The organism is Peribacillus sp. NPDC046944, assembly GCF_050272735.1.
Lineage (GTDB): Bacteria > Bacillota > Bacilli > Bacillales > DSM-1321 > Peribacillus.
In genome coordinates this window covers 229,902-287,572 of sequence record NZ_JBNNML010000001.1, presented here as the reverse complement: position 1 = coordinate 287,572, position 57,671 = coordinate 229,902, and the positions used below count along the sequence as shown (strand labels likewise).

Annotated in this window: 55 protein-coding genes (1 of these 55 only partly in view); 39 read left to right on the top strand and 16 right to left on the bottom strand. The window is 37.3% G+C overall.

Annotated features, from left to right (window positions below; translation table 11 throughout):
- The 3 genes in view from dndD (ACQKIC_RS01450) to dndB are tightly spaced (at most 11 nt apart) and all read right to left on the bottom strand, a layout consistent with a single transcriptional unit that may run on beyond the window.
- Positions 1-1,012, bottom strand: the 5' portion of a protein-coding gene (dndD, locus tag ACQKIC_RS01450) for a DNA sulfur modification protein DndD (protein ID WP_427590814.1). 968 nt of this gene lie to the left of the window's left edge; 1,012 of the gene's 1,980 nt are visible here — the first part of the coding sequence; the start codon lies at positions 1,010-1,012; the stop codon falls past the left edge of the window.
- Positions 1,013-1,023: 11 nt separating this feature from the next.
- Positions 1,024-2,625 carry a DNA phosphorothioation system sulfurtransferase DndC gene (gene dndC / locus ACQKIC_RS01445; RefSeq protein ID WP_427590813.1) on the bottom strand — a complete coding sequence of 534 codons (1,602 nt, stop codon included), beginning with the start codon at positions 2,623-2,625 and terminating at the stop codon, positions 1,024-1,026.
- Entirely contained in the window at positions 2,625-3,725 is a 1,101-nt protein-coding gene (gene dndB / locus ACQKIC_RS01440) for a DNA sulfur modification protein DndB (protein ID WP_427590812.1), read from the bottom strand. The genes dndC and dndB overlap by 1 nt, the downstream gene beginning before the upstream one ends.
- Before the next feature lie 201 nt (positions 3,726-3,926).
- On the opposite strand from dndB, the gene dptF reads away from it, so the two are divergent.
- From dptF to dptH, 3 genes are read left to right on the top strand one after another with little or no spacing between them, the layout of a single operon-like run.
- Positions 3,927-6,200 carry a DNA phosphorothioation-dependent restriction protein DptF gene (gene dptF, locus ACQKIC_RS01435; RefSeq protein WP_427590811.1) on the top strand — a complete coding sequence of 758 codons (2,274 nt, stop codon included), beginning with the start codon at positions 3,927-3,929 and terminating at the stop codon, positions 6,198-6,200.
- A 6-nt stretch (positions 6,201-6,206) separates the two neighbouring features.
- Complete coding sequence (dptG, locus tag ACQKIC_RS01430; RefSeq protein ID WP_427590810.1) at positions 6,207-7,646, top strand: DNA phosphorothioation-dependent restriction protein DptG; 1,440 nt, start codon at positions 6,207-6,209, stop codon at positions 7,644-7,646.
- A complete protein-coding gene (gene dptH, locus ACQKIC_RS01425; protein WP_427590809.1) occupies positions 7,624-12,864 on the top strand; it encodes a DNA phosphorothioation-dependent restriction protein DptH in 5,241 nt (1,746 codons plus the stop codon). The genes dptG and dptH overlap by 23 nt, the downstream gene beginning before the upstream one ends.
- A 37-nt stretch (positions 12,865-12,901) precedes the next feature.
- Here dptH and ACQKIC_RS01420 read toward each other — a convergent pair whose 3' ends face one another.
- Genes ACQKIC_RS01420 through ACQKIC_RS01410 form a run of 3 tightly spaced genes read right to left on the bottom strand, consistent with a single transcriptional unit; the run spans position 12,902 to position 15,491 of the window.
- A complete protein-coding gene (locus ACQKIC_RS01420) occupies positions 12,902-13,270 on the bottom strand; it encodes a hypothetical protein (protein ID WP_403080219.1) in 369 nt (122 codons plus the stop codon).
- Between the two features lie 4 nt (positions 13,271-13,274).
- On the bottom strand, positions 13,275-15,290 hold the full coding sequence (dndD, locus tag ACQKIC_RS01415) for a DNA sulfur modification protein DndD (protein ID WP_427590808.1): 2,016 nt from the start codon (positions 15,288-15,290) through the stop codon (positions 13,275-13,277).
- 15 nt (positions 15,291-15,305) lie between these two features.
- A complete protein-coding gene (locus ACQKIC_RS01410) occupies positions 15,306-15,491 on the bottom strand; it encodes a DNA modification system-associated small protein (RefSeq protein ID WP_427590807.1) in 186 nt (61 codons plus the stop codon).
- 215 nt (positions 15,492-15,706) lie between these two features.
- Between ACQKIC_RS01410 and ACQKIC_RS01405 the strand changes: the two genes are divergently transcribed.
- The 14 genes from ACQKIC_RS01405 (at position 15,707) to ACQKIC_RS01340 (ending at position 27,242) form a co-directional block, all read left to right on the top strand.
- Positions 15,707-15,961: a hypothetical protein gene (locus ACQKIC_RS01405; protein WP_427590806.1), complete on the top strand. Its 255-nt coding sequence runs from the start codon at positions 15,707-15,709 to the stop codon at positions 15,959-15,961.
- Between the two features lie 254 nt (positions 15,962-16,215).
- Positions 16,216-17,940, top strand: a complete 1,725-nt coding sequence (locus tag ACQKIC_RS01400; protein ID WP_427590805.1) for an McrB family protein — start codon at positions 16,216-16,218, stop codon at positions 17,938-17,940.
- Complete coding sequence (locus tag ACQKIC_RS01395) at positions 17,912-20,365, top strand: DUF2357 domain-containing protein (RefSeq protein ID WP_427590804.1); 2,454 nt, start codon at positions 17,912-17,914, stop codon at positions 20,363-20,365. The genes ACQKIC_RS01400 and ACQKIC_RS01395 overlap by 29 nt, the downstream gene beginning before the upstream one ends.
- Before the next feature lie 136 nt (positions 20,366-20,501).
- Positions 20,502-21,356 (top strand): DUF6843 domain-containing protein, encoded by an 855-nt coding sequence (locus ACQKIC_RS01390; RefSeq protein WP_427590803.1) that lies wholly within the window; start codon positions 20,502-20,504, stop codon positions 21,354-21,356.
- An 82-nt stretch (positions 21,357-21,438) separates the two neighbouring features.
- Positions 21,439-21,954, top strand: coding sequence for a cupin domain-containing protein (locus tag ACQKIC_RS01385; protein WP_427590802.1), 516 nt, complete (start codon positions 21,439-21,441; stop codon positions 21,952-21,954).
- A gap of 291 nt (positions 21,955-22,245) precedes the next feature.
- A complete protein-coding gene (locus ACQKIC_RS01380) occupies positions 22,246-22,401 on the top strand; it encodes a hypothetical protein (protein ID WP_427590801.1) in 156 nt (51 codons plus the stop codon).
- Positions 22,402-22,617: 216 nt separating this feature from the next.
- A complete protein-coding gene (locus tag ACQKIC_RS01375) occupies positions 22,618-23,061 on the top strand; it encodes a hypothetical protein (RefSeq protein WP_427590985.1) in 444 nt (147 codons plus the stop codon).
- Positions 23,062-23,209: 148 nt separating this feature from the next.
- Positions 23,210-23,815 carry a hypothetical protein gene (locus tag ACQKIC_RS01370; RefSeq protein ID WP_427590800.1) on the top strand — a complete coding sequence of 202 codons (606 nt, stop codon included), beginning with the start codon at positions 23,210-23,212 and terminating at the stop codon, positions 23,813-23,815.
- A 314-nt stretch (positions 23,816-24,129) separates the two neighbouring features.
- Entirely contained in the window at positions 24,130-24,786 is a 657-nt protein-coding gene (locus tag ACQKIC_RS01365) for a Type 1 glutamine amidotransferase-like domain-containing protein (RefSeq protein WP_427590799.1), read from the top strand.
- 98 nt (positions 24,787-24,884) lie between these two features.
- Positions 24,885-25,016: a hypothetical protein gene (locus ACQKIC_RS01360; RefSeq protein ID WP_427590798.1), complete on the top strand. Its 132-nt coding sequence runs from the start codon at positions 24,885-24,887 to the stop codon at positions 25,014-25,016.
- A gap of 27 nt (positions 25,017-25,043) precedes the next feature.
- On the top strand, positions 25,044-25,493 hold the full coding sequence (locus ACQKIC_RS01355; protein ID WP_427590797.1) for an Lrp/AsnC family transcriptional regulator: 450 nt from the start codon (positions 25,044-25,046) through the stop codon (positions 25,491-25,493).
- A 209-nt stretch (positions 25,494-25,702) separates the two neighbouring features.
- On the top strand, positions 25,703-25,969 hold the full coding sequence (locus ACQKIC_RS01350) for a CPCC family cysteine-rich protein (RefSeq protein ID WP_427590796.1): 267 nt from the start codon (positions 25,703-25,705) through the stop codon (positions 25,967-25,969).
- A 63-nt stretch (positions 25,970-26,032) separates the two neighbouring features.
- The gene (locus ACQKIC_RS01345; protein ID WP_427590984.1) at positions 26,033-26,578 is read left to right on the top strand and encodes an N-acetyltransferase family protein; all 546 of its coding nucleotides are present in this window, start codon (positions 26,033-26,035) and stop codon (positions 26,576-26,578) included.
- Between the two features lie 238 nt (positions 26,579-26,816).
- Positions 26,817-27,242, top strand: a complete 426-nt coding sequence (locus ACQKIC_RS01340) for a MaoC family dehydratase (RefSeq protein WP_427590795.1) — start codon at positions 26,817-26,819, stop codon at positions 27,240-27,242.
- Positions 27,243-27,563: 321 nt separating this feature from the next.
- Here the strand turns inward: ACQKIC_RS01340 and ACQKIC_RS01335 are convergent, their stop codons facing one another.
- Genes ACQKIC_RS01335 through ACQKIC_RS01325 form a run of 3 tightly spaced genes read right to left on the bottom strand, consistent with a single transcriptional unit; the run spans position 27,564 to position 29,801 of the window.
- Positions 27,564-28,853, bottom strand: a complete 1,290-nt coding sequence (locus tag ACQKIC_RS01335; protein ID WP_427590794.1) for an FtsW/RodA/SpoVE family cell cycle protein — start codon at positions 28,851-28,853, stop codon at positions 27,564-27,566.
- Positions 28,850-29,269, bottom strand: coding sequence for a PadR family transcriptional regulator (locus ACQKIC_RS01330; protein WP_427590793.1), 420 nt, complete (start codon positions 29,267-29,269; stop codon positions 28,850-28,852). Before ACQKIC_RS01330 ends, ACQKIC_RS01335 begins: the two co-directional genes overlap by 4 nt.
- Complete coding sequence (locus ACQKIC_RS01325; RefSeq protein WP_402873463.1) at positions 29,259-29,801, bottom strand: sigma-70 family RNA polymerase sigma factor; 543 nt, start codon at positions 29,799-29,801, stop codon at positions 29,259-29,261. The genes ACQKIC_RS01330 and ACQKIC_RS01325 overlap by 11 nt, the downstream gene beginning before the upstream one ends.
- A 191-nt stretch (positions 29,802-29,992) precedes the next feature.
- On the opposite strand from ACQKIC_RS01325, the gene ACQKIC_RS01320 reads away from it, so the two are divergent.
- The 5 genes from ACQKIC_RS01320 (at position 29,993) to ACQKIC_RS01300 (ending at position 33,018) form a co-directional block, all read left to right on the top strand.
- The gene (locus ACQKIC_RS01320; protein WP_427590792.1) at positions 29,993-30,448 is read left to right on the top strand and encodes a hypothetical protein; all 456 of its coding nucleotides are present in this window, start codon (positions 29,993-29,995) and stop codon (positions 30,446-30,448) included.
- 591 nt (positions 30,449-31,039) lie between these two features.
- Positions 31,040-31,555, top strand: coding sequence for a GNAT family N-acetyltransferase (locus ACQKIC_RS01315; RefSeq protein ID WP_427590790.1), 516 nt, complete (start codon positions 31,040-31,042; stop codon positions 31,553-31,555).
- A 203-nt stretch (positions 31,556-31,758) separates the two neighbouring features.
- On the top strand, positions 31,759-32,202 hold the full coding sequence (locus tag ACQKIC_RS01310) for a GNAT family N-acetyltransferase (RefSeq protein WP_427590789.1): 444 nt from the start codon (positions 31,759-31,761) through the stop codon (positions 32,200-32,202).
- 77 nt (positions 32,203-32,279) lie between these two features.
- Positions 32,280-32,558, top strand: coding sequence for a colicin immunity domain-containing protein (locus tag ACQKIC_RS01305; RefSeq protein ID WP_427590788.1), 279 nt, complete (start codon positions 32,280-32,282; stop codon positions 32,556-32,558).
- Between the two features lie 49 nt (positions 32,559-32,607).
- Positions 32,608-33,018 carry a hypothetical protein gene (locus tag ACQKIC_RS01300; RefSeq protein WP_427590787.1) on the top strand — a complete coding sequence of 137 codons (411 nt, stop codon included), beginning with the start codon at positions 32,608-32,610 and terminating at the stop codon, positions 33,016-33,018.
- A gap of 210 nt (positions 33,019-33,228) precedes the next feature.
- On the opposite strand, the gene ACQKIC_RS01295 is transcribed toward ACQKIC_RS01300, so the two are convergent.
- The gene (locus ACQKIC_RS01295) at positions 33,229-34,623 is read right to left on the bottom strand and encodes a M28 family peptidase (RefSeq protein WP_427590786.1); all 1,395 of its coding nucleotides are present in this window, start codon (positions 34,621-34,623) and stop codon (positions 33,229-33,231) included.
- Between the two features lie 228 nt (positions 34,624-34,851).
- On the opposite strand from ACQKIC_RS01295, the gene ACQKIC_RS01290 reads away from it, so the two are divergent.
- Positions 34,852-35,418 (top strand): cysteine hydrolase family protein, encoded by a 567-nt coding sequence (locus ACQKIC_RS01290; RefSeq protein WP_427590785.1) that lies wholly within the window; start codon positions 34,852-34,854, stop codon positions 35,416-35,418.
- A gap of 84 nt (positions 35,419-35,502) precedes the next feature.
- Here the strand turns inward: ACQKIC_RS01290 and nagE are convergent, their stop codons facing one another.
- The 3 genes from nagE to ACQKIC_RS01275 are packed head-to-tail and all read right to left on the bottom strand — an operon-like array spanning position 35,503 to position 38,380.
- Entirely contained in the window at positions 35,503-36,951 is a 1,449-nt protein-coding gene (nagE, locus tag ACQKIC_RS01285) for an N-acetylglucosamine-specific PTS transporter subunit IIBC (RefSeq protein WP_427590784.1), read from the bottom strand.
- 53 nt (positions 36,952-37,004) lie between these two features.
- Positions 37,005-37,844 (bottom strand): PRD domain-containing protein, encoded by an 840-nt coding sequence (locus tag ACQKIC_RS01280; RefSeq protein WP_427590783.1) that lies wholly within the window; start codon positions 37,842-37,844, stop codon positions 37,005-37,007.
- Positions 37,845-37,882: 38 nt separating this feature from the next.
- A complete protein-coding gene (locus ACQKIC_RS01275) occupies positions 37,883-38,380 on the bottom strand; it encodes a PTS sugar transporter subunit IIA (protein ID WP_427590782.1) in 498 nt (165 codons plus the stop codon).
- Between the two features lie 664 nt (positions 38,381-39,044).
- Between ACQKIC_RS01275 and ACQKIC_RS01270 the strand changes: the two genes are divergently transcribed.
- From ACQKIC_RS01270 to ACQKIC_RS01220, 11 genes are all read left to right on the top strand, one after another.
- Positions 39,045-40,463, top strand: a complete 1,419-nt coding sequence (locus tag ACQKIC_RS01270; protein WP_427590781.1) for a radical SAM protein — start codon at positions 39,045-39,047, stop codon at positions 40,461-40,463.
- Complete coding sequence (locus ACQKIC_RS01265; RefSeq protein ID WP_402873486.1) at positions 40,442-41,290, top strand: hypothetical protein; 849 nt, start codon at positions 40,442-40,444, stop codon at positions 41,288-41,290. Before ACQKIC_RS01270 ends, ACQKIC_RS01265 begins: the two co-directional genes overlap by 22 nt.
- 46 nt (positions 41,291-41,336) lie before the next feature.
- Complete coding sequence (locus tag ACQKIC_RS01260; RefSeq protein WP_427590780.1) at positions 41,337-42,578, top strand: MFS transporter; 1,242 nt, start codon at positions 41,337-41,339, stop codon at positions 42,576-42,578.
- Positions 42,579-42,798: 220 nt separating this feature from the next.
- Positions 42,799-42,978 (top strand): hypothetical protein, encoded by a 180-nt coding sequence (locus ACQKIC_RS01255; RefSeq protein ID WP_402986932.1) that lies wholly within the window; start codon positions 42,799-42,801, stop codon positions 42,976-42,978.
- A gap of 72 nt (positions 42,979-43,050) precedes the next feature.
- Positions 43,051-43,554, top strand: a complete 504-nt coding sequence (locus ACQKIC_RS01250; RefSeq protein ID WP_427590779.1) for a hypothetical protein — start codon at positions 43,051-43,053, stop codon at positions 43,552-43,554.
- 113 nt (positions 43,555-43,667) lie between these two features.
- The gene (locus tag ACQKIC_RS01245) at positions 43,668-44,093 is read left to right on the top strand and encodes a GNAT family N-acetyltransferase (RefSeq protein ID WP_427590778.1); all 426 of its coding nucleotides are present in this window, start codon (positions 43,668-43,670) and stop codon (positions 44,091-44,093) included.
- 305 nt (positions 44,094-44,398) lie between these two features.
- On the top strand, positions 44,399-45,628 hold the full coding sequence (locus tag ACQKIC_RS01240; RefSeq protein WP_427590777.1) for an MFS transporter: 1,230 nt from the start codon (positions 44,399-44,401) through the stop codon (positions 45,626-45,628).
- 137 nt (positions 45,629-45,765) lie between these two features.
- Positions 45,766-46,107, top strand: a complete 342-nt coding sequence (locus tag ACQKIC_RS01235; protein WP_403080232.1) for a metal-sensitive transcriptional regulator — start codon at positions 45,766-45,768, stop codon at positions 46,105-46,107.
- Positions 46,108-46,119: 12 nt separating this feature from the next.
- Positions 46,120-46,326: a copper chaperone CopZ gene (gene copZ / locus ACQKIC_RS01230; protein ID WP_402873508.1), complete on the top strand. Its 207-nt coding sequence runs from the start codon at positions 46,120-46,122 to the stop codon at positions 46,324-46,326.
- Between the two features lie 98 nt (positions 46,327-46,424).
- On the top strand, positions 46,425-48,860 hold the full coding sequence (locus ACQKIC_RS01225) for a heavy metal translocating P-type ATPase (RefSeq protein WP_427590775.1): 2,436 nt from the start codon (positions 46,425-46,427) through the stop codon (positions 48,858-48,860).
- Between the two features lie 161 nt (positions 48,861-49,021).
- Complete coding sequence (locus tag ACQKIC_RS01220; protein WP_403080236.1) at positions 49,022-49,996, top strand: C39 family peptidase; 975 nt, start codon at positions 49,022-49,024, stop codon at positions 49,994-49,996.
- A gap of 1,002 nt (positions 49,997-50,998) precedes the next feature.
- Here ACQKIC_RS01220 and ACQKIC_RS01215 read toward each other — a convergent pair.
- The 3 genes from ACQKIC_RS01215 to ACQKIC_RS01205 all read right to left on the bottom strand — a co-directional run bounded on the left by ACQKIC_RS01215 (position 50,999) and on the right by ACQKIC_RS01205 (position 52,305).
- The gene (locus tag ACQKIC_RS01215) at positions 50,999-51,469 is read right to left on the bottom strand and encodes a DMT family transporter (protein ID WP_427590773.1); all 471 of its coding nucleotides are present in this window, start codon (positions 51,467-51,469) and stop codon (positions 50,999-51,001) included.
- Between the two features lie 13 nt (positions 51,470-51,482).
- On the bottom strand, positions 51,483-51,911 hold the full coding sequence (locus ACQKIC_RS01210) for a DMT family transporter (protein ID WP_427590771.1): 429 nt from the start codon (positions 51,909-51,911) through the stop codon (positions 51,483-51,485).
- Positions 51,912-51,990: 79 nt separating this feature from the next.
- A complete protein-coding gene (locus ACQKIC_RS01205; RefSeq protein ID WP_403080241.1) occupies positions 51,991-52,305 on the bottom strand; it encodes an ArsR/SmtB family transcription factor in 315 nt (104 codons plus the stop codon).
- Positions 52,306-52,616: 311 nt separating this feature from the next.
- Here ACQKIC_RS01205 and ACQKIC_RS01200 point away from each other — a divergent pair, with 311 nt between their 5' ends.
- From ACQKIC_RS01200 to ACQKIC_RS01180, 5 genes are all read left to right on the top strand, one after another.
- Entirely contained in the window at positions 52,617-54,683 is a 2,067-nt protein-coding gene (locus ACQKIC_RS01200) for a BglG family transcription antiterminator (RefSeq protein ID WP_402986906.1), read from the top strand.
- Positions 54,680-54,946, top strand: a complete 267-nt coding sequence (locus ACQKIC_RS01195) for a PTS sugar transporter subunit IIB (RefSeq protein WP_402957611.1) — start codon at positions 54,680-54,682, stop codon at positions 54,944-54,946. The genes ACQKIC_RS01200 and ACQKIC_RS01195 overlap by 4 nt, the downstream gene beginning before the upstream one ends.
- Before the next feature lie 28 nt (positions 54,947-54,974).
- The gene (locus ACQKIC_RS01190; RefSeq protein ID WP_427590769.1) at positions 54,975-56,243 is read left to right on the top strand and encodes a PTS ascorbate transporter subunit IIC; all 1,269 of its coding nucleotides are present in this window, start codon (positions 54,975-54,977) and stop codon (positions 56,241-56,243) included.
- A 99-nt stretch (positions 56,244-56,342) separates the two neighbouring features.
- On the top strand, positions 56,343-57,203 hold the full coding sequence (locus ACQKIC_RS01185) for an HAD family hydrolase (protein WP_402986905.1): 861 nt from the start codon (positions 56,343-56,345) through the stop codon (positions 57,201-57,203).
- 194 nt (positions 57,204-57,397) lie between these two features.
- Positions 57,398-57,577, top strand: a complete 180-nt coding sequence (locus ACQKIC_RS01180; RefSeq protein ID WP_402986903.1) for a DUF4083 domain-containing protein — start codon at positions 57,398-57,400, stop codon at positions 57,575-57,577.
- Positions 57,578-57,671 lie beyond the last annotated feature (94 nt).

Below are 57,671 nucleotides of genomic sequence, written 5' to 3'. Positions count from 1 at the left end.
TTAGAATGTCAGTGAGAGCCTCAACTGATAGCTTTGAATCCAATTGATCATGAAGGTGAAGAGATTCTTCGTCAGCTAACTGTTTTCTTGTTTCACCTAGTAAATTTGCACCTAATACAAAGGGAAGGAGTGAGGATACAAACTCTTTAATTTGCTCTCCATTTTGTTTTCTCTCTTGTTCCAAAGTGTGAATTTGATTTAATATGCGTTCTCTTTCTGCTTTAACCAACCCACCATTAGTATCGAAAAGTTGTTTTTCGTTATTATAGCTATCTTGGTATTCTTGTCTCTTCAATTTATATTCGTTAAGCTGAGTAGTTAAATCATTTATATTCTTCTTAATCATTTTTTCTGTGTTATTTAATTCGTATAAATCTTTTTCAATCGATTCCATTTTTTTGAGGTCAATATTTTGATTGGAATAGGACTCTAAATCAAGTTCTAATACCTCGAATAAATCCAAATTGAATACTACTTTAGACAGATTCTTTAGATAGTCAGACAAAAGGTCTTCATTCACGATTCTTGAGATATCTTCTCCGTCAAATAAACATAAATCTAATAACTGTGGAGGCATGACTTCTTTTAACTTGGCGTGAAAAAGCTCTTTATCATAAGTTGATAAATGCTTTCCATTAGCTATGATTTCGAATGTCTCTTTTAAACTTTCATTTTTAAAATTCCAGTGCCTATAAAGGATATAATCAGTTTTTTCGTAACCATCAACTAATGTAAACTCCAGCTTTATACGAAAGTTATTTTCATTTATTTTTTTTGCTTCATTGTTAAGAATGTTTTTAACTCTTTTATAGTAATCGTTACTCTCCGTTTTAAACCCGAAAGAGTATGCCCCAAAAAGCCCAAGTTTAATGGCATTTAAAAGGGTTGTCTTGCCTGCACCATTTTCCCCACCAATCAAGATGACATTTTTATCATGTTGGGTGCGGAAATCGAATGTATTGCTTCCTCTATATGCGCCTATATTAGTTAATTGAATTTCATTTATTCTCATGCGTTGCTCCTTTATTTCTCTATAAGATGTAAGTAGTCTTGTTTTAGTGCTTTGCTTATATCGTCCATTAAGCCACGTCTTACTCTTAAACCGGAATATTCTTTTTCAATAGCAACAAGCTTTTTGACAACATTTATATCAACTTTATATTGGTCGCATAATAGTTCAAGGTCAGATACTTGTTCTTTATCAAATAGCGGTCGATCATCTAACTCCCATTCAATTTCATTACCTATAATTTTTTTGTGCATTTCTGGAATTGGATCATCCCACTCGCCATTATCAAACCAAATTTTTCGAATTGCCTTTAATTCATCGATGCTTATCAACTCATAGTAAGGATCATCAGGATGAGTTAATTGGCTTTGTACTGTAAGAAGGTTGTTTAGTATTTCTTTTCTTGTTTGTATAGTAAATGGTCCAAGCCCAAGTTGTGCGTATTTTTCAACGATTTGTCCGTCGAGTAATTCCTCTTCATAGGTCACTAAAATTTTATGGTCGCTTGCTTCGCTAAGATCTATATTATGTTCTGAAATATATTCTTTAAGATTTTCTTTTTTTACATGATTGTATTCGTTTAAAGGGACAAGTTGTTTTGCTCTACTTGATTTTTTAGGGATTAAGACATGAGGTACACCTTCAATGTCTTCAATTTTTACTTCATTATAATAGATTTGACCATTCATTCTATATTTCATCCTACGCGTACGATCATCTCTAATTGTAGTTAACCAGTTTCTAAATTCAAGTAGAGGTTTCATCCAGTCATGACCGCTTTGAATAAATCCAGTTAATGCTTTATCTTCATTTACTACTGTACAAACCCAGCAGCCAAAACGGCTATTCCCACATGATCCAGCATTTTCTTTAATCGTTTTATCTATGATAAGCGGGCATTCTCCACTATTTGAATCTTGATATAGTCTATGAAGTTCGTGATTATCATCTCCCCAAGGGCATGGATGGTTAAGTAAGTAATCCCAAACGTCATCTAGAGAAAAACTTCTAATTGGTGCATAGACATAAGCGTTTGAAAGAGTTGAATGACGCATAAATAACTTTCCATCAACTGTATGGGACCGTATAACATTCCCCCTAGTAACACTTTCATCTTCCCTGACGCCTAATACCATGATTACTTCTCCAAATGATGATACTTTATCCATGATAAACTGATTAGCAGGATCGATTTTTAAACGGTCCGTACACCATCTGAATTGCTGGTTAGGAGTTGGATAGCCCTTACCTATAATATTGACCCAGAAGGATTGTTTAATGATAGGCTTTACTTTATGTGTTTCAATAGGTAAGTCGCGTGAGAGTGCTTCATCTTGTATACGTCTCAAAGTTTGATTAATAGAATTAATGATTAATGGTGTTTCAACTAGTGTATCGGAAGAAATGACATATACCTTTTTATGCAACTCTTCTTTATTTAGCTCGCTTAATGCTTCGAAAATAAGTTGTACCACTACGGTAGAATCTTTTCCTCCACTATAACCGACTACCCAGGGACGGTTGTCCATTTTGTAGGCTAGTTTAATTTGTTTTTTTGCATCTTCAACAATTGGCATTTCTTTTGAAAATAAACTACTAATAATTCCTTCTGCCATTAAACTTTCACTCCTTTAAAAAAATTATTTTCTAATGCTTGCTCTTGCTCTGTTAGAGGAATATCAATTAATTGTTTTATTTTATTAGCGGTTAACTGTATGGTTGAGCTGTTTTTTTGAATTCTGCCATTTTGATTAAAGGCTCGTCCTAACCAGTCATTTGTATTAACCCGTGTCCAATCAATTTTTGAAAGTCTCTTAATATATTGTGGCCAATTATTTTCATGATATTTACGAAGATAACGACCTACAAGACCCACAGCTTCTATAAATACACCATGTCCTACAATATAATTAGCTCTAAGTTCACGTGTGGTTAATTCTTTATTTAAGACCATGTTCCATTCTACTATTGATTCACATAATGTACTCCAAAACTTAACCAAGAAATCTTCATCTTCCTGGTTAATATTTTCTCCTTTACTTTTTCCAAGTAGGCGCAAGTTCGTATTAAAAATGTGATTTAGCGCAAGAATTTTAGGTGAGTTTTGTGACAGAGAAACTCTCTCTTTATCTGTGTATCTAGTTAATAATGGGACACTAGTAATGATATCTTTTGTAATCATAGCCAATCGGTCTCGATGATCGTATAAAATGCCAATAGAAGATGTAGTATTTACTGCATGTCGATTTAAATCGGAAAACATCTGCTGAGATTTTTTTAATCCTTCATCATGAAAAAAAACGACTGAAATTGTTTCATTAGCGATTTCGGGTGAAAGTTTTAAAGCTTCTTCTATAGCTGCACGTCTATGCTGTCCATCATTAATTAAGAATCTAGATTCTAAAGAGATCTTTAATTGTCCAAGATCATTAAATCCAACTTCATTTTTAAAAGGGATAAAAGCAATATCACCATCGATAGAGGCTGTAATGGAAGAGAACACATAATCTTTTGGGTTCTCAACAATGTAATTTGTGATATCTGGAATCCTAGCCTTATTTAAGATACGTTGTGAGCGATGTTCTGGTGGAATTTCTTCTTCATCAAAAAGAAAAATTTTTGGGATTATTCTAAGAGGACACATCACAACGTAATATTCTTTATCACCTTGTTTCCCTCGAATAGCAGGGAAATTATAACTGAATATGGCATCCATAAACAAACCTCCTAATTACGTACGTAATAATTAAATAAAGTATAAACGGAATAGTAGTAAATTACAATAATCTACTACGAACCTTTATTCGTTTTCGTTAAATATTTGAAGTCTATTGGGAGTAATTGGGTTCTTTTACTTGTTAATTACCTATATGTTAAAATGTATCGTAAATGATTAATACTATCGGAGTTGAACTAAATGAATCTACAAGAAGGTTATTTCCTAAGGTTCTTAGAAAATATAAACCCTGTAGCAGCTTACAATGCAAAAAAAATGGATGAATTAATATTTGAAGATCCAAGCAGTGCTATTGTGAAAGCAAGACTATTTGCAGAAGAAATTTTAAATCAAGTTTTTAAAATAGATAACATTCAAGCACCCTATCTTTCTTCGTTACATGAGAAGATTAACTACCTATCCAAGGAAGGATATATAAAAAGGGAAATTCAACAATCTTTTGATGTTATTCGTCTTTCAGGAAATAAAGCAGCGCATGATGGGAAGTTTAACGATATAACTGAGGCATTCAAATTACACAAAGAAATGTACAAAATTGCGGTTTGGTTTGCTGAAGTCTATTCTTCGGATCATCTGAAATTTCCGGTTTATGACATACCGAAACCCCGAGATAATATTGAGGATATTGTACAGAAAAAGATATTAGAACTTTTAGGCATGGGTACAATTCAGCCAGCTCAAGAAAATATTGAGCCTTTGACAGCCACAGATATATTGAAGGAAAAAGAGAAGACTAATTCTATTACGTTGACTAAAGACTTAGGACCGGGACAAAGTTATTTATTAAGGGAGTTAATTCGATTAAAGGACTCATCCCAGGAAGCTGTTGAAAATGCTAGTCAATTTAGCGAATTTAAGGATTATTTGCACGTTACTCGTAAGATTCAAGAGGATTTAGAGAATATTCTTGAGGAAAATCACAGAAGAGAAAAGGGAAATCTCATTTTACTATGCGGAAGTGTAGGAGACGGAAAATCTCATTTACTGGCTTATTTAAAAGAGAAAAAGCCGGAAATCATTAATGAATATATCATTTTAAATGATGCGACTGAAAGTTTCTCACCAAATAAGAATGCTATGGAAACACTGGAAGAAGTATTGAAGAATTTCTCTGATGAAAAAATCGAGAAAACTACGGAGAAAATTATTTTAGCTATTAATATGGGGGTTTTGCATAATTTTATTAATATGCAGCACAAAGAATTCTCTTATAACAAGTTAAGATCATTTGTTAATGGTAGTGATCTATTTACTCAAAATATAACAAGTCATTTCAGTGACCAAACTTTTGATTTACTTAGTTTTGCAGATTATCACTCGTTTGAACTGACTGAATCAGGACCTTTATCTTCTTTCTATTCTACTTTATTAGAACGAATCTTTTTACCATCTCAGAATAATCCGTTTTATTTAGCTCAAATGGAAGACGAAAAGAATAATATTGATACCATGGTTCATGAAAACTACCGATTCATGCAAAGTCCAACAGTTCAATTTCAGGTTGTACAAATAATTATCAAAACAATTATTAAACAAAAATTAGTTATTTCTGCGCGTGCCTTTCTAAACTTCATTGCAGATATCTTAATACCAGATGAAAATCTAAACATCAATTTATTAACTCAAATACAATTACTTGAGTTTTCAGTACCTAATTTAATGTTTAATAGGGCAGAGAGATCGTCTATTTTAGAAGCGGTAAGCCAGTTAGATCCAATCCATAATCGATCGAAGCATATCGACCAACTTGTAGTTGAATTAAATACGCTTAATGATTGGTCAAAAATCATCAATGAATATATTGAGGATGATACTTCAAAAGCCTGGCTTAAACCGTTCGATAAAAATAGTTTAACTGACCAAACGGCTAATTTGTTTTTTGAAGCATTTATTCGAATAACATTTTTAACTAATAAAAAATTCTCTTTAAAAGTAGAAGAAAGTAGTTACAAAAAATACCTAGAGCATCTATTCTACTTTAATATAGGAAGTAAAAAGAAAATCAAACATTTTTATGATGAAGTTAAAACCATAATTTTCAAATGGAAAGGCAGCCCAGAAAAAGATTATATCTTCTTAAATAGACCTAATAAAAACTATCGTTTAGCCCAAAAAATGAATTTAAAACCAACCATTGAACACCTTGAAGAGAATAAAAAAGATATTTTAGAAGCGTTTAAATCGTCTATCTTATTGGCTTATGAAGGAATAAATGATCAGAAAATCTTTTTAGATATTGATTATCCCCTTTTTCAATTGTTAACAAAAGTGTACGAAGGGTACCGTCCAAATAAAAAAGATGAAGAAGACGCAATTAAGTTTGTAGAAATAATGGAAAAGCTTATAAGTCTCGGAGACAAGAAGAAGGAAATGCTTGTATGTTTCCCTAGTGATAATAGATCTTATAAGATTAAGCGTGATGACTTTGGTGCTATTGTATTTGAAAGGGAGTAATAATGAATGGTTCAAACCTTGGATCGAGATCACTTGAGAAATCTATTAATAGAACAGAAAGTAAAAAAACATGATACTGGGAAGGTCCTGGACATTCTCCCGTTCTTAACAAAGAGAACGAAAGCAATAAAAGATGGATTTAACAGTGTTTTGGGAGAGTATATACGAAATATTTCGGAGATTAATGTGAAAGATCTTAAAAATAAAAAAGGAAATGAGTTTTACATGGTATCTGAAGAAGATGATATCAGTCAGTTAATTGCCAATGAAGTAGAATTCGATTCGGATGATGATGAATTCGACTTTATAAGGTTTTTAAATCAATACTTGTTCAATCAAGATAAAATTCAGCCAGTTCATCCTTTTTTATTTAATTATATTAAATTAAATAAAGATCTTCAAAATGAATTTGGAAAATACGCTAAATTCATGAGTGAGGTGTTGGTTGCCGGTCATCCAGCGATTAAGTCAATCTTTACTAACAAGGATTCAGAGGATATATTAACAGAGCTTATTTTAAGTAAGTTAGATACATTAGAGTATGAGAAAGATAAAAAGCAGGATAAGGTAAAAAAGAAGAATCAGTATCAGCAACTCCTGCCTTCAATGGCTAAATTATATCAAGAAGATATAATTTATTTAAGTAAATATAAGGACTACTTTTTAACCTCATTCCCTCAGTTAACTCATTTTTATGCTTTCATGTATGCTTGTCAATTGATCTTTAAGTTTGAACAATTTACTGAAGCTGACTTTGAATCAACACAGCCGCTTTACTTTGCATTGGAATGGGAGTCGATCAGCAAAAGACGAAAAGCAGCGGATGATCTAGATGGGTTTAAGTACATTAAAGGAAAATCCAATCATCTATTTCCGCATATCCATACTATTTCACAATTAAGTTACAACTCATTTACGAACTCTTTTGATGAGGAAATCGAAAGTCTTCCTTTTATTCCTTACAGTGAACTAATTAAGCTGATTTATGGTCAAGGGGAAGAATATCAAAAAGATTTTTTGTTAGAATTAAATCAGTGGATTAATGATTATGCTAATTGGTTTGAAATAGAAGTTCCTGATCCTTCTATAAATATTCCAGATGCATTTAAAGTATTATTTGATTGTATTAAAGAAGGAACGAGTTCTGGAGTAGCTAAAAAATACGGAGAAAACATTGAGGACTTAGGCGCCCCATTCCTAAAAAGTAGAGGAAGTTTAGGCCAGGTCTATAATATTAAACATGATTTCCTTTTGTTGCTAACAGCAGTTTCTGTAAAGGACCAGAGGATGCCACTAAATGAACTCTTTACAGAGTTTGAAAAAAGAGGCGTAGCCTTTGATAGATATTCTAGAAAAGAAATCATAACGTTATTTGATAATCATAATATTCTCGACAAAAAAAGTGATAGTGGTGATGCTCAGTATGTCAAACCAATTTTATTATAAAATTGCTTCTTTATTAACTGATTTTTATAAGAGTTCCAAGGTAAAAGCAGGAGAACGTTTTTACCTACAATTAGATAAGCACACTGATGTTTTAAATCTTGTTCAAGCTTTAGAGAGCTCTAATGAAGCCACTCCATTTACTTATAAGCATGAATTGGGTGTCGAGTATAAAACATTTAGCCTTTCCTTTGAATCAGTTAAGTTAGTTGTAGCCTATACTTCAGAGTTTGTCACACCTGATTTTCTAGTGAAAATCAGAAACTTGGTGGGAGAACAAAGGGGTGAATGGAACAATACTGCATTACTAAGTATTGTTTCTGAACAACTCGACTCTATTCAAGGAGGAAGCAGTGATTTACAAAAGCAAGGTATGCCGCTACATTCTGCTTCTCTGTTCGCCAGTCTTAAAAAGGATATTGAAAATAAGGATATGGATAAGGTTGATAAAATAATTTTGTTAGATAACTTAGACAATCTCATTCAGGAACAATCTTATCAGCAAGTAACTTTTTTTGAATTCGAAGACATTTTTAATACGTTAAAAAAAGGGAAGATTGACGATGAAGAATATTATAGATTTTCTTTATTTAAAGATCCCGATTTATACACTTATACCGGAAAAGAGCAAAAGGAAAGAATAAAAGAAAATCGGGAATTATTTAATTATGTCAAGAGGATTCATGATTATGGATTAGATCAAGACGAATTAGAAAAGAAGTTTTCTCCTGTAGGAGCAAAAGAACTGATTGGAGAAGAGTGGAAGGAAACTTTGTATCAAAAAGTCCACAAATACCGTCAGGATTATATTAATAATAATAAGAAGAAAAAGGTTGATTTAGATAAAGTAGAAGTTACAGGTGAACTTATATATTGGGATAAGCCATTTAAAGAAACGGCTGCAGGTCAAAGAAAAAGGCTTTTGATTATTTTTAATCCTGATGGCAAAGAAGAAGTAGAACTGCAATGTAGTTTTAATATGAGTGCAAATGTTAAGAGTCTCTTGTCAGACTTTCTTAAAATCCCTAACTCTTTCGTAAATCAGGTAAAGGTTGATATTAAAAAGACAAAAATAACTGCTAAGATTAATACGGAAGAAAAGAAACCGATATTCGCTAGATTTTCATATAAACATGACAATAAAGCTTCTTTGGGAGCAGAGTTCTATATAGCTGTGTTACCAATTTCTCCAATCTATTTGGATCCTTATAAGTCAAAGTATTCTATTGATCCAGGAAGTGGATTAATTGAGCTTCAGTATGAAGAGGAAACATTAAAGTTTGGTGACGGATTAATTGGAAAGACAGTTGAAATCAGTCAAGAAAATCAGTTGGTAACAGTTTCAGAAGATGAAAAATTAACGATGGCTCCTTTGTCAGAAGCATTCAATGATAATGATGAACTTATAGTTAATATTAAGTTCGACGAAGTTACCATACCTTTTCGATTAAGGAATGAGTTGCCGGAGTCATTGCCTATTACTGGACAGCGTATTTGGAAACTTATAAGAGAAACGGGAAAAGATATTCAGTGGAATGATAACAATCGCTTAATTCTAGGAAACCGTGAATTTTACACTCACTCAGAATACCGTGAGTTTTTCGAATGGGAAAAAAAGTGGGTTGAAAATGGTTTTAAATCAGCCATACATGAGTCAGGCCAAATATTACCAAGAAATTTAAATATAAGTGAAGATTTGAGAGAAGCATATAGTCGTTTTATAACCTACTTTAATATTAGCGGCTCTATCCCTAGCCTCTCATCTCTTACTGTTGAGCTCAAAGAGCGGTCGCTGACATATATAAAGGAATATCAAAAGGAAATTAAGATCTTTAAGGATGGAGTCCCAGCTGGTACTAAAGGAATGGACTTATTAAAACTAGGCACTATTCATGGGAAAGAAATGGTCTACTTTACTCCTTTTCACCCTCTCATGGTTGCATTTAAATTAAAGATGTATGAACTTCTCCAATCTGAAGAAGTAGATAATAGTATTTTAAATCGATTGACACCAGAATCTCTGATCCCTTTTTTATATGATGAAAATGAGTCTCTGTTTAAACCAGATCATCAACAGGCAGCAAAGGAATGGATGATATTTAAACCGGTGAGTAAGGTCTCAGTCACAGATGCTAATCAATACTTGGCAAAAGTAGTAAGTGATAAGATCTCACAATTCAAGGAGCACTTTTCTTACCTATTCATACAGAGATCACAAGCTCCTCTGCATATTAATGTAATTAATATAGCTAATGACCATGAGGTAATCCGTGGAATTTTACAATGGATTCTTAAAGAGATAACGGGTAAGGGGGCAGACAATCTTATGCCCGTGGAGGTTACTCTTTATAAGGAAGGTAACACAGAAAGTTCATTTGATTTGTATGCACAGACTGAAACTGTAGAACAGTTTGAAAATCTGTTTGACCTTAAACTAAAATCTAAGGATTTGGACGCTGAAGATACCTTGCGAATTATAAGGGAAAAGCTTTTCTTTTATAAGCAAACTCTAGAGTCAGAGTTAAGGTATGCTCATATTTCTTTTTATAAAATGCATGCACAAGAACATCATGCGGTACAGCCTATTGGGGAAATGGTTTCCGGGATAGCGCTAGAAGGTTTATATTCCAGTGTCCCTTCTATGAAGGATGTGGAGACCTATAAAACAGGATTCGGAACAAAGGGATATCGTATAAAAGAAGAAAATATACTTACGAGTACAGCCTATTACGTAAATGAATTAGCAGCTAACATGAGAAATGGCGGTAATGATAGTTATAGAAAAGGAGAAGCAATTCTATCCAGAACCACAACAGCCGATGAACGAACATTAGAAAAAATATTTGAATCATCTTATTGGGTTACATTTGTAGATCCTTCAGTTGATCTAGAGTTTTTCAATAACTATAATCGAAACTTAGTTGTGATTCACTATAGCGACCAGTATTCTTCTTCTAGCCGTTACGATGCCATTACTGTTACTGACAAGTCTCAACAGTACTTCGCTGTAATAAGGGAATTCCTTGAACACAAGGAGGTAAAAGGAACGGAAGAAAATGTCCATAATACAATCAAGGCCTTCAACACATTTAATGGTGAATGGCTATTACGTATCATTGGAAGCAAGGGACATTATGACAGAGAGAAGTTAAGTATTATATCAGCTATTAAATACTCAGTATCATATTTTGATCATCCTGATATCTTATGGGTACCTATTTCTTTGGAAGAGATTTTACGCGTAGCTGGAGCAGTAAGTTTAAATAAGTCAGATGGAGTATTTACCGCAAAAAACCTCCAAGTTACGGGAAGTAAAAGTGATGATTTATTGTTAATAGGATTAGAAAGATCGGAGAAGGAGCTTTGTCTTCACTTTTATCCAGTAGAAGTGAAAATTGGGTTTAACAAAAGTAATGTCCTGGATAAAGCAAGAAGCCAAGTCATCAATACAAAGAGAGTATTTAATGATACTTTGATGGGAGAAATGGGTCAAACATTTACAGGGAAGTTTTATCGTAATTTCTTTGCCCAGTTGTTTATATCGAATGCAAAAAAATTAGAACAGAGTGAGTTCTGGAAAAGTAAAAATTATTCTTTATCTGATGAGATTATTGAGAAACTGTTAAATGACGAGTACACAGTTTCCAATGATTTAACGAAGTTTATTGGAGAAGGAGCTATATTATCTTTCCAAAAAGATTCTTTCCATCGCAGCGCACACTTAGAAGAGGGAGTATTACTTTTAAATCTAACAGAAAAAGATGGATATGAAGGGTTAGTAGCTCCGATTGAAGATATGAGAATGTGGATACAAGAAAGATCTAGTGATTTTGTAAAAGAAGATTTGCTTTCCTATCAATTTCAAAAGGATGGTAAAGAAGAAATAACTTCTTCACGTGTACTTCCTCAAACTACTGCTGATCAAACAGGTGAGGATGAACTGTATAGGCCAACTTTGCCCATTAAAGATAATCTCCCAGAGGGTAATACCAGTGAAGTTAAGCCGGAACAAGATTTAACAGGTACTAGAGAAAAAGAACCCTCTGAATACACAGATTTAAAGGGAATAAATGATCAGGAGCAAACAAAGAAACCTACTTTGTTAGAAGATGTAAGGATCAAAATAGGAAGAGCTGAAAATTCAAACAGAGAAATTTTTTGGGAGTATGGCAATAAAGGTTTAGCTAATAGGCATTTATTAATTTCGGGGAAATCGGGACAAGGTAAAACCTATTTCATGCAGTGTCTATTATTAGAGAAGTCTAAATTAGGAATACCAAGTATCGTTATAGATTATACGGAAGGCTTTTTGCCCAATCAGCTAGAGCCAGAGTTTGTTGAGTATTTAGGTGATAAACTCAAACAAAAAATTGTATATAGTGATAAGCTCCCTATTAATCCTTTCCAAAGAAATGTACGAGATATCGGAGGAATACAATTACCTGAATCTAATACGGATGTCGCAGAACGTATTAAAAGTGTATTTTCTGCAGTGTATAAATCCCTTGGAATACAACAACAAAATGCAATTTATGAGGCTGTATTAAAAGGACTGGAACGTTATGATACTAAATTGAGCTTGAGTCACTTAAAAGGACTACTCGAAGAAGAGGGAACTAATTACGCTAAGACTGCGCTATCACAAATTCGGCCTCTAATTGACCGAGATCCTTTTAGTGTAGAGGATGTAATTAATTGGAGTGACATAATTGAAAGTGATGGCGAAGTATATATTATTCAGCTTACTGCGTTTCCTAGAGATGTACAGCTAATTATTACTGAGTTTATCCTTTGGGACTTGTGGAATTACTCTGTGAGGTTTGGTAATAAGAATAAACCAATGCCTGTAATTATGGATGAAGCACAAAATCTTGATCATACTGAAAAATCTCCTTCTGCAAGAATTTTAACAGAAGGAAGAAAGTTTGGTTGGTCTGCATGGTATGCTACTCAATTCTTAAAATCCCAACTAGATACGGATGAATTAGCCAGACTACAAAACTCTGCACAAAAGGTCTATTTTGCACCACCTGAACAAGAGCTTTCTAATATAGCTGGTAGTCTTTCAAAAGATGCTCAAGAGAAGAAGTTTTGGGAGAATAAATTAAGTTCATTGAAAAAAGGACAATGTATTGTTCACGGCCCTGTTAAACAAGATCGGGATTTATCCACACCTACAACTACAGTAGTAGACATTATTCCATTGTCGGAAAGAATATAAAAAATCATCCCATCTGCTTAAGGTGGGATGATTTTTTTTAGAGGATTGTAATTCTATAATCCTCAATTGAAGTTTTTTCTTCTAGTTCTTTTTTTAGGATTCTTAAACCCTTTTCAATGAAGGCAATCATATGCTTGTGAAGATTTTCATCATCCAATGAAGTTTTTACTTCATTAATAATAAGATGTTTAAATAAAAGAAATTCTTTATCCTTAATAATATTATCTGGGATTGTCCATTTATTTTTTCCACCGCTATATTCTTCTGTTATCATACTATCAGATTTGGATATTCCTTTCGCTAGAGCAATTTTAACTGCAAAAGGTCTTTCAACTTCTAAGGAATCCATTATTTGATCCAATATTATTTTTCCTTCTTCAGATAACGACATTCTACGATTTGACATTTAATCACCCTTTAACAAAATCAAAATATCCGTCTCTTATGATGGTATATTTCTTCTTTTCATTATAATCTAACATATATTGTTTATAAGAATTTTTCTCCATTACTTTTTCATACTCTTGTGTGATTTCTGTATCAGTAGAAAGAATGATGACTTGATCACTGAGTTCTTTGTAATAATGATTAATAAGGTGGTTTCTATGGAAGCTATCTAGCCTTCCAAGAGGTGTATCAATTACAACAGGTAAGGATAAATCAGATGCTTTTGTTAATGCCCATATCAAAGCGGAAGAAATCATCTGCATTTCACCTGCTGAGCGATCTTGAATGCTGATTTCCTGCATACGATCATTATAAAGTCGAATAGAATAAGTATTTATATCAAATTCAATTTTTCCAAACTCGTCTTGTTTCCTGAATAATTTTTGTAGCATACTTGAGAACTCATCTTTAATGAAGGTAGCTTTCATAGTCGTCAACTCCGTGACGTATTGTTGCATAGTATTAATTGTTTTCTGAACCTGAATACTTTGCGTTTGGATTTGTTCTAAAGATCCATCTTGGTTAGCCATACGGGTAATTAAGTTCATTAAATCCGTTTTTTCCTCATTTGCGGTAGTTAACCTCTTATTAATTTTCTGGAGTGTACTATTATGTTTACCAATATTCTGTGTTAAGATATCAATCTTTTTGTTTTCTTCACTAATATCTACAGACTCGGGTGCATTTCGAATTTCATGTTCTGAAGCTTCTAATTCTTGCTGTAATTTCTCTATCTTATTTATGAGACTAACTGCTTGACTTTTATCCTTAGTAGACTGATTTAGAAGAATGTTATAGTCATTATTTGAAATATCATGAATTTCATTAAAATCAGTTGGTACTGTAAGCTTAATATTATTATTTTTAATCCATACCTCTTCGCCTAGGTCTTCGATCTGTCTTAATTGTTCAGGTGTTAAGGCTGGAGTGATGCTTTTACTAAGTAATTGTTTCATGAACTTTTGATAAGGGGCTAATGAAGCATTTTGTAAAATACGCTTATGATTAATTTCATTTTCTAATTTTAACTGATTTTTTAATTTAGAGATTTTTTCAGCTAAAATAATATTTAGAGTGTTTTGTTCTAAGAATGTACTTAATTCCTGTTTAGCATGCTCTAATTCTGTAGCCACTTTGGATTGCTGTTTTACAATTACTTCACGAGATTTTGAGTTTAAAGATATTTTATTTGTTCGAGCTTGTTTTGCTTCATTGATGGAAGTGTTGTATTTTTTAATTATGGTTAGGAGCTCTTCTTTTTTAGATTCGAATCTTGTAATGACTTCCATTACTTCATCAAGCTCTATTTGAGTGTTTTTTAGTTTTGTATGGCTTACTGATTTAGTCAACTTATTATCTAATGATTTTTTTAAAGTCTGAAGATCGCTTAATAATTGGTTGTATGCTTCCATGCCAGTTATTTTATGAATTGCTTCTTTCATTTCTGTACTATTTTGCCGTAGGATAATATCTTTAATTTCTTCGCCATCAAAGATAAAGAAAGGAGCTGCATAATATGGAATGATCTTATCAATAAATTTATTATAAACTTCCAGATTATCAATTCGTACATGCTTGGCATGAGTTGAGCCAGACTTTCTCACCTCAAGTTCACGTTGTTCAAGAGTCACTCTTTTTAATTGGTCAAAAAACCATTTAATTTTCAGATTCCATTCTTCACCAGAATCTGTTTCTAAAGATAGGGAAACACTGCATTCTCTTCCGCCTTCTTCAAAGAATGTATTATTAATAACGTTAGAAAATAATCTTTTATATTCAGTTTCACTCATTCCTCTTTTACCGAATAAAGTATAGAGGATAGCTTTTAAAATTGTAGTTTTTCCAGCCCCATTAAGCCCTCCAAGAAGAATTATATTTTTTCCTTCTTCTTCTCTTACTTTTTTAGGGATATACATATCTACTTCTTGAATACCATAATACGTTTTATAATTTTTTAAAGTCAGTTTTTTTAAAAGCATTTATTTATCACCTTACTAATTATTTTTATAGCGGTAGGCTATTATTTCTTGATATTCATTCACTCTTTTGGATGAACTAACATTTTCATAAGATAACTTTCTTGCTGTGCTAATTAATTCGGTAGCAAGGTTGAAAGGAACATCATTTTCTTTACAAATTTTAGCTAGAAGTTCTATTTCTCTTTTTTTTATATCTTTCATGGCAATTCACCTTTATATTAAATTGAATATAACTAAAGTAAATATATTCAATTTAAGTTTATCACACAATTACGGAATAGTTTATATTATCCGGGTAAACTAATAATTTCCATTTTATAGTACTTAAGATAATAGGTCATTTATCTTATAGTTCATGTCATAATACATCTTTAACATATGGAAGGATGTGGTATCATATACAGTGAGGTGATAGAATGGCTAAGCCTATAGCAAGCAAGGGAGTTAAATGGATTGAGCAAATCCCAAAGCATATATTAGAAAAGCTTGATCAAGATAACATCGACTATAGTCTAAAGGATGTAATTAATATCTGTGAAGAAATTATCAAATTATATGATAATGGTATAGAAACAGTGTCTACCTGGAACGGTTCACCTGTTCCAAATCTTATGATGAGTACAGTCACTTTCAGGAACAAGTTTAAAAGGTATGTTGAGATAGATAAGTGAAAATGATAAAGACTTTCAATTAATAAAATAGTAAATAAATCCTACTGAATTTGATAACTTGAGTAGGATTTTTAGTGTCTAAATTAACTTCATTTTTCCTGAGAAATATATAAAAGTATCGTACTAAATGTATATGATAATAATGATGAATAAGTTGTTTTTAATATTATAAAATCAAACCTAAGTAGGTATACAAGTTAATTTATTTTAAGATATGTGTACAAGAAGCTTCATTCAATAAGGGGTTGCCAAAAGTGGACAGTAAACTTCGAGAGTGTTTTTTGAAAATATCAAATGAATATCTAGCAGCAAGAAGTGGTAATTTTGGTGGGCATGCTTTGGCAAGATTTATAAGACATGATGTACCGAGTGAGATTAACAAATTACCTTTTCTTAATGAAGTAAATTACTCTGTTGCTGCTTCTGCGGGTAAAGGAAACTGGGCAACGGTACCTTGGATATCGATTCTAAATAATGCAGTCACTAATTCTACGCAAAGAGGCTATTATCTGGTTTATTTATTCAGTGAAGATATGAAGAGACTGTATTTGTCTTTCAGTCAGGGTGTTACGGAAACATCGAAAGAAGATATGGAGCGGATCAAGAGAGATATTCGTGGACATATTTCTATGGATTCTTCAGTGAAACAAGATGATTACCTATTTTTAGGGGAGAGTAGCAGAGCGAAACAATATGTAAATTCTACAGCTGCTTATATTGAATATAACCTGGACGACCTACCGTCGGAATCTGAGCTTATACAGGACCTTGAAATGATGGTTGGCTATTATGAAGAGTATGTTGAATTTAAGAAAGATCCTCAGATCGATCCTTTATATGCACCACCTATGGGTAGTGAAATTACATACGAAAAAGAAAAATGGCTAGCGACGAACAAAGACCTTATCACCCACATCCATTCCTACATAACTGCCAAAGGTTTCTTCTACACCAGGGAAGAAGTCACTAATCTATTTTTATCTCTTAAAACAAAACCATTCGTCATTCTTTCCGGGATTTCCGGTACGGGGAAGACGAAGATTGTTCAGTGGTTTGCGGAGAGCGTGGGGGCGACGGAGGAGAATGGGCAGTTTACGTTGATTCCGATTCGTCCGGATTGGAATGATGGGTCGGATTTGCTTGGGTATGTGGATATTAAGGGCGACTTCAAGCAGGGTCCGTTTACGAGGGTGATTGAAAAGGCGGAGCAGAATCCGGATAATCCTTATTTTGTGCTGCTGGATGAGATGAATCTGGCACGGGTGGAGCATTATTTCAGTGATGTGCTGAGTGTGATGGAGAGCCGGAAGTGGGAAGCCGGGGAGATGGTTACGTCGACCCTTCTATCAGCGGAGATGGCACAGCGGGATATCAGGCTGCCTGTGAATCTGTATGTCATCGGGACGGTCAATATGGATGAAACGACCCATCCCTTTAGTAAAAAGGTGCTCGACCGGGCGAATACGATTGAATTTAACCGGGTGGCGTTATCGAATCTTTCCTTTTTGGAAGACCAAGAAGAAGTGGAATCAAAGCTGGTTCAGGACCATATGTTCAGGTCGAAATACTTGCACCTGAAAGATCTATATCTCGGAAATCAGGATTTGGTTCAGAAGGTCACGGCGGAATTAGAAGAAATCAATAAATCGTTGATCTTAACAAATGCCCATATCGGGTACCGGGTTCGCGACGAGATTTGCTTTTATCTTGCATATAATGAAGAAAGCGATTTGATGGATTTTCATACAGCGTTCGATCACTGCATTTTACAGAAGATCCTGCCACGCATTTCTGGAAGTGACAGCCGTGTAGATCGGCTGTTAAGAGGGTTATATCAATTATTTACGAACAAAGAATATAGCGATGATCCGGCATGGAATGAAAGTAGTACGGCGAGGTATCCAAAGTGTGCGGCTAAGGTAGTCGAGATGTTAGGGAGGTTAGAAGAAGATGGCTTCACTTCCTTCTGGATCTCCTGATGATGTCACGCTGGTCAAAATCGAGACAGATAGTCTGTCCCTTGCGATCAAGGGAAAGCCATTTCATTACCGGTATGAGGGATTAAAGCAGTACCGCAAGATGGATTTTCATGATGTGATGCAATTTTCCGTACAGGGTGAGAAGATACAACGTGTTGAAGTCTATGATATTGAATCGGGGAAGTTAACCGAGTCACAGGACGTACGCCCGATCTTCTTCGAGAATGGGTCGTATCAAGTGATTGTGGTTTCCAAACGAAATCAAGAATTGGATTTCTATCATGAGCATCCTATCTTGCGCCAGGCGGTATCACGAGTAGACCTAGCGGAAATTCCGATGTTGATGGGGAATCTTCAGTTTCAAAATGAGGTCGGGTATACGACCTTTGAAATTCGTTCCAAAGACCGCGTGCTAGTGGAAGTGACACTTGAGATCTTTCCGGTCAAATTGGATTATCAGAAGGATTACCGCCAGTTGCTGGATGAAGTGAATGATGAGATTTATAACTTGGCCTTTCACTTTATCCGGAAGACCTATTTAGGTGCCAGCATTAAGCTGGATGGCAAACCAAGCCGGGCGGAATTTTACCGATTGATGACGAAGCACTTCAAGCAATTCATCCAGGCAGTCAACCGAGTGGAGCGGCAGCCGCATCACAAGTTGGAAACGACGTATGTAAAAGCACGGGGCGATCAAATGAGCAAGGCTGATTCCTATACCCGGAAGCATCTGCAAAAGCGCAGTCAGTCGTTCGTTGAAGTGGAAAAAGGGATTCACATCCACGGGAAAATGATGATGCCGCGCGATGGCATGAAGCCCAAAAAAGAGCTGCGTTACGATACAAATGAAAACCGCTATGTGAAATGGATGATGGAACGGTTAATTCATAAGTTCGATGATTTACTGGGAGCGTTGACGAACCAGAATAAACGCTTCAAGGAAAAGCCGGATCCGGAACTGTTACTGCGTTTGAATGAGATGAAACATCAGCTGGAATCGATTAAGAAGAATGGCTTTTGGCGAAGGATCGGCCGGCTTGATCGTTCGGTCATGAGTTTGGTACTCCAAATGGCACCGGGGTATCGAGATGCGTTTCAAATTTTCTTAACGGTTTCAAAAGGACTCATGCTGCAAGGGAAGCTTTATCAAATGTCGGTGAAGGACGTCGCCACCTTATATGAATACTGGACCTTTTTGAAGCTTGGTCAGATTTTGAACAGCAAGTATACACTGATGAGTCAAGATATTGTCAGTGTGAACAGAGAGGGCCTCTTCGTAAACTTGGAAGCCAATCGTACGGCAAGGCGAGTCTTCCAGCACCCAGTGACAAAGGAAAGAATCGAACTCACGTATCAAAAGTATGTCGGGAAATTGCCGACCGTATCGCAAAAGCCTGATACGATGTTGACGATTGCAAAAAAAGGCAAGAGCCATAGCTATAACTATGTATTCGATGCGAAGTACCGGATTGATTATGCCCAGCCGGACAGCTATTACCAAAGTCGTTATCAAACACCTGGACCCCTAGAAGAGGACATTAATACGATGCACCGGTACCGGGATTCCATTGTCTCGATGAATGAGGGTCCATACGAGCGGACGGCATTCGGGGCGTATGTGTTATTTCCCTGGTCTGATGAACAAAGCTATAAAGACCACCACTTTTATACGAGTATCGATTCGGTCAATATCGGCGGCCTGCCATTTTTGCCACAGACCACGGATCTGGTCGAACAATTCATCGAGCACCTCATTGAAAAAAGTCCTGAGGAAATCCAAGCGGAAGGGATCTTACCTAGGGGAACGAAAGAAGAATGGACATCCACGTTAGAGGAAAAAGTACTTGTCGGAACGGTTTCGTCTGAAGGGGATTACCGAGATTTTATCCAACAAGGACACTATCAAATTCCGGTTACTAGTTTGAGAAAAGGGTGGCAGGAAGCGAAATATGTAGCCCTTTACAAGACCTCTGGCATCGAAGAGAACGGCATTACGGAGTATGGTGAAATCAAGAGGTTATCAACGGATGAGCATTTCGTGACGTTCTTTGTGGAAGTCTGGAAGAATACGAAGCAGGCGATCCGTCCGGTTAAATACGGAATCGCCACCTATATGATGACCACAATAACCCAACTAAACGACGCGAAAGAGCTGCCAGAGTTATATATGAAAAACAAACAGGAAACGACTCTGTGGAGGATGCTTAGAAGGATATCGGATCAGATTCAAATCAGCCTGGATAATCAGGTCGTTGATCACGCCTCCAAGATTGGAACCTTTTCATTTAAAGATATCGAAATTCGGTTGAACCAAGAAGAACAAACCTTATCGATAAGTAAGGATATCGAGACACAGGTCTTAAGTACAGAGTTATTGATTCACCAGCCATCGAAGGTATTTAGGGAAGTGCTTAGATTGCTTTAATAAGATGCAAATCCATTTTACTATCTGTGAAATGGATTTTTTTTATTGGAATATAGTGTATGGTGGATTTATAGTTAAATAGAAAATTATGGGGAATAAGACTCGAGAAACAAGTGTAAACCAAAGGAGAAATGAAATGCAGCACATCATCAGTAGAAAAATTAAATCCGTCATAGTTGTCAGTGTTATCCTCGGTGGGTTCTTTCTTCTGTTGGAACCTTGGATGGTTATACCCGTATTGATCTATGCATTCATCGGATGTGCCGTGTACGGGCTACCGGTTTCGTTTTTATCGGATTTTGTCACGAGAAAGTCTGGAAGATATCGTTTTGTTTTGGCTTCTTTGATCTATTCGGTATTTGGGTTTTTATCCTTCATCGTTTTACGAGATCTAGGAGTCTTTGCGGTTGTCTGCTCTTTGCTTTTCTTTCTTTCAGAAGAGTGGCAGAGAGCGAGAGGAAACGGTAAGGGGCTAAAGACAGCCAACAAGATGATCTTCATGAATGCGCTAGCTACCGTACTTCTATTCTCTTTAGCTGCATGGGGATCGATGTTAATCCCGAATTCATTGTTTGAAGAGCAAACCAATGAATTGTTCCTCATTCCAAAAGGGTATGAGGGGGAAGTGAGGGTGGTATACAATATCGAAGGTGCGCCACCGCCTGAAAAAAGTGAAGGCTTTGATGTGTACCGAATCAATGATAAAGGCTACACACTCAGTCCGTTTCCTGAAAGCGAAGGCATAATCAATAATCAATATTATTATGTAGATGCAGAAGGAAATAAAGAGAAGATTGATGATAGCTGCATCCATAGTGGAGGTTCTGATGGCGGGAACGAAGAATACGAATACTCCAGTTCCTACTTTTTTGTTACACATACACAATGTGGTGAAGCATTTGGTGAAAATGGATTCCCACCCGATATGCCCCGTGGCATTTCATTAGACCAAATTATCGATGAAGAAGGATTGGATAAGCTTACATACTAGATTGCATTGTAGATACGGTATGGTAGTATCAAATCATGCAGCCGTCTTACTACGGAGCGGACTTTTTTTGGAGGTATTTTCTATGAACGATGCGAACTATTATGTGACAAAACTCGGAATGGAACCACATCCTGAGGGTGGGTTTTATAAGCGGACATTTGAATCCGAGGAGCGGACTTCAGATCAAGAGTTATCGGTAGAGTTTGAAGGAAAGAGAAAGCTATATACAAGCATCTTCTTTCTATTGGGCTCGAATGACATTTCCCATCTACATCGTTTGAAATCCGATGAATTATGGTATTACCATGCGGGAAGCCCTTTAACGATTCATGTGATTGATGAAAAGGGAGATTACAAAGAACGTAAGCTGGGGATTAACCTGGACGAAGGGGAAATCCCACAAGTATTGGTCCCGAAAAATTCTATCTTTGGTTCTTCCGTCATGGATGAAGATACGTTCTCATTAGTTGGGTGCATGGTCTCGCCTGGTTTTGAGTTCCAGGACTTTGAGTTGTTCACTCAAGAAGAGCTATTGTCAAAATATCCTCAACATAGAGACGTAATCACGAAGCTGGCTTACGAGGAAATCCCTGAATAATCGTTTTTCGTAAAAGAACCCTTGTCTTGGTAATTGCGGACAAGGTTTTTTTCCGTCTTTAATCATGAAGAGGTAGTATTTATTGAATGTATAACAGGAAAACAACATAGTATTATAGAAAAGTGAGGAGGTCTTGTAGTGAACCAATACAAACTAATCCTTTCTCCGTATAACCACAAATACACGAAACAAACGAGAGATTAGTATCGTTGGAATAATGGTTCCAGTAAGACTTTAGTACATACTGTATATTACATTGATTCCAATTGTAGAGATAATAGGAGTTAGTAGATGAAAAATAGAAAAAGAAAAGTAAAAGATAGGCTGAAAGGCTTTTTTAAAGAAACCTTAAGGGAGCTTAGGGAGTCAATCGTATTTGAAGTGGCTGGGTATGTCTTAATGCTTATACCAAGAATGATAATTCGCTTAATCAAGAACATTTGGTGAAGGGGTTAGTCAACATAGAGCTAACGAGAGCATTCCTTCAATTTTTTCACGGTTGTTAAGGCAGCCTTTTTCTTAAAGCACTTATGGGCAGGTTAGTGAAAGAAGGAAATTCTCAATAATCGGGCGAAATATTGATTGATTTATAATTAAGTATTCTGTATATCCGATTGATGAATACTATAAAAAAAATAGGGTAGGAGGGGTTGCAATTTGGACATGGAAGGAATTAAGACCTTATTAAGTGAAACATTTGAAGGCCCGGAAGGCAATGCTAGTTGGTTCACTGAATCGAAGCCAGGGAGTGGATTGTTCGGCACTATTGATCCATTAAGCTCTGAGGAAGCTTCGGTATTAATCGAAGGCGTGACAATTGCGGCTCATACGGATCACACACGTTACCACTTATGGGCGAATAACCAATCATTGGAGGGCAAGGTGCAGGATTTCAATTGGGATGAAAGCTGGGAAATCGGAGCAGTGACAAACGGTGAATGGGAGGACATAAAGAATGGGCTTCATCATGAATACATGAAGATGACTGAATACATCAGTCAGGAACGAGACTTAAATTCTTCTACTGCCACTATTCTCTTAGGGGCATTGGCCCATGCTGTGTATCATTTAGGAGCAATCAGGCAGATGGTCAAGGGTGTTAAATAATTTATAAGAACTGGTGTGTGTTAGTTGAAGAGTGAGACTATTTTTAACGCAGCTCTTTCTTTATGCAACTAACGGGGCAGGTTAGTGGAATAATCAGTTCTGAAAGAATATCATACGATAAGAAGTATTTTGTAAAGGAGGATTATTATTGAGATTAGAAATTGGATTTATTCCTCATAAATGGATTTCTGACATTCCTGATGCTTGTGGTTATTTCCCTTTTGCGATTGAAGGCGAATCAGAGAATATAGTTGATTTTACATTTAATAGTAATGATAATGTAGGTGAATTTGTTTCAAACTGGATGAATGAAATCAATCATTTTCCCATATACATATTTGTTGAAGTACATGATTTCAATCAAGAGGAATTTGAACAAGATTGCCAAACATATAATATCGAGTTTATAAGAGCTAAATTTGGATTCTATAAGGCGATTATCGAAAATTACAGACAGTTTAGTGTTATATTCCCATATGTATATGCTTGTGGAGGTATGAATGATGTAGCTTTATGGTCGATAAAAAGGGATGTTTTTAGATTAGAGAAAATGAGTATAAAAACCATTTTTGGCATAGAAAAGATTGATATTCCAGTAGTTACTCTCCTTGAGAATGACTGTGTGTTTTGGGTTGGTTTTGATGGTGATAATCTTTTTGCAATATCGAATGATAGTCAATTTTCAACAATTACAAAAATCTCAGAAAAACTCCCACCTAATACTGATTTTATTATCTATGAATACGAAGAATAGAAAATTCTTCTTCAATTAATGGGTGCGTTAGCTGAAGATCAGAGCTGTCATTAAGGCAGCTCTTTCTTTATGCAACTAACAGGACAGATTAGTCGAATGAATAAATGGATTTATATGTAAAGTTGTTGATGGAGGCGGTAGCTGCAGATTTAAAGTAAAGTATACCGTTTAAAAAAATTTGATGAAGATGTGTCACAATCCTTTTAATTCGGTACGGTAAACGAGGTATAAAGTGGATATTGTGTTGGTAACAAGATAACAGAAGGAGTAACGCAGGAAATGAATAGTTTTTACACTTTGTTATGGGGGAACTTATGAAAACTCATTATTATTTAGGTTGGTTTAATAACTTTTTTCCAGATAATCTGGGCAGGGTGTTACAGGGGGATATAACTGATAGAAAATCGCTTGCTATGATTAGCTCGAATCCATTATTTTTTGAGGATGATGGTGCTATTGAACGCTCGTGGTTTGACCAGGCTGGCATTATGTTTGATGAATATCATTTAATTAATTATCACGTACAGAAAGAAGATGCCCAAACTTTAATTCAAAATGCTTCAGTTATTTTCTTGTTGGGTGGAGATACTCTTAAACAAAATGGGTTTTTAGTGGAATATGAATTGTCGGATTCGATTAAAAAAAGCAGAGCCGTTGTGATGGGAGCAAGCGCTGGTGCAATCAATATGTCCGCTAAATGGTTATGTTCGAAAAACCTCGGCTATAAAGTTGAAATAAACTCTGTTTACGATGGAATCGGCCTTGACAATTTTTCCGTCCTTTCTCATTTTGATCTTGAAAATAACATTGCATTGGTTCAAGACGAACTGTCTCCCTTATCGGAAGAAATTAATATTTATGCGTCTAACAAAGATTGCGCAATACGTGTAAAGGGAGAAAAAATCGACATTTTAGGCAATGTATATTTAATTTCCCGCTCAAAGATTCAGAAATTGGACGAGACGCTCTAGTAATATGAAAACCTATCCGACTTTTGAAATATAAACTATATATAAGGAATTTCCCTTTATTACATTGGATTCAATTGTAGAGCTAGAGGGGCTAGAAGATGAAAAATAGAAGAAAAGATAGACTGAAAGGCTTTTTTAAAGAGAGCTTAAGAGAGCTTAGGGATTCCATCCTATGTGAAGTGGCTGGGTACATCATCATGTATGGGCCCATGAAACAATATGATGGATAATACTTTCACTGTGAAAGGAATTTGACTATGCAAATTGATTCCACTGATTTGAAAATAATACAATTATTAAATAAAAATGCTCGCATGCAATGGAAGGAAATCGGCGAAACCATTCATATGACAGGACAGGCTGTCGGTAATCGCATAAAAAAGATGGAGGATAACGGCATCATTCAAGCCTATTCAATCGTGATTGATGAATGGAAGATGGGGCTTCCTTATACAGCCTTTATCATCTTTTTTATGAATGCTCCTATGCATAATGATTTATTGAAGTTCATAGAAAGACGTAATGAAATTACCGAAGCGCATCGTGTTTCGGGAGATGCCTGTTACCTTATGAAGATAACGGTTGGTTCACAGGATGCATTAAATCAACTATTGAATGAGTTACTGAACTATGGAAACTATCAGCTGTACTTGTCCATTAAGGAAGTGAAGAAACGGAATAACGCCTCATTAGCAGCTGACGAATAACGCTTTCTTCGTTCGAGTTTGATAAGTACCGATAATAGGGGATGAATAAAAAATACCTTGCGTTGAAATTTGGAATAGAATTCTCTTAACCAGCGTAGAGGTGTTTTTTTCTATGATCCTATTAAAGGAAAAATGAAAACGACTGTAATGAGTTTACTGGTACATTTTGAAGTATAGTGAAATACATAAAAACTATCGAGGTGGATTGTATGAAATATACTTGTCCTTGTTGTGGATATAAAACTTTAGATGTAGAACCTCCAGGAACGTATGATATTTGTGAAATCTGTTTTTGGGAAGATGATGGTTACCAATATGAACATCCAGATGAGGATGGAGCAAATTATGTTTCCTTTAGAGAAGCACAACTAAATTTTAAAAAACTTGGTGCTAAAGGTGAAAGAAGTTTACAATTTGTAAGAAAGCCGAATAAATCTGATATAAAGGATCCTAAGTGGAAACCGTTTATTGACTGATCTGTTAGCGGAACATCGGAGCTGTCTATAAGGCATCTTAGTTTAAGAAAGGTGGGGTTAGAAATAAAAGTAAATCCATTTGAATTTCATAATCGTCATTTAACCTATATTATAAGGGAAGCAAAAGAGAACGATGCGAAAGAATTGACTGAAGTACGGTTACAAATAGATGGCGAAACAGAAAATATGGATAGAGAACAAGGGGAAGCATATATAGATGAAGGTGGCTTTAAACAATTAATTAAAAGCGATACAGAAAGTCCCCATAATCTTTTTTTGGTTTGCGAAGTAAACGGAAAGATTGTTGGTTTCTCCAGGTGTGAAGGTCATAAATTGAAAAGAATGTCTCATCAAGTTGAGTTTGGAGTATGTGTAGTAAAGAATTTCTGGGGATATAGCATGGGTACAAACTTGTTAAAGGAAACTATTAGATGGACAGATACAATAGGAATTAAGAAAATTACTTTGAGGGTACTTGAAACCAATAAAAAAGCCATAATGCTCTATGAAAAATATGGTTTTGAAGAAGAAGGAGTCTTAAGGAAGGATAAATTACTATCAGATGGGAATTATTATAATACTGTGATAATGGGTAGATTTAATGAATAATAAGTTCTTTTTTATTGTTCGACTAACAGGGGTTGTAGCTTAATAGGAAAAAATAAAGTCGATAGAAAATCTGTTGGCTTTTTTTTGTTACGTACCGGAATACAAGACTAACAGGGTAGTAAAGTAAAAAGAAGGTATGTACAATTATAATGATGGTTTGGTTTATAAAAATTTGCTAAGTAAGTGATGCTCTTCTATTATAAACAAGCGCAAAGATTTCTAAATAAGAGGTGTATTCATGAAGTTAGATGAGTTTACAATTGGACAGGTATTTGAAACTAAGTCCATGAAATTAACACAAGAGGAAATTATGAAATTTGCAGGGGAATTTGATCCTCAGTATATGCATTTAGATGAGAAAAAAGCGAATCAAGGTAGATTCAATGGAATTATTGCTTCTGGAATACATACGATGAGCATTTCATTTAAACTTTGGATTGAACAAGGCATGTATGGAGAGGATGTTATTGCTGGAACTGGGATGAATAATATTAAATTTATAAAACCCGTGTACCCTAATGATGAATTATATACGATCGTTGAAGTTCTTGATAAAAAAGCGATAAAAGAAGAATCGGGAATCCTTACTGTATTATTATCTACTCACAATGATAAAAAAGAAAAAGTATTTACAGGTGAATTGTCAGTATTGATGAAGCGATGAAGTTATACAACTAACGGGACAGTTTCATAGATTGTATTCCCGTCAAGGCTATTCGGAATCACCAAAATATTTTATTAAGATGATAATGTAATTCTTTTTTTGGGGCACTTCAATTTTCTTCAACTAATAGGTACGTTATTTCATTAAGGGTTTTATAATAACTTTATACTTAATCACAAGAAAAGAACCCAGTTTGATCAATCTTTTTTCAAAATGGGTTCTTTTTATTTTCACTACTATGCCTCTATAGTATAAGATTTCTTGCCTTTATCCATTCCTAGTTTCTTAAGAAAAGAGAGTATGAGCTACGGTATCATACTCTCAAATTTTCTCCATCCGTATACTGTTTTTTTTGTGATAAACACTTAAAATTAAACCGAACAAGAAGGCGTTGACCATCGCTGATAATGCACCATAACTCATAAATGGAAGGGATAGGCTTATGATCGGTAATAAGCCGAGAGACATTCCGATGCTGATGGTTACTTGTGCAGTGAATATGGCAAAACAGCCGGAAACAAGCATTTTCCCAAAAGGGTCTTTCACAGTTTGGAATATACGAGAAATTCGCCAAATCATCCATAAAAATAGGAGACCTATGAGCAAGGCCCCAACCCAGCCAAGATTATAGGTAATGGTGACAAAGATAAAATCCGTCATCATTTCATTAGAAAAATCAAACGCTCCAAGGGAACCAAAATGGCCAAACCATCCGGCATCCTCAATTAGCCTTTCTAGTTTCAAATAGGTATACCCTGATGTCTCACTGAATTTTTCAGGCGTAACGAAGGCTAAAATCCGTTCGAATTGATAGGCCCTTATTTGATAGACCCCCGAATCTTTCAAGGATATAAGCAGAAGGGAAATGCATGTAGTAAGCAGCACCGTCGCCGTTATAAGGATTTTCTTTTTATTTAGGCCGCTTCTCCAGACCATCACAGCAACCATCAATGAGTATAGCCCCACCGCCTGCACGTTGGCTGTATTCATAAACAAAAAGGCAGAACAAATGTATAAAAAGGCTGCCAAATAAACATTCATCTTTTTCGATTGCAGTATTCCGGCCCAGGCCAGGAGGAAAATGGGCAGAACTACAATAGAATCGACCGACATTAAGCCCAGAATATTCAGTTGAGGACGCCCATGTACTAAAACATTCGAATATTGGAACTGAACAAGAATCAGGCATCCTATCGTAAATAAAACCCAGCCCCATCTTAGTAATTTTCGATAATCGAAAAAAAGAAGGACACAGGCTAAAATGATACTTCCTATGACAGAATAGACCTGCTTCAGAACGGAAAAGGAATTCCCATCCTTAAATAAGGACCAAAATAAAAACAGGCCAGCAGCTGACATGAATAGAAACATGCTCATCAGCTTCCAATCGATCTTCGGCCTGTGCAGCTTGTCCATCTTCAATCCAAGTTCAGAGGGGCTACCCATATTCCGGACGGCCAGTTCTTCTGCTTCATCCTCTTTATATCCTTTTTTGATCCATTCTTTTTTGGCTTGATGCAAATGGCCTTTTAGTTCAGCTTCTATATACTTTTTGGCTTCTTTTGATCGGATATACGACGAAACCTCATCTAAAAATTGATTGCTTCTCAATCGCCTCTTCCTCCTTCAAACGCTGTCCTCCAAAGAGTAGAGGCAGAACCACTTTTTGATTCCTTTTTCTTTAGCCACTTTTTCGCACGTTCATCCAAGGAATAGAGTTTCCTTTCATCCGTTTCCCAAAAAGACAGGAGCCAGCCTTCCTTCTCAAGCTCATGCAAGACAGTATACAAGGAACCATCTTTACCTTCAAAATTCCGGATGCCTTTCTGGTAGAGCGATTCATTAATTTGATAACCACTTTTCTCCTTATCCAATGATCTGAAAATGGCAATCATGATGTCTTCCATGCTCGCATCCTGCTTTTTGATAGAAGAATGGATGGAACTTCTATGGTCATCCGTGAATTTCAATTCAGGAAATGTATGTTTTTTCATAGCCGATTTCAAGCGTGTTAATTTATCTTCCATCGGTAGATTCCTCCCAATAGGTTTTTAGCCTTCTTTTCGCCTGGCGCATACGGGTCTTCACAGTGCCGAGTTTGACCCCGGTAATTTCAGAGATCTCCTTGAGCTTCATTTCTTGAAAATAATGAAGGTAAATCAGCTCGCGATACTGAATCGGCAGGGCCATGACTGCATCAGCCAGTTTTCTATCTTCATCCTGCTGAATGACATCATCTTCCACATTATTGGTAGAAGTCCATTCAAGCTCCTGATCCGCAGTCGAAACGTTTCGGAAGTACCAGCTTTTCCTATAATCCTTACAATGATTAATAGCGATTTTCCAAAGCCACGTCCGTATACTAGATTGTTGGTTATATGTAGGCAAAGCTTTATAAGATTTGATGAAGATCTCCTGTGTCAGGTCCTCGGCGACAACTGCATCTTTTACATAGGAATAGACCAATTGCAAAATATCCTGACCATAAAGGGACATCATTTCATCAAATAAGGCTTCATCATCTTTCAATTGAGACCACTTCAACACAAACTCCTCCAAAACAGTTCACACTTCCTTTCCTAGATATATAGACGATAGTACGTATAAGAAGGTTTTCTATTTTTATAAAATTATCCCATTTGTTGTGATGGCAGTTGAAAATAAGAAATATTGATTGATTTATAATGAAGTATTCTGTATATCCGATTGTTGAATACTATAAGTAAAAATAGTGTAGGAGGGGTTACAATTTGGACATGGAAGGAATGAAGACCATATTAAGTGAAACATTTGAAGGTCCGATAGGCAAATCGAGTTGGTTCACTGAATCGAAGCCAGGGAGTGGATTGTTCGGCACTATTAATCCATTAAGCTCTGAGGAAGCTTCGGTACTAATCGAAGGCGTGACGATCGCGGCTCATACGGATCACACACGTTACCACTTATGGGCGAATAACCAATCATTGAAGGGCAAGGAGCAGGATTTCAATTGGGCTGAAAGTTGGGAGATTGGAGCAGTGACAAGCGGTGAATGGGAGGACATAAAGAATGGGCTACATCATGAATATATGAAGATGACGGAATACATCAGTCAGGAACGAGACCTAAATTCTTCTACGGCCACTATTCTCTTAGGGGCATTAGCCCATGCTGCGTATCATTTAGGAGCAATCAGGCAGATGGTCAAGGGTTTAAATAACTTATAAGGGGTGTGAGTTGGTTGAAGATTGTGGCTATCTTTAACGGGGCAGGTTAGTGGGAGAATATATTTGGGACGTACTATCGATAAGCAATACACACTTGATAATTTTATAGGGTGAATACTTCGACTATTAATACTATCGTTCCCAAAAATAAACCCACAGTTAAAAAGAACCACACTAATAGGTTTACTGGATTATGAATTCCCATAACCTCTTGCCACGTAGCTTTATGAGCCCTGTCATTTACCTGATATCTTTTAAGCTGAATGTATAAATAAATATTTATTACGATTGAAATTATTAGTAAAATAACTAAAAATGAAGTGAAAGTTATATCCATATTAAATTTATTCCCTTCTGATTTTTGGATTTAAGTGGAAATTATAATAAGATTATTTTATTTTAACATATATAACCAAATACTTTGCGTTTTTTCAATCAACCTTAAACATAGCCTGATATAAACATTGTTTAAATGAAATAATACACTGTTTGTGATGTTTCTAATTTCTAATTTAAACTAACGAAGCAGTTTAGTTGAATAGTACATCAATAGACAAAGATAGAAAAAGGGAAATTACGGGGGGAAAGCAAATGAACATAGCAACGGAAAGATTAATAATACGTAAATTTACATATGATGATTGGCGATGTGTACATGAGTATACATCTGATATTGATGTTATGAAATATATGCCAGAAGGTGTTTTTTCTGATGAAGATTCAAAGGAATTTGTAATTAAAAACAGTAGTGAAAATGCTAGGAATTTCCCTGTGTTATTAAAGAAAGACCAAACATTGATTGGTCACATTGAGTTCCATAAGTATTTTGGTGAACATACGTATGAGATAGGTTGGGTGTTCAATCCAAAATATTATAATAAAGGGTATGCATCTGAAGCAGCACATTCTATATTGAAATATGGTTTTGAGACAATGAAATTACATAGGATTATAGCGACTTGTCAGCCTGAGAATATTCCCTCATATCGAGTTATGGAGAAAATTGGTATGAGAAGAGAAGGTTTTTTCAAGAAGTGTATACCGCAAGGAAACGAATGGTGGGACGAGTATTACTACGCACTTTTAGATGAGGAGTGGAAATCTTAGCTTATTCAACTAACAAGTGCTTTAGCTGAAGATAGGAGCTGTCTTTAAGGCAGCTTTTTCTTGTGGAACAAAAGGGGTAGAAAGGGATCAGATGACATAGAATTAGATAAGAAACTAGGGTTTTTGTTGCAACCTGCCGGAGTTACATTACTTTTAATATATGGATTTAAATGGATTGGAATAAAAATAAGAGGTGGAAAACTATGAATTGGAATCTCAAAAAATTTGATGAATTAACAAATTTAGAACTATATACGCTTTTAAAAGAAAGAACTTTGGTTTTTGTGGTGGAACAAAATTGTCCCTATCTTGAAGTTGATGGTAAAGATCCTTTATCCTATCATCTTTTTAAAGAAGAGAATGGAGAAATCGTTGCCTATTTAAGAATTGTACCCGCTGGTGTTTCTTATCAAGAAGCTTCTATTGGAAGAGTCTTAGTAAAGAAAGAATACAGAGGACAAGGAATTGCAGGGGAACTTTTAAAGAAAGGACTAGATTTTATCCAGAATGAATTGAAAGAAACAAAGGTTAAAATCCAAGCCCAAGATTATTTAAGAGCATTTTATAATTCCTTTGGTTTTCAACCTATATCGGAAACATATTTAGAAGATAATATCCCTCACGTCGATATGATATTGCAAAGGTAACACACTCATCATTATCTGCTAGATTGGAGTTATATTAGGGTAAAGAAGAAATTGAAAAAAAGAGAGGTAAAGCAATATTGGTTGATAAGTATAAGAGGTTAATGAAGGATTTTATAAATGAAGTCATAACTGTTGAAGAATTTGAACGTGAATATTTAATTACATGTAAAGAAGAAACAGAAAGAATGGGGAGTCCTTTATTCGAGATTTTAAACGGAGTTTTTGAAGCGGTTGATTGTTACTGGCACGAGTGTCTTCCCGGACAAGAAACAGCCTTTGAGATTTCAGAACAACGATTAAGAAAAGAAGTAAATCAAGCATTAATTTTACTTAATAAACCCTCGTATAGCCAATAGTTTCTTTAACAAACGAGGCAGAATATGATTACCAAAGAATTGAGTGAGAATGAGTTTAGCTTCCTACATTGGTAGCAATATAGAATTAGCAATTAATGATGATGAATATTCGGATGACTTTTTTTACATTGGAAGTTGTTTTGCAGGAGAAAGGGAACTCCAACATGTAAAGAAATATCAGTTGACTACCCCTTATGTTTACGAGGTATCAAGTCACTGGGGAATTGAGATTTCAGAATATATGAATCAAGAAACCTGTGCAAAATCAAAAGTAAATTTGTTAGAACTTTGTAAAAGAATGGACAGCTATCTTGAAAAAGGAGATTATTTTGAACTGTTTAGTTGTTGGATTGGAGATGAAACGGATAAGCGAGATGGTGAGATAACTCTCCAAATCAATAACTTTGATATTGACCAGATTAAAATACCAGAAAAAACGTTGGTGAGATTTAAAAAGTAAAGGCATCTTTAACTAACGAATGCGTTAGTTGAAGATATAAAAGTCATAGTACGGTATAAAAGATTGTTGCTATCCTTTTTTCTTTCTTACATCAACTAAGGGACCTAGAAATAACCCGTAAAAAGAAGAGGGCAGCTGTAAATTATACAGCTGCTCTCCTGGTTTTCAAGCCCCAATATTAATCTCGTAATCTCCTGTACAATGTAATACTTAGTCTACAGGACGGTTTTCAAAGTCATAGTCCACCGTGACAGGAGCCACCCGTGCATTTTTTAATGCCGGCGTTTCCGGACGGGCAATTTGATACACACTGGCACCGACAATTTCAGTGGCTTGCTGTAATTTTTCTTTGGATATCTTATCCAGTGTATCTGTAGGCTGGTGATACCAAGGCTCTACAGGGGAATGGATGAACAGGGCCGATGGAATGCCAAGCTCATGGAATGGTTGGTGGTCACTTCTGCCCAGCTGTCCAAAAGGAATTGCCACATCCATTGTTCTTGCTCCTGCTGAGGAACCCAGGTCCGTTACAAGGTTTTTCTTTCCATCGATGGTATACATGATCAAACCGCCTGCTGGATTATCCGCGCCTGCATCACGTCCACCTATCATATCCATTTGGAAATGAGCCACCATGCGGTCTACATCCGATTTGGGAAGGGAATTCGCATAGAAAGATGATCCAACGAGCCCTCTTTCCTCCGCTCCAAACGTCATGAAGCGAATTTCCGTGTCAATTGGCGTTTTGGCCAGGATCCTTGCCAGTTCCAGCACAGCCGATACACCCGAAGCATCGTCGTTTGCACCAGGGCCGCCTGGGACAGAATCATGGTGGGCTCCAACCGTGATGATTTGACCATTATCCTTATTTGGTTTTGGCTTTAGGGAAGCGATGACATTGTAGGATGTCTTTTCGATTCTCTCGACTTTTCCCACTTCCAGAGTGGTTGTGATCGGTTTAGTTTTAAGTTGTTCCACCAACTCTACCCCTTGGGCTTGGGTAATGGCTACAGCAGGTATATTTTGCCCGGCTGATACTTGTCCAAAGTTATTTCCTGAAGGGGAGTTGTTGTACATCAAGACGCCAACCGCTCCCTTATTTAAGACATTCTGAACCTTATCAACAAAGTTAATGTCCCCACGTTCGATTAGGGCAATTTTCCCGGATACATCATCGCCAATTTCCTCTGGCTTTGCTTTTCCAACATAAACAAGTTCGGCGGTGACCTTCCCGCTGATACTGCCGCTAAAGGCACGCGGTGTTCCTCCTAAATCGCTGTCACCAAGTTTCACTTTTACAGTTTGCACCGTATCATAGATGGGAAAAGGCTGAATCTTTGTTTCAAAACCTAGACTCTTAAACTGACTTTCTATGTATTTGACTGCACGGATTTCGCCTTCTGTACCAGCAGCCCTCGGTTCCTCTGATAGATAGGCAATCGTGTTATACATATTGTCCGCACTGATCTTTTTAATAACTTTGTTATCAAAAGCTGTGCTAGACTGGGCATTTGGTGCCCCGTTTCCGTTTGGTTGTGCCAATGCTGTACCTGTTGATAGAACCATACCTGTAGCTAATAGTACGGTTAATGATCTTCTATACATAAAATCCCACCTTCGTCATATTATCCCTAATTATGTAATTTACTGAATAGTTTGTAAATGAGTCGTTAGTCTGTATAATCCAACAATCAATCGGTATCTGACACCTACTTACATACTACAAGCTTGGTAAATCCGGGTAGGGAAAAAGGTATCGATCTATCTTTTACCGAAAAGATAAGGGACTAGAAGAAATGCTTTTTAGCAGTAATAGATTTAGGAGGGAAAGGATTGAAACAAACCTTATTGATCATTGATGCTCAACAGGATTTATTGGAAGGGAATTCAGAGGAACAAGGGGTTTTTGAGAAAGAAAGAATCATCCATACCATCAATAGCGTCATTGAAAAAGCGATACGTGAAGGGATTCCCGTTGTTTTCATAAGGGATCTAGATGTGGCAGGTGGTGAAGGACCTGGATTTCAGATACATAGAGATATTAACGTTCCATTAACGGCTACCATCTTGGACAAAGCGGCCACTAATTCGTTTTATGGTACACCGTTGAACGAACATTTACGTGAAAACCATGTGGAGCACCTTGTGATAATGGGATGTAAGACCGAGCATTGTATTGATACGGCCGTACGAACAGCAACGATCAATCACTATGATGTCACGTTAGTGGGAGATGGACATTCCACGACTGACTCGAAAATCCTATCTGCCAAACAAATCATCCTCCATCACAATGAAACCCTTCATGGACACTATAATGTAGACAATTTTTCACTTGTTAGACAATCTACCGAAGATTTATTTAACCCTGTTCATAATGAATACCGTTCATCCAATTAAAAATGATAAGGAAATGGCGATAAACGAAACAATCAAAAAGCTGTGGACCTATAACAGATCCACAGCTCTTTATCTTTCATTCCTTCATTTCCGGATTTTTTCCATTTCATCCGCTACAAATTGTACTTGCGTTCCAACAATCACTTGAATGCTTTGTGGCCCGACAATATTGATTCCTGGTACTCCTGTTGATTTAATCTTATCTTGGTCAACGGCATCCATGTTTTTGACTTCAATTCTTAAGCGTGTTACACAATTATCAATAGACGTCACATTAGCGTCCCCGCCTAGACCATCATAAATTTTGGCCGCCATGACAGCGAATTTATTTCCTTCTGGTGAATGGCTACCATCTACTTCAATATCCTCATCTGTATCTGCTTCCCTGCCAGGAGTCGCTAAGTTGAACTTCGTAATCAAGAAACGGAATAATACATAATAAATAACGGCAAAGATTAGACCTTGAAGTAGTAACATATATGGCTGATTAGCCAATGGTAGTCTTGAACTTAAAACGAAGTCGACTAGTCCCGCACTAAAACCAAATCCTGCTGTCCAATGGAAAAATGCTGCAATGGCTAATGAAATACCTGTTAAGGCTGCATGAACTACATAAAGAGCCGGAGCTAAAAACATAAATGAAAATTCAAGTGGTTCTGTAACCCCTGTAAAGAATGAAGCAAATCCTGCTGCTAACATTAACGATGCCGCTTGTTTTTTTCTTTTCGTTTTTGCAGTATGATACATGGCTAAAGCAGCGGCCGGTAAACCGAACATCATGATTGGGAAGAACCCTGCTTGATACATCCCTGTAGTTCCCTTTGTTCCCGTTCCAGCCCAGAAATTTCCGATATCATTAATTCCAGCTACATCAAACCAAAACACGGAGTTTAATGCATGATGCAGTCCTGTTGGAATTAAAAGTCTATTGAAGAATCCATATAATCCTGCACCCACAAAATCTAACTTACTAATCGCTGTACCGAAAGATACCAATCCTGTAAAGATGACTGGCCATGCAAAGAATAATATCACGGAAACCAGCAACATTGAAACCGCTGTCATGATTGGTACTAAACGTTTTCCACTAAAGAAGGATAAGGCAGCTGGCAATTGTACATGACTAAACCGATTGTACATGATCGAAGCTACGATTCCCGAGAGAATCCCAACAAATTGATTTTCTATTTTTTCAAAGGCTGGGTTTACATTATCTGCATCAATGCCTTGTAGCATAGCCACTGAATCTATCGAAAGCAAAGTTGTAACAACTAGGTAGGCGACTAACCCACTCAATGCAGCTGATCCGTCTTTGTGTTTAGACATACCTAGAGCTACTCCGACTGCAAATAAGATTGACATGTTATCAATAATGGAAGATCCAGCTTTAATGAAGAACGCAGCTATCGGATTATCAGCTCCCCAACCGGAAGGATCGATCCAATAACCGATTCCCATCAAAATGGCTGCAGCTGGTAATACTGCTACTGGTAACATCAATGAGCGACCAATTTTCTGTAGATATTTCATCATTTTAAATACCCCCTATCAATTTTTTAAATTGAATAATATGATGCTATCATTCTTTATATTTTCTCTGTTATACTCCAACGCTGCTTTAATCTCTCTATATGGAGAGTGATGTAGCCAAGTTCACATTCCGGAAGTTCCATTTCATAAGTGTTCATTAATACTTGAAATACTTCCTTAGAGCATTGATAGGAAATCGGAAACTTCTTTTTTATCATCTCTAGCATTTCCTCATCCATGGTATGAAGTTCAAAATGCTTTACTCTAGAGATGGAATGACGAAGATGTGTTATTAATCGTTGGTAAGAAATATCATCATGATGTATCGTAATATCCAAGTATTCAGTGATTGTTTGGATAAGATCACTGATAATAGCTGTCTGTCTTACGGTTTCCTTCATATCTCCATTTTGTGGTTTAGCTGTATGGATATGAAGGGCAATATAGCCAGCTTCATCTATGGGCATTTCAATGTGAAACCTCTTTGCAATGTGCTGAATTGCCCACATACCAATTTCAAATTCAGTTTTGTAGAGTACTTTAATTTCTTGAAGGAGCTTGTTCTGTAAATGAATTCCTTCCTGTTCTCTTTCAATCGCAAAGGACAAATGGTCTGTTAAAACAATATGGATATGGTCACTTAATTTCACACCTAACTTTTCTTCTGCATAGGAAATGATTTCTTCCGATATTTCGAAATGTTTTTCAGGGATTCTCATTATAAGCTGCTGGAACTTATCCGTTTCCTCTATAACAAAAAGCTTTTCAACTTCTTGTGTTTTGACAAGATCATTTCTTCGCTTGTTAAAGGCGATGCCTGAACCGATGGCTATTTTCTCGGTTTGCCCGTCTTCAACCACTACCGCGTTATTATTCAAGATTTTTTTAATTTTCATTGGAACATTCCTCCCCAAACATGTGGCATAGGAAACGTTTACGTATTCGTCACCTTAATAACGACCGTTTCACCCATTCTTGCAACTTTATCCAAAGACATTTCATATTTATGTGTATTCGTTTGACTGTTTGTAATAACCATAATCAACATGTCGCTTTTTGCATGTTCCTTAATATGCTGTAAATGATAGGTCAGTAATAACTGCCCGACAGTTATGGAATCTCCAACGTTTACCTTTACATCAAATCCCTCGCCTTTTAGAGCAACTGTTTCAAGACCAACATGAATCAATAGTTCCGTTCCATCATCAGCTAATACGCCAATTGCATGCTTTGTAGGAGCAATTTGTATAACTTTTCCAGACACTGGTGATGACACATTTCCATCAATCGGAACAATAGCTATTCCTTCCCCCATCATTTTTTGACTGAAAACTGGATCGGGTACTTCTTCTATGGAAAGAATCTCTCCATTTATGGGTGCATAAATAAGCTGCGGTGTTTTTGGGGTTTTCTTAAATAATTTTGAAAACATTTTAGATTCTCCTTGTACCTATTTTTAGATGATTTTCTAACATTTTACTTTAAGTGAACACAAAAAAAGGCACGGAAGTAACCAATTAAAAGAATCGAAATTCTCTCAACCGTACCACCCTGCCTGAACGAAACAGTAACATGTGATCAATATGGAATATTACTTATAAAATACCATTAGTTGTGAAAAAACACAATATGTTAGGAATGCTATTTTTGAAGATTCGAAATAGTTTACGACTGCGGTCATTTAGAACACTATGAATACCCAAATAGCGCTTCCTAGGGAATTACAACTGGAGATTAAAATATCCTAACTGATTTAACTATACTAGCTCCAAATTGAATAGTTCAAGAGAGAGGTTAATTTGGATCTGTAAATATAAGGAGATTGATTCACTACTTTTCTACCAATATTAATTAGATAAGGAAATAGTGGTTTACAAGTATATATTTTGAATAGTATGATAATTCCAATAAATTGAAAAGGAGGTAATCGATTATGAAGAAGCACGACTCACTTATCGACGGAACTCTACCATCATTTAACAACTGCGGTTGTCAAAAGCCAACTGCACCAACGGGTAAATAACTTTGTAACTAACAAAGGATGATGGGCCTGTCGAAGGCCCGTCATCCCAATTTATTTGAAGGGGTTGGTGAAAATGTATATAGTTTTACATGATGATGTCATTTTAAGAAATGAACATGGTTATTTGGAATCTAATGCACGTTTTTTTTACACCGCTCGAACTAGGCATACAGAATTTATTTCAGCAGCTACCTTTGAACTACTCACCTATCTCACAACCTCTCGAACGATAGATGATGCCTGGAATTATTACCATGAGAAAGCAGTAGCATTGAATGAGTTGCCTGATCGTGTGGAATTTGACGAATTTATAAAGGAATTGATAGATGGGGGGACCCTTTTTTTAACAGATCAATATATTTCCTCTGAACGGCCTCTTAAACATCTCAGTATTTCACCTCCGAAAACTTCCAAATATATACCAATGACATTTCCAACAAAAGTTAACGTTACGAGTACAATGAGATGCAATTTGATGTGTACTCATTGTTTACGAGAATCTTCCCCTTTTTTTGATACCAGTGATAATTTAAATACAGAAGAAGTGAAAAAACTATTTACAGACCTAGATAATTTGGGAATCATTGAATTGGCCTTTTCTGGAGGGGAAACTACTACCAGAAGGGATATATGTGAGTTAATTGATCACGCTGGCACGTTACGATGTTTTTTTGAGTTTTTCACAAATGGTCACCGAGTCACTCAAAAAGTTTATGATTCATTACTTAGATTAAAAGATAGAAAGGGAAGAGGGTTACAAATCCATCTCTCTTTAGATGGGGATGAAGTCTATCACGATAAAATACGTGGAAACGGTCAATTTCACAAAGTCATTAATACCTTAAAAAGATTCTCAAATGATAGTTTCTATGTGATTGTAGAGTCGGTTTTAGTTCCTGAAAGTGTTGAAAACGGAGTTGTTAGAAAAGTGATTGAAACATGTGCGGCCAATGGTGCTAATGGAATTAGTTTTCACCCCGCTTCTGTTTCAGGTCGAGCTGGTGGAAATCCAGAAAATTTTCTATTTACCCTTGCGCAACTCGAGTATTTTGAAGAAGAAGTGTTAAAAGTGGCACAAGAATTTCCAAATATAAAAATCGAATTTCAAGCGTATTATTATCCAGGTAAAAAGAACACAGATAATCTTTTCAGTTTACCTGCTAACGTAGGCCCTCAAGGTATGTTTTTACTAGCAATTGGTGCAGACGGAAGCGTTTATCCTTGTACGGAATCTATTGGTGATCGATCTCAAATTATAGGGAATGTAAAGGAGACAGATTTAATTTCCATATGGAATAGTACAAAGTGGGATTTTTATAGAGGTGGATGGGAGATAGAGGAATTAAAAGCATGCCAGGGCTGTATTTTTAATGGTAATTGTAGGATGCAAACTTGCAGATGTTATGCAAAGAGAACTTTATTCGATGCTTACGGTGCTATGCCAGAATGCTATAAGGTAGGTGAAGAAATATGGGAAAAATCAAAAATTTAGGTTTTCAAGACTTAGCGGAAAATATAGATGAGTTATTAACACTGAATAAAGAGGATCTTTTAGAATTTTGCTCCCGGCCGGAGGAGTGGAGTACTCCTAACTTGTTATCCTCTTTTGTTTCACAAGATGAAAGAAGAATTTATAACTTTAAGAAATTCCTTGCGGAAAGGCCCATGCATTGGGCAAATTTATTAAGCCTGTTGAGATCAAATGGTCTAGACGCCTCCTTTTTAACAATACCAGATGAATTAGAAGATGCTCTAAAAGCTCCGTGTATTTTAGCCATTCCGCATTTCGGAGTACATATGTTGGTTCCTACAATATTAAGTCAATTAATTGGTGATAGCTCATATATTTTAGCCACTGGAGGATCTGAAGGGCATGAGGTTGGAAAAAGCATAAAAAAAATTTTACCGAATGATAAGGTGAATTTCTTGCCTGTTCCTGATATATGGATCCTTCGTAAATTAGTAAGAGGATTTAAAATCGGCAATTACCCTTTAATTTATCCGGAAATCAGTTCTTCGAATGATAAGGAATTATATAAATTGGAGTTATTAGGGGAAAAGGTTCATGTACCCCTGGGAGTTGAACATTTGAGTAGACTATGCAATGCGAATGTTCTGCCAGTTGCCATTCAATGCAATTCAAACAAATATGAATTAGTAATGGGACCTTTATTAACCTATTCCAATAAGGGCAGTATAATTGAACCTTTATTTAAATGGATAGAAGAGTTAGTTTATAATGACCCTACACAATGGTTCGGTTGGAAACTTATAGAAGATATGTTGGTCAAAGAAGAACATACTGTTACCAATCATTAACTTGAAAATCCAGATGATCCTATGACAAATCATAAGGAGAAGAAGAGTGAAGCGAAACATACACCTCATTATTGTGGCTCTTGGCATACAATCTTTACAATCCAGTATTGTCTTCCTCACGTTAGCTTGGTTCTTTATTAACATCACTCATTCGCCCTTGGTGTTTAGTTCATTAATGGCATTTCGTTATATACCCGGGATATTATTGGCAGCGGTAAGCGGCATACTCATTGATCGGTTCAATAAAATATCCTTAGGGTTATGGGCTAGCGTTTGGCATTTATTCACGTTATGTGCATTATTCGCGATTGGACTAATGGAAGTAGTACCAAGTGGCTTCGGTTACTGGATTTATTGCCTGGTTCTTCTTTTCATGGGTGTGGCCTCCGCCATATTAACACCGCTTGAAAGAACGTTAATCCCATTGTTAACTCCGCCAGAAGAATTAAAATCGGTCAATAGTGTCATAACGGCCATCACCCAAATCGCAAACTTATTAGGTACGGCAATTGCTGGTGGTCTTTTGGTAATAGGGGGATTTACGGTGGCGATGCTAACGTCGATCATCCTGATTCTTCTATCTGTGGTTTGCTATCTGATTCTTAGGTACAGGGCGGTACTGAAAGATGCCAATAATCAAGATACCAATCGTATACAAACACCAATTAAGGTAACATTCTCGATTTTAAAAAGACAGAAGTGGATCTTTTCGGCTATCACGGCAGCGGTGTTTACGAATATGGCATTCGTTATGATCATGGATGTCTTACTCCCCACTTTATACTCGGAAATTAAGGTGAATGGTTCAGCGGCTTTGGGAATCTGCTTTACAGCCATTGGGATCGGGACTCTCCTGGGAGCAACTATTACGTATAAAATCAAACGAATGAATTTTGAAATGTCGATCGTATTGTATGTTTTATCTGGAGTCGTGGGCACGATTGCCGGTTTTGTAGTGGATTCCACTATCATGAGTATTGTGTTGTTTGGAGTATTCGGACTTTTAGCGGCTCCCGTCACAATAATCTTCCAAACTGAATTGCAGCAGGCTATTCCCCAAAACATCATGGGCAGTGCCATGGGTTTTCTGACAGCTGGAGCGACATTGGCACAACCCATAGGGGTTTTCATTGCTGGTGTATTTCTCTTAAAACTCAATGGAAGTTATGTTCTTGCTATTTCTTGCTCTGTATCGATCATAGCTGTTGTGATGGGCTGGTATCGAATCAACAAGCAAAAGAAATTAATAAGCCAAGAAGTCATGATGACAAAACAAACATTAGGGTAGTGAAACGGAGCAATGAGGGAACTCCTCATTGCTTTTTACTATGTGTCGATTCGTGGTAGTTCAGTAGATGGCTAAGAAGATTGGCCAAGAAGGCTACTAAAATATTTACTAATCATACTGACAAACAGAATTCCTTTTATTAACTAATAAAGAAATTAGTCCAAATATATATGGTAAAATTAGTTAGGTTCATTTATATAGAGGTAGGAGGATATGGAAAATGAGTAATTGGTTATACATTCTGTATGCTGGAATTTTAGGCATAGTATCTTGGTTTACAGGGGAAATAGTAACCTTTGTGATGTTGGGGATTATTCTTATTGCTTTGAATAATATAAACACAACACTTAAAAAGATTCATCTTCAAAATGATGAAAGAAACCATAAGGAAATAAGTTGATGTAGAACTCTAACGGGTGGATTTATTATGAAGAATCTAAATTTTACGTTCATCTTTTAGGAGGTCAGGCTTTTGCTTACTTTCAAAAAAATCTCCGTAGGCCTTCTGTTTATAGGGAGTCTTGCTGCATGTGATAACGAACAAGACATGAAAAATGAAAAGCTGGATGTAGAGCAGAAAATAGAGGTACAAGATTCTACACAAAAAGAGGATATACCCTCGTACGAAGCGCCCAAGTTTCAGATATATGGCGGCTGGATGAACGGTGAATCTTATATACTGATCAAGAGTGATGGTTACGATGGGAAGAATAGATCCAAATACATAGTAGAAAAATTCACTAAAACGGGGAAAGATAAGACGATAAAGCATTTCCAGTTAGCAAAATCTACTGGATCAAAACTGACCGGCATACTATTTAACAAGAAATCAAACAAGACATCTTTTCTGACACTAGAATTGAATAAAGATCATACCGAAATAACGGTCACGTTGCCGAATGAAAAACCCGATACCTATAAAAATGCAGATATAGAGCCGGAAGAATTTAATTCAGAGTATGAGTGGGAAGATTGATACCATAAAGGGAGTTGCTTTCGCAGCTCTTTTTTCTTATGAGCTAATGGGGCAGGATAGCTCAATAACGATGATGAATATACTATATAAATTTTTCTTAGGGAGTGAAGTAAGTGGGGATCAGAAGAGCAAATATAAAAGATTGGAAGGCAATATCGGATTTACTAGGCCAGTTGGATTATTTAGATACCGAGACCTTCATTAAAGATAAAATAGAAAGACTCATCACACATCCTGATGAGGAATTACTGGTTTATGAGGATAATGAAAGAGTCATTGCTTTTATTTCCATGCATTATATACCCCAAATAGCGTTAATAGGGGATTTTGCTAGAATCAGTTATTTTGCAGTAGATTCAACAAATAGGGGTAAGGGAATTGGACAAGAGATTGAAGAGTTTTGTACTGAGTTAGCTAAGAAGCGAAACTGTGACAGACTTGAGGTTCATTGTCATTCAAGAAGAATCGATGCACATCGATTTTATTCCCGCCAAGGCTATTCTGAATCACCAAAATACTTTATTAAGATGATAAAGTAATTCTTTTTTTTCTTCAAACTTCTAAGGGGGCTTTACTCCAAAATAGAGAGTTGCTTTCGCATCTCTTTTTTCTTGTAGAACCTAGATTTTTCAACTTCTAAACAAGACATTTTCATGTTATATTCATACATATTTCCACTATAGAAATGCAAACACCCCTCTCTTCCTTATTAGATTTCTTAGTATTTGACATTGATATAAATCCAAAGTGAAATGAAGTAGATCTAACCGGTTGCAAAGGAGTGAAACGCATGTAAATACCTCTTTATTCTCTTAGAAAAATGAATAAAGAGGGGTTGTTTGCATTGAAGAATAAATCATTTACTGTGTTGGTGGCAGGACAATCGTTAGCGAATGCTGGGGATGTTTTTTATATTGTTGCGCTGATAACAAGTGTTTACGCTGTCACCCATTCGTTATTTTATGTTTCGTTGGTTCCTGTCATAAATATGCTTGGTGGGTTTGTAGGAGGTTTATTCGCACCACTGCTCATCGATCGATACCCGTTGAAAAAGATTTTATTTCATTCCCAGTTCGTTAAAACATGTTTCTTACTTGTGCTAACCCTATATGTATCATCGCTTTTCTCGAAAGACTCAATGGAAGCGGTATATATCCTTATTTTCTTCATCATGTTTTTGGATGGGTTCGCTAATCCAGCGAGTAGTGCCTTGATCCCTCAGCTTGTTCCGGAAGAGTCCTTATTAAAAGCAAATAGCCTAATGTCTTCTATCCAGACATTCATTCAGATGGGAGGATGGGCTGCAGGTGGCATTTTGGCGGCACTTTTGCAGGCTCACGGGCTGTTATTGTTAACGTGCTGTTTGTATGGGCTATCCACTTGCTTGCTGGCATTCGTAAGAGTCAAGGAACAACAACAATCTGAACGTGAAGGGAAGGAAAGCAAAAGGGATTCCCTGTTTGAAGGGTGGAGGTTGATCGCAGGAGATAAGAGGCTGCGTGCTCTACACTTCACTCTGTTTTTTGGTTCGATCGCTAGCCCGGTCTGGGTATCCTCGATCCTTTATCCGTTTATAGATAAACGCCTGGGAGTAGGAACGGAGTGGTGGGGCTATATCAACGCCTCTTTATTATTAGGATTATTTCTGGCGGGCATACTTGCATATAGACGGTCCGCCTTCATTCATAAGAATATCCAGAAGGTGCTGTTGGGTGGAGGGTTCATGGTCTTTCTGCTGACCCTTTTATTTGGAGTGAATGTGAATCCCTTCCTTGCCCTTTTGTTCATTGGTTCTTATGGTCTATTCGAAGAACTACGGATGATTTCCATTCATACGATCATCCAAAGTGTAGTCAAGGAAAGGCTTTTGGCTAAGGTATATGCCGTCCAAAGTTCTCTCATCATGCTAACTTTTGCGATATCCACTCTCGTGATGGGCATGCTGGGCCAGCGATACAGCATCGTCGTTGTATTTATGGTCGCTTCGGTTTGCTTAGGTCTTTCGTTCATTTATCTTTTGACCTGTAGAAAGCAAGTAACGCTCCCTATCGATGGACCTAGCTTTGAAGAATAATGATGCTTGATTGATGAAAAGCCAACTTAGTTCCGTTGGCTTTTTTTCGTAAAATGTCATCCAACTTTACATAGGGTGGAGGGGTATGATATGGTTTTGATATAGGGTATAGGGGTATATGAGTGAGGGGGCGACAAATGGAATTCGACCTAAATAAAGAAACAGCAGATCAAGATACTTGTTGTTCAAGTACAAATGAACGGAAAAGCCATCATACCGAGGCAACAAAGAAAAATCTTGTTACAAGACTGAATCGGGTGGAAGGCCAAATTCGCGGCATAAAAGGGTTAATCGAAAAAGACACATACTGTGACGACGTGATTACTCAGATAGCTGCTGCGCAATCCGCCTTAAATGGTGTGGCCAAGCTGCTTCTTGAAACGCATATGAAAGAATGTGTGGTAGATCGTATTCAAGAAGGGGACTTGGAAGTACTCGATGAAGTCCTTGTGACGATCCAAAGACTAATGAAAAAATAAGGAGTAGATACTATGGAAAATGTAACATTACAAGTAAGCGGGATGTCTTGCGGACATTGTGTAAAAGCAGTAGAAGGTAGTGTAGGCAAATTAGAAGGTGTCGATCAAGTAAAAGTTCAGCTAGAAGCTGGTCAAGTTACTGTTTCGTATGATAAGGAAAAGGTAACCCTAGATACCATCAAAGAAACCATTGATGATCAAGGCTACGAAGTAGAATGAATTTTGGGTACCATAATGAAAAGATGAAGAGTGCCGCCCTGGTACTCTAATTCTTTCGAAAGAATATACCCCTATTGGGTATAGTGGAGGTGAATGAGATGGCAACCGCATCTAAGGATAAAGCAGCAGCGAAAGAATCAAATCTTCAAATTTCAGGGATGACGTGTGCAGCGTGTGCGAACCGCATTGAAAAAGGGTTGAATAAAATGGACGGGGTCGAGAAAGCCTCCGTCAATTTAGCACTTGAAAAGTCCACGATTACATACGATCCTTCCAAACTGAGTGAAGAAGATTTTGAAAAGAAAATTGAAGCGCTTGGGTATGGTGTCGTGAAGCAAAAAAAGGAATTCGCCATCACGGGCATGACGTGTGCAGCGTGTGCGACGCGGATTGAAAAGGGCCTAAATAAAATGGATGGTGTATCATTTGCCAACGTCAACTTAGCGCTTGAAAAAACGACGGTAGAATTCAATCCATCTGAAGTTACGATTGCGGACATCATTGCAAAGGTAGAAAAGCTTGGGTATGGTGCCCATCAAAAGCAAGACGGAAAAGAACAAGTGGATTACCGTGAAAAGGCCATTAAAGAGCAGAAACTGAAATTCATCATTTCTGCCATTCTTTCCTTGCCTTTACTATGGACAATGTTTGGTCACTTTTCTTTTACATCCTTTCTATATGTACCGGATTTTTTAATGAATCCCTGGGTTCAAATGATCTTTGCAACGCCTGTCCAATTTATCATCGGTAAACAGTTTTATGTAGGTGCTTATAAATCACTTCGTAACGGTAGTGCCAATATGGATGTACTCGTGGTGATGGGGACTTCAGCGGCTTATTTTTACAGTGTATACCAAGCCCTTGTTACAATGGGCGCGCATCATGGTCCGCATCTATATTTTGAAACAAGTGCCGTGTTAATTACCCTTATCCTTTTAGGTAAATTATTCGAGGCAAAAGCAAAAGGTCGGTCATCCGAAGCCATCAAGAAATTAATGGGGCTTCAAGCGAAAACAGCCATGGTCATTCGAGAAGGTGTGGAAAAAGAAATCCCGCTAGAAGAAGTGATGATGGGTGATACCATCCTGGTGAAGCCGGGTGAAAAGATCCCGGTTGATGGAGAGGTAATGGAAGGAACGACGGCTGTCGATGAATCCATGCTGACGGGTGAAAGCCTGCCGGTGGATAAGGCTAGTGGTGATCTGCTATATGGCTCCACCCTCAACAAAAATGGCTTCATTAAAATGAAAACGACAAAAGTTGGCCGGGATACGGCATTAGCCCAAATCATTAAGGTAGTAGAAGATGCGCAAGGTACAAAAGCGCCAATCCAACGATTAGCAGATAAGATTTCAGGTGTGTTCGTACCGATTGTCATCGGGATTGCCATTCTTACGTTCTTAGCCTGGTTGATCCTGGTGAATCCGGGTAATTTCACGGCTGCACTTGAAGTGTTGATTGCCGTCCTTGTGATTGCCTGTCCATGTGCACTAGGATTAGCCACGCCAACTTCCATCATGGCAGGTTCAGGTCGTGCCGCTGAATTCGGCATTTTATTCAAAGGTGGCGAGCATTTAGAACAAACACAAGGCATCGATACGGTGGTTGTGGATAAAACAGGGACCGTCACACATGGTAAACCTGTATTAACGGATGTTCATGCGGCAACGGGTCAGGATGAGAAGAAGTTCCTATCATTGATTGGGGCTGCCGAAAAGCAATCCGAACATCCCTTGGCAGAAGCAATCGTGCAAGGCATTCAGGATAAAGGCATCGAACTCGGCGATGTCCAGTTCTTTGAAGCGATACCGGGTCATGGGGTACAGGCAACGGTTTCAGGCCAAGGTGTCCTCGTTGGTACGCGGAAACTAATGAAACAATACGGTATCGATATTCAACCAATCCTTCCAACGATGGAGAAACTGGAGGCTGATGGAAAAACAGCGATGTTAGCGGCCATCAATGGACAGTATGCAGGCCTGGTAGCCGTGGCCGATACCATTAAAGAAACTTCCAAAGAAGCTATATCACGCTTACAAGGCATGGGTATCACAGTCATGATGATGACAGGCGATAACGAGCGCACCGCACAGGCGATTGGTAAAGAGGTAGGCGTTGACGCCGTCATTGCCGAAGTGCTCCCTGAAGGGAAAGCGGAAGAAGTGAAGAAGTTGCAGCAACAAGGGAAGAAGGTTGCCATGGTCGGGGATGGTATCAATGACGCACCCGCCCTTGCCATAGCGGATATTGGCATGGCAATAGGAACCGGTACGGATGTTGCCATGGAAGCCGCCGACATTACATTAATTCGGGGGGACTTGAACAGTATAGCGGATGCCATACTCATGAGTCGCAAAACGATGCGCAATATTAAACAGAATCTGTTCTGGGCATTCGCCTACAACGTGATTGGGATTCCGATTGCAGCATTGGGGCTTCTAGCACCGTGGGTCGCTGGCGCTGCTATGGCGTTCAGTTCCGTATCGGTTGTCTTGAACGCATTACGTCTCCAAAGGGTCAAACTAGAAAAGTAAGCTAATTAAATGACGAAAGTAAAAAAGAGCCTTGCTACCATAACGTGTAGCAAGGCTCTTGATTGTGTGAGAATTTAGTTAACTAGTAAACTCCTTGACGATGACAATTCCATCCACTATAATCAAATCTTGTGAAAAAAACAGGAAAAGGGTGGGGACACATGAAAAGAATTCTAACGGCAGCTTTAGCATCCTCCATGCTATTATTATCGGCGTGCTCAGAAGACACGGATTCAAAGGAAACAGAAGTTACGAAGGAAGTAGATACAAAAGTGTCAGCTGAAACGGATGCTACAGCGACCATCAAAGGGAAAGACTACGATGAAACGGGTGGAGCGGATGCCTATGCTTCTAAGGGAGACCATGCGGATTCTCGTTACTATAAAGCACCTGACTTCTATAATATGAAGTCAGATGATCGGTTAATTCTGATTGAAAACTATCAAACAATGCAACAAACGACGGAATGGTCTTGTGGACCTGCCACGGCTTTAATGGTCGCGAATCATTTTGGGTACACGGATCTAACAGAGATGGATATCGCGAAGCAAATGAAGTCGATGACGGACTTAGATGTTAAAGATGCGTTGCCAGGAACCGCGAATAATTTCCCGGAATATGGTTCGAATGTTTCCCAACTCTATGATTTCTTCAAGGACTTAGAAGGCTTTGAAGTTGTCGAATCAAGCTATCGCGAGGAATACAATGACGCAGACTTAATTCAAGCTAGTAAAGAAGTCACTGAGAATAATGTTGGCAACCTGCCAGCAACCTTCACGTGGAACAGCCTGTATGCTTCCGAAAACAGTGAAACGACAGAAGCGTTTGTAGAAGATGCGAAAGATAGCTATTTCGTGAAATGGCTGACGAATCATTTGAAGAACGATCGTCCAATCATGGTGGAATGGGGCGACTGGGATGGCCATTGGCAATCGATTATCGGATATGACAATAACGGCACACCGGGCATTGGCGATGATACACTGATCTTCGCTGACCCGTATGATACATCTGATCACGCGCAAGATGGCTATTACTTCTATCCATTAGAGCGTTGGTTTGGCCAATGGAATGACCGCAACATCGCACCAAAACCATTCCAATTACAACCTTATCTTGTCGTAGACAAGAAATAAGCAGATACGACCCAAGCGGCAAGATCCAGTTCAATGGATGTTGCCGCTTTTTTATTTATTCTATTTGTGAGTTTCCATTAGTCTTAGTGAAAGAAACGATTCATTGTTCTATTTTGGTAACTTCCCTACAAATGTCCATACTATTGTAGTATAATTATTTAGCGTAAAAATAAAATAAGCAATAAAAGGGGATCAAATGTATCAAAAGCTAGTAGACTTTCTTGAAAAATTGCCGAAAAACTTGCAAATTATTTCTGAAAAGATTGAAAGACTATCAAAGATTATTGACGAAGTCGGGATAAAGCTCATTACCTTTTCCTGTGGAATTTTAGGTATAATTATAACATTTCGTTGGTTATTCTAACTCCATCCTATCTTTTGGATACATATACAGCATGCTAAATACATAGAAAATGAGTTGAATGAGTTGGGAAAAAGTAAAAAAAAAGATTTTAGCATTATAAAGCTTATAAGTAGTATCATTTGGTCAATTTTTTGTATCATTGGTGCGATATTTATAGTGATTTTTTTTGTTAAAGAAATTTTCAATGCGGTTTTGTAGATCCACAGGCTGTCGACATAGGCAGCTTTTTTTGTACCAAGTTTAGCAGCAATTTAATGTTTCTAACTAGTAGATAGGATTCAAGGGTGAAGAAACCGTAAATTTTTATGGTTTCTTTTTTATATGTATGGAAGGTTGGATGAACGTCTTTGTATATGGTTTAGTTATCATGTATGGAATAGATAAATTTATTTAACCATCTAGATATTATAAAATAAGGGGTCACATCGCTACGGCAGTCCTTTTTCTTATAACTGGGTAGGCTACTTTCACAAGAATAAAAATAAAGAAAATCATTTGTTTTATTAATAAAAAACAAGTGATCTTCTTCATAGTACAAGTTAAAAACTTTTTTATTAGACGAGTTTTAGACCTATTGCAGCACCTAAACCATGCCTATAAACAATTTGACTGCTATCATTGCATTTACTGTATGACTATCAATAGGCTATTTTTGCCTCTTCTCTCGAGCGTTTATTCCCTTTATAGATAAAATAAAGGGAAATGACCATAAATAGTAATGCGAAGACACGTTTCATATCTAATTCTATGACTAAGCTATTGAACCATCCAAAATGATCAATGATTACGCCAATTACAAGTTGACCGGTTATTCCGGCAATATTGGTTGCGATAACCCCAATTCTAGGAACGGCCATGACAGTCAGAAGTAAATACATGGTGCCTAAAAATGCTGCACTCAACTGCCATTTCGGTGCTTCTAGAAGGCCAAGCACATTTCCCCTCCCAAAAAACATGATGAAAATCGTAAGAAACATGGTTCCAGTGAGAAAGGTCAAAAATGTTGTTTCAATGGTTCCAGCTTTTCGACTAAATGTGCCATTTATAGATGATTGAGCGCTTAATGTGATGCCGCCTAAAAATGTAAATAAAATCATGAATAACCCCATAATTGTATACCTCCTAGTTGATTAATATAAGTGCAATAATCATTGAAATAACTGCCAGAATCTTTTCTTTATTAATTCTAGTTTTTGTACTGCCTAGCCACCCAAAATGTTCAATGACCATACTCATGACTAATTGTCCGATGATGACAGCTACCATTGTAATGCCAACACCGACGTATGGGACACTTATAACAATGGAGGTTAAATAAACAACACCCAGGACACCACCAAGTAATGACCATTTAGGTGCTTCAAATGTATAGGAAATCCGTCCTTTTCCAAAAAATAGCCACAATAGCCCCATGATAATGGAGCCCATAAAGAAGTTATAAAAGCTTGTTTCTATTTGTCCAATTGATTTTCCCAATTCAGCATAGATAGCCCCTTCAAAGCTAAGTGCTGCTCCAGCCAACAGAGCTAGTATATAAGATATAAAGCGCATTTAGAGTTTCTCCTTTTTAATATATTTGTATATCTAGAAAACTAGATATAAATAGGTGGAAAACAGAAATCAAGATGAATTAGATCTCCGTTCTAAAATAATTGGCTAATTGTTGAATAAATTCTTCATTGCGCCTATAGTATGTCCATTGTCCATGACGAATCGATTCAAGTAGCCCAGCTTTTTGCATCATGTTTAAGTAGCTAGAAACCGTAGATTGAGAAACTTTGGCTTTTTCTTGAATATCCCCAACACATACTCCACCTTTATAACTTACCCCCTTTGGTAGGTGAGCGCCTTGTTTGGGGAAGTGCTTCTCTGGTTCCTTTAACCACTTAAGGATGTGAAGCCTTGTTTCGTTAGATAACGCCTTGAATACATCAATAGGATTCATGACGTAATTATATATCTAGATTTCTCGATATGTCAACTTGAGGAAATAAAGAGAGTACAGGTAATGAAGCGTACCTTCATTAACGAACAAGTGATATAGCGAAAATAGGAAACGAGCCTCATCCCTAAGGATCGAGGTTTTATTTTTGTTCATGAAATAGGGGCGAGATATGGTACACTGATTCAAAAACCAAGGTGCACATCATTTGTACAATATACTTTTGTGCAGGCAAGTGGACAATAATCGGACTGAGAAACCATATATATCAAATGAAAAGTAAGGTATCTTGGAAATAGGGAGAGGGAGAACCGATGTTTTTAGATGAACGCAGCGCAAATCTAATAAAAATATTACAGCATTCACCCATTTCAAAGATGAAAGATATTGAAGAACAAACCGGTCTGACGAGAAGACAAATTCAATATGCTTTTGGTAAAGTGAATGATTGGCTTCACTATCACGGGTATCCAGCCATTCTCTATCAAAAAGAATTAGGGTATTCCCTTCCTGACAAAGTTCAAGAGGAAGAATTGAACGTAAAACTAACCAAACGTAATTATGTATTTTCTGAGACAGATAGGGAGAAATTGTTCTATCTCATGATTTTACTTAGTCCTGAAGCGTTATCTGTCTATCATTTTCAATCAATCACGGGGCTATCACGCAATACCGTATTAAAGGACCTGAAGCAGCTCAAGGAGAAAGCGCATGAAGTTAACCTTAAGATTCAGTACTCCAAGCAAGAGGGTTACGTGATTAAGGGAGAAAGCAGAGTCAAGCGCTACATGATTGAACAACTGGTACATGATGTCCTTAATCGCCCGGATAATAATCTGATTATTGAGTGTATTTGGGGAGATCAACAACCAAACATTCAATCCATCCGGCATCAGCTGGAGCAGATTGAACGTGAATTGGGAATCACCTTTACGGATGAGCGGCTGCATGAATTGACCTATTTATTTCTATGTACAGATCAGCTCATTGGAAAAGGGGAAGAATTGCAAGTCAATCAGAGTTGGTTACCTTTTGTGACAACAGATGAATTTAAAGCGGTTGAGCAAATGACGAAAACCGATGCGTTCCAATCGGTTTGGAGTGAAACGGAAAATTTATATGTAACCCTCCATCTGCTAAGCATGAATCGGACAAAGGATATATCCCCGCTCAAGGAGGATGAAGTGATCGAAACGCTTTTGCAGGAGATTGTAAAAGAGTTCGAAAAATTGGCCTTTGTTCATTTACATGATAAAGACCAGCTATGCCAGCAATTGTACGTTCATTTTAAACCGGCCTATCATCGTCTAAGATACGGGCTTTCATCCATGAATCCGATGACGGAAAAGGTACAAAAGGTCTATCCTGAACTGCATCACCTTACCACTAAATCTTTATGGGTACTAGAGAAAGAGATTGGGCGCCCAGTACCTGAAGAGGAAGTGGCATACTTTACGATTTATTTTGGAGGCTGGTTGCGAAGACAAGGGACTACTTTGGATGACCGCAAAAGAGCCATCGTTGTTTGTCCGAATGGGATTGGTATCAGCAATATTCTCATCTACACATTGAAGGAATTATTTCCGGATATATTGTTTTTGGATGTATTATCTGTCCGGAATGCGTCCGAGTATCCATTAGCGTACGATCTCGTTTTTTCAACGGTACATATGAGAACCAAAGTTCCGTTATTTGTGGTCCCGCCCATTTTGGAAAGGCAGGACAAACATAAGCTGCGCCTGCAAGTCATGCAGGAATTGTATGGGTATACGACACAAAATGTTGATGGTTCCGCTCTGTTAAAAGTCATTTCAAAATATGCAACCATCCATGAACCTGATCAACTTGAAAAGGCCCTTGAATCCCTGATGTACATAGATACCCCCAAGGTAAATAAATATTCCTTAAAGGAGGCGGAGAAACCAGTGTTAGATGAACTACTCAACCTACAAACGATTCAAATCCTGCCGCGTGTTACAGAGTGGAGAGAAGCGATTCGAGTTGCAGCCCAGCCTCTTGTTCATTTAGGAACTGTCGAAGAGAGATATGTGGATGCAATGATTGAAGGAATCGAAACGAATGGTCCCTATGTGGTGATCACGCCTGACGTGGCCATCCCTCATGCACGTCCTGAGCAAGGTGTTCGCTCATTATCTATGAGTCTATTGAAATTGGATGAACCGGTGGAATTTGCACCCGATAAACCCGTTAGGTTGATCATTGTTTTGGCTGCGGTAGATAACGATTCACATTTACGGGCATTAATTCAGCTGACTCAATTACTGAATGAACGAGCTAATATTGAAGCGATTTTAGAGACAACGGATCCATCCATACTTATGGATTACGTACATAAATATTCTAAGGAGGAAACAGAATGAAGAAAATCATGGTAGTTTGCGGGAATGGATTGGGCAGTAGTTTCATTATGGAGATGAATGTGAAAAAGGCTTTAACACAAATGGGGAAAACGGCTGAGGTAGATCATACGGATCTCACATCCGCTAAATCGGTCCAAGCGGATATATTCCTAGGGGCAGCAGATATTGTCGGCCAACTGGATGATGGAACCCGTACGATTGTTACATTAGAAAATATGATGAGCATTCCTGAAATTACATCCAAATTGGAATCACTTGTCTAACTAAAGCTCGGTAAAAGGGGAATAGACTATGTTGGATATCATTATGAACGATATTTTAGGCACACCTTCCATACTCGTGGGGTTATTCGCTCTGATTGGCTTACTGTTACAGAGAAAGTCCAGTGCCGATGTCGTGTCAGGTACGCTGAAAACGGTTATGGGGTTCATTATCATCGGAGCAGGGGCAGCCGTCCTTACAGGTGCCCTTAACATATTTAGTCAAATGTTCGACCAGGCGTTTCATGTAGAAGGTGTCATCCCGAATAACGAAGCCATTGTAGCGGCTGCACAAAGTGATTTTGGAACATCGACGGCCCTGATTATGGTGTTCGGTATGATTGTGAATATTTTATTAGCTCGCTTTACTCCATTAAAATATATCTTTTTAACGGGTCACCATACGCTGTTCATGGCCTGTCTACTAGCTGTCGCTTTGTCGGTTGGCGGAATGAACGGATTCCCGCTTATCCTTACCGGCTCCATTTTATTAGGGCTATGTATGGTCGTGTTTCCTGCCATTCTGCAGCCTTATGTAAGAAAGATTACCGGAAGTGATGATTTTGCGATCGGTCACTTTGGGACGATCGGGTATTTCGTTTCCGCTACGATTGGGAAATGGTTCGGAAACAAGGAAAAGACAACGGAACAAATTAAGGTCCCTAAATCTTTAGGGTTTTTACGAGACACATCGGTTGCTGTATCGCTGACAATGACGATCTTCTTTTTGATTGTCGCCCTGTTTGCAGGACAAGATTATATTGAATCAACGCTTTCCTCTGGTTCCAACTTCCTTGTATTTTCGTTTATACAAGCCATTACATTTGCAGCTGGGGTATATATCATTCTAGCTGGGGTGCGGATGTTGATTGCTGAGATCGTGCCAGCCTTCAAAGGGATTGCAGATAAAATTGCGCCCAATACGAAGCCTGCACTAGATTGCCCTACGATTTTTCCTTTTGCTCCAAACGCAGTGATTATCGGCTTTTTATTTAGTTTTATCGCGGGGATCTTATCGATGTTCCTGCTGCCGGTATTAGGCTTGAAGGTTATTGTTCCGGGACTTGTGCCACATTTCTTCACCGGAGCTGCCGCCGGTGTCTTTGGAAATGCGACGGGTGGTCGTCGCGGGGCTATGCTGGGATCTTTTGCAAATGGACTCATCATTAGTTTCTTACCAGCCATTTTACTGGTATTATTAGGTGACATAGGATTTGAAGGCACGACATTCGGTGACTCAGATTTCGGTGTGGTAGGTCTATTCATACTAAGTATTTTAAAGCTGTTAGGATTTTCCTAATCCGCTAGAAAAATAGATAGAATCGCCAACAGCTACAATCTCACAGATCATGGGCTGTTGGCATTTTTGTTACGAAATTCGTATGGATGGGGTGGAAACATGGGATACAAAGCAATCGTACTCGATATGGATGGCACGACATTGAATGAAGTGAATACGGTGAACGATACGCTGAAAAACTACTTAATCGAACTTAGAAATAGTGGAATGAAAGTATTCATTGCAACAGGAAGAACGGTAAAAGAATTAAGAGATGTCCTGCCAGAGGATTTGATCGTCGACGGGATGGTAACGGCCAATGGTATGTCCGCCTTTATTGGAGAGGAGAAGATTTTTGAACATGCACTGCCTTCCGAACTTGTGGATGACATGATTAATAAAGCGGCAGCGAGAAAGATATTTTACGAAGTCCATCCAAATGATGGCGTCAGAATGGCCTTACAAAAAGATAAAGACTATAAGATCGAACAAATGACGGGGGCAAAACCGGAGACGGTTGATGAAAACGAATGGTTGTCCAGAAAAGTCGCCGTCGAGAGCAAAATCAACTGGGTCGATCAGCTCGAGGAATTAAGTGTAGCCAAGATTTATTTTTTCAGTAAAGAGATGAAGGCAATCAAAGACTGGATCACAGAACTCGAACAGTTCAAGAAGATAACGGCCTTTACAACGGCTTCCTCCACACATCACAATGTGGAAGTGACCGTGGACGGTGTATCCAAAGCAACAGCGGTTCAAGTCTTGCTTGATCACTTTAGTCTCTCTCCGGACGATATTCTGGCCGTAGGAGACGGAGAAAATGACCTTCCTCTATTCAAACTCTCCGGCCACTGTGTCGCCATGAAAAATGCGCTCGAATCGGTAAAGGAACAGGCGGATGAAGTGACGGAGTATTCCTATCGAGAAGATGGCCTGTATCACTTTTTGAAAAAAACATTTCCGATAGCTCAACCAAAGTGAATAATAATAAAGGGCGTACGGATTTTCCGTGCGCCCTATATTATATAGAAGGAACGAAAAGGAACGTCCTCGGAAGCAATGGAGGTCATGGCGAAAATATTATACATACATCGATGAAATGCCCCCATCAATCCTAAGACAACTACAATCTGGTATATGGTATGATTGATAAAAAAGGAAAAGGTGGATTTATTTTGAATGTTAATGTCGGTGATATACTATTTCAACTCATGATGTTTATTGTACTGTTTGGCATGATTTTTGCCGTTTACTTTTTTGTCCGGACCCTCGTTAGAAAATCTCGCAATTCTAAAGCCGTAGAACAAAAACTTGATAAAGTCATCGAGCTGCTTGAAAAGGAAAAAAGAGAGTAAGAGTGAATACCAGGCGTTCGTTATGGTAGGAGGTTTATATTTTGATGGAGTAAAGTCACTAAATATCGATCGGGTGAATTGAATTGTTGCGCTC

Bases quoted from the DNA above. Each gene is read 5' to 3' on its own strand.
- dndC (WP_427590813.1), bottom strand. From the start codon at position 2,625: ATGGCAGAAGGAATTATTAGTAGTTTATTTTCAAAAGAAATGCCAATT.
- dndB (WP_427590812.1), bottom strand. From the start codon at position 3,725: ATGGATGCCATATTCAGTTATAATTTCCCTGCTATTCGAGGGAAACAA.
- dptF (WP_427590811.1), top strand. From the start codon at position 3,927: ATGAATCTACAAGAAGGTTATTTCCTAAGGTTCTTAGAAAATATAAAC.
- dptG (WP_427590810.1), top strand. From the start codon at position 6,207: ATGGTTCAAACCTTGGATCGAGATCACTTGAGAAATCTATTAATAGAA.
- dptH (WP_427590809.1), top strand. From the start codon at position 7,624: ATGTCAAACCAATTTTATTATAAAATTGCTTCTTTATTAACTGATTTT.
- ACQKIC_RS01420 (WP_403080219.1), bottom strand. From the start codon at position 13,270: ATGTCAAATCGTAGAATGTCGTTATCTGAAGAAGGAAAAATAATATTG.
- dndD (WP_427590808.1), bottom strand. From the start codon at position 15,290: ATGCTTTTAAAAAAACTGACTTTAAAAAATTATAAAACGTATTATGGT.
- ACQKIC_RS01410 (WP_427590807.1), bottom strand. From the start codon at position 15,491: ATGAAAGATATAAAAAAAAGAGAAATAGAACTTCTAGCTAAAATTTGT.
- ACQKIC_RS01405 (WP_427590806.1), top strand. From the start codon at position 15,707: ATGGCTAAGCCTATAGCAAGCAAGGGAGTTAAATGGATTGAGCAAATC.
- ACQKIC_RS01395 (WP_427590804.1), top strand. From the start codon at position 17,912: ATGGCTTCACTTCCTTCTGGATCTCCTGATGATGTCACGCTGGTCAAA.
- ACQKIC_RS01390 (WP_427590803.1), top strand. From the start codon at position 20,502: ATGCAGCACATCATCAGTAGAAAAATTAAATCCGTCATAGTTGTCAGT.
- ACQKIC_RS01385 (WP_427590802.1), top strand. From the start codon at position 21,439: ATGAACGATGCGAACTATTATGTGACAAAACTCGGAATGGAACCACAT.
- ACQKIC_RS01380 (WP_427590801.1), top strand. From the start codon at position 22,246: ATGAAAAATAGAAAAAGAAAAGTAAAAGATAGGCTGAAAGGCTTTTTT.
- ACQKIC_RS01375 (WP_427590985.1), top strand. From the start codon at position 22,618: ATGGAAGGAATTAAGACCTTATTAAGTGAAACATTTGAAGGCCCGGAA.
- ACQKIC_RS01365 (WP_427590799.1), top strand. From the start codon at position 24,130: ATGAAAACTCATTATTATTTAGGTTGGTTTAATAACTTTTTTCCAGAT.
- ACQKIC_RS01360 (WP_427590798.1), top strand. From the start codon at position 24,885: ATGAAAAATAGAAGAAAAGATAGACTGAAAGGCTTTTTTAAAGAGAGC.
- ACQKIC_RS01355 (WP_427590797.1), top strand. From the start codon at position 25,044: ATGCAAATTGATTCCACTGATTTGAAAATAATACAATTATTAAATAAA.
- ACQKIC_RS01350 (WP_427590796.1), top strand. From the start codon at position 25,703: ATGAAATATACTTGTCCTTGTTGTGGATATAAAACTTTAGATGTAGAA.
- ACQKIC_RS01340 (WP_427590795.1), top strand. From the start codon at position 26,817: ATGAAGTTAGATGAGTTTACAATTGGACAGGTATTTGAAACTAAGTCC.
- ACQKIC_RS01330 (WP_427590793.1), bottom strand. From the start codon at position 29,269: ATGGAAGATAAATTAACACGCTTGAAATCGGCTATGAAAAAACATACA.
- ACQKIC_RS01315 (WP_427590790.1), top strand. From the start codon at position 31,040: ATGAACATAGCAACGGAAAGATTAATAATACGTAAATTTACATATGAT.
- ACQKIC_RS01310 (WP_427590789.1), top strand. From the start codon at position 31,759: ATGAATTGGAATCTCAAAAAATTTGATGAATTAACAAATTTAGAACTA.
- ACQKIC_RS01300 (WP_427590787.1), top strand. From the start codon at position 32,608: ATGAGTTTAGCTTCCTACATTGGTAGCAATATAGAATTAGCAATTAAT.
- ACQKIC_RS01295 (WP_427590786.1), bottom strand. From the start codon at position 34,623: ATGTATAGAAGATCATTAACCGTACTATTAGCTACAGGTATGGTTCTA.
- nagE (WP_427590784.1), bottom strand. From the start codon at position 36,951: ATGATGAAATATCTACAGAAAATTGGTCGCTCATTGATGTTACCAGTA.
- ACQKIC_RS01280 (WP_427590783.1), bottom strand. From the start codon at position 37,844: ATGAAAATTAAAAAAATCTTGAATAATAACGCGGTAGTGGTTGAAGAC.
- ACQKIC_RS01275 (WP_427590782.1), bottom strand. From the start codon at position 38,380: ATGTTTTCAAAATTATTTAAGAAAACCCCAAAAACACCGCAGCTTATT.
- ACQKIC_RS01270 (WP_427590781.1), top strand. From the start codon at position 39,045: ATGTATATAGTTTTACATGATGATGTCATTTTAAGAAATGAACATGGT.
- ACQKIC_RS01265 (WP_402873486.1), top strand. From the start codon at position 40,442: ATGGGAAAAATCAAAAATTTAGGTTTTCAAGACTTAGCGGAAAATATA.
- ACQKIC_RS01255 (WP_402986932.1), top strand. From the start codon at position 42,799: ATGAGTAATTGGTTATACATTCTGTATGCTGGAATTTTAGGCATAGTA.
- ACQKIC_RS01235 (WP_403080232.1), top strand. From the start codon at position 45,766: ATGGAATTCGACCTAAATAAAGAAACAGCAGATCAAGATACTTGTTGT.
- copZ (WP_402873508.1), top strand. From the start codon at position 46,120: ATGGAAAATGTAACATTACAAGTAAGCGGGATGTCTTGCGGACATTGT.
- ACQKIC_RS01225 (WP_427590775.1), top strand. From the start codon at position 46,425: ATGGCAACCGCATCTAAGGATAAAGCAGCAGCGAAAGAATCAAATCTT.
- ACQKIC_RS01220 (WP_403080236.1), top strand. From the start codon at position 49,022: ATGAAAAGAATTCTAACGGCAGCTTTAGCATCCTCCATGCTATTATTA.
- ACQKIC_RS01215 (WP_427590773.1), bottom strand. From the start codon at position 51,469: ATGGGGTTATTCATGATTTTATTTACATTTTTAGGCGGCATCACATTA.
- ACQKIC_RS01210 (WP_427590771.1), bottom strand. From the start codon at position 51,911: ATGCGCTTTATATCTTATATACTAGCTCTGTTGGCTGGAGCAGCACTT.
- ACQKIC_RS01205 (WP_403080241.1), bottom strand. From the start codon at position 52,305: ATGAATCCTATTGATGTATTCAAGGCGTTATCTAACGAAACAAGGCTT.
- ACQKIC_RS01200 (WP_402986906.1), top strand. From the start codon at position 52,617: ATGTTTTTAGATGAACGCAGCGCAAATCTAATAAAAATATTACAGCAT.
- ACQKIC_RS01195 (WP_402957611.1), top strand. From the start codon at position 54,680: ATGAAGAAAATCATGGTAGTTTGCGGGAATGGATTGGGCAGTAGTTTC.
- ACQKIC_RS01190 (WP_427590769.1), top strand. From the start codon at position 54,975: ATGTTGGATATCATTATGAACGATATTTTAGGCACACCTTCCATACTC.
- ACQKIC_RS01185 (WP_402986905.1), top strand. From the start codon at position 56,343: ATGGGATACAAAGCAATCGTACTCGATATGGATGGCACGACATTGAAT.